This window comes from Rathayibacter sp. CAU 1779, from assembly GCF_054551755.1.
Genome location: NZ_JBTOLK010000006.1, coordinates 57,672 through 115,342, shown reverse-complemented (window position 1 = coordinate 115,342; position 57,671 = coordinate 57,672). Strand labels below are relative to the sequence as shown.

Sequence of the window (57,671 nt, the reverse complement as noted above, 5' to 3'; positions counted from 1 at the left end):
GTGGGAGAGTAGGACACCGCCGGACTTCTTTGTAAGAAGGCCGCCCAGAAATGGGCGGCCTTTCTTGCGTTAAGGCCCTCCAATGGTGTTCACGGCCTGCGCCAGCTGGGCATGCCGCGTGCCCGCGCGAAACGTTGGGCCCCGGACACGGATCCGGGGCCCATCTGCTGGGTCTTCGAGTGTGACTTGGCCTTTACTGCAGCGCCTCGAACACGGTTCCGTCGCCGAACGTCGCGACGCCGCCGGTCACCGACGCAGGCACCTCGAAGACGACGATTCCGGATGCCTGCTGCGCGTTCCCGAGCGTCACCTGCGGCATCTGCCCGGTCGCGCCGTACTGGGCGGTGGCGTGCGAGTACACGCTGCCATTGGCATCCGTGAAGCTGGCGTCGTACGCGGTGCCCCCGGCATCCACCCCAGCGGATGTCGCCTGCACGTGCACCACGAACGCCACGTACTTCATGCCGGTGTCGGGCGCCTCGTACGAGTCGTAGCCGGTCCAGTTCGCGTTGAAGTCCGTGATCCACTCGAGATAAGTGGACTCGGATCCGTCCAGCCGGTTCGTGCTCTGCATCGACGCCTGCGTCCCCGCCGGATACGGGTTGTCGAACGTCTGCCCTTCCGTGGCCTTCTTCGCAGCCGCTGCCGCAGCGGCGTCTGCGGACTTCTGGTCGGCATCCGCCTGGGTCGTGTCGCCGTTCACACAGTCGATCTGCGCTGCGGTGTCGTCGTACTCGTCAGCGCACTGCGCGATGAGCGCCTTCTTCCTCAGCTCGGCCTTGTAGTCGGACTCAGCCTTCTTCGCCGTGCGGATGTCGCCGGTCGCGCAGGCGAGCTGCGCATCCTTCGAGTTGTACTCGTGCACGCAGCGGGCGTGCTGCGCCTTGGCGAGCGGCGGTGCGATGAACGCCGAGTAGCCGACCCAGGCGGATGCTGCGGCGATGCCGAGGGCGAGTACCCCCGCGACGACGAACGTCAGGATGCGCACGGCGCGCGGGCGGTCGCGGAACGAGCGCGATGTGGTGGTTCCGATGGTGTTCATGAGAATTCCTCGATTCGTTGATGATGGTTGTGGATGTCGATTTCTCGGCTGGGCGGATGGATGGAGGCTCAGCGCCGGGACGGCGCCGACGACCGGATGGCGACGATCGCCAGCGCGATCAGTGGCAGGTTGTCCAGCACGAGCCTGAGGAGGTGGGCTGCGGCCGCCGTGGATTCCCGGCCGTCGGAGACTGGGGGTGTGCACGAGGCGACCGGCTGACCGGTGGACAGCTCGGGTGCCGACGAGGGACGGCTCCGTTCCACCTCGAGCCACGGCGGCGGTGGAACGACGCCGGTGAGGGTCATGTGGCGCGACGGACGGTCCGTTGTGCTCACGAGAGTGCCTCGGCTTCGCCCTGGTCGGCGGTGCGGCGAGCCTGGTCCGAATCCGTGGTCCGGTCGGCCCCGTCGGTCTCGGCGGCCCGCTGCGCCTGCGCCGCGTCGGCAGCGCGCTGCGCCTCCTCGCGTGCGACGGCCGCGGTGGCAGCATCCAGGCGAGCGGTGTCCGTGGCGGCTGCCTCGAGTTCGCGTCGGGCGGCATCGACAGGGGCGACGTTCTGCTGTTCCCAGGCGAGCGCCTGCTCGGCCGAGGTGATGGCCTGCGCATGGTGGGCGCGCGCGGCATCGGCGTTCAGCGCCGCCTGTCTGATCGCCATGGCGAACTGGCGAACGCGGGGACCGTCATCCGCATTGCAGGTGATCAGGGTGGCGAACGTGTCGCCCTGGATCAGCAGGTACAGCTCGCGCACGTCGTGCACGCGGGTCTTCTTGGCGACCCCGCCGATGATGGCCCCGACGGGCCCGAACAGCAGCCCGCCTGCTGCGATGCGGGTGAGCGTCGAGCGGCTGCTCGTGGCGAGGTTGCCGGCCGTGTCGACGGTGGCGAACACGGACGCCGTCAGCGGAAACGTGCCCTGCGGCACGGCGATCTGCGTACTGGTGAAGGCGACGCCGCCGTCCTGCCCGCGGTAGCTCGCCACCGTGCGCGACGCTTCGCCGCGAGCCTGGGCGAGCGCCTTCTCGGATGCCTTGAGCCGGCTCGTCCGCTCCTTGGTCGCGTTCGCAAGCCCCTTCTCAGCGGATGCGATGCGCGCCCGGTACTCGACGACGGCGTCGTACCGCTCCCGCTCGGCGGGCGACATCGCTGCGATCCGTGCCCTTTTGCGGTTGCGGATGCCGAGCCAGACGGCGGCGACGCCTGCCGCGACCGCGAGCAGCAGCATCACGGCGACGACGGCGCCGATCGCGGCTGCCGGATTCGCGGATGCTGCGGACGCGATGCGGTCGATCACGGCTGGGGACGGGGTGGTGGTGGCCGAGTCGCCGGCGGGATTGGCGACGCTGGTGGCGAGGTGGATGGTGTGGAACATGGGTGCATCCCTTGGTGCACGGGCCGTGTGCTGTGGGGCCCTGGTGGGCCGCGGGACGTGGTGATCACGCCGGGCGGCACCCGCCTGAGTGGCGAATATTGCAGGATGCACGGGGCCACCGACATTCGCGTCGTACGTCGCCTCGGCCTCGCCGCGGGACGCCGGGATTCGCCCGGGCGCCGGTTCAGACGATCGGATGCTGGTGGAGCGCCGAGCTCAGGCTCGTTCCGTTCACCTCGAGGTAGAGCTGTCGCTCCGTGATGGAGACGGAGACCGTGTTGCGCCGCTCCAGCGCACCGGTCGCAGCCTCGATGAAGCCCGTATCGAAGCTGTGCAGCACGATCTCGGATGCGTTGTGGATCTTCTTGCCCGCCCACAGCGGGATCAGCTTCGCCGGGTCGCGGTGCGTGTAGACGGTCGTACGCTGCGCAAGCTTGCTGCCGTGGTGCAGCCGGGCGGCATCCGGCGCTCCGACTTCGATCCAGGCGGTCACCGTGCCCGTGCGGTCGCGCACGAGAACCGCGGGCTCCTCGGTCGCCGAGATTCCCTCGCTGAAGGCGATGCCCTCCTCGAACTCGAGGCAGTACGCCAGCACGCGGGTGAGCATGTAGGCGTCGGTCTCCGATGGATGCCGCGCCACCCGCATCGTGAGGCTCTCGTACACCCCGCGATCGATGTCGGCCAGTTCGATGTCGAACGTGTAGATCGTCGCGCCTGCAGCCACGGGGGTTGAGCCTACCGGGAGGTGGAGAGCGGGCCGGGGGCTGACAGAGGTGCAGGGCAGGGGTCGTGACCATTGCGAATCTGCGAGGTCGGAGTAGCAAATCTGCGAGTAAGTGGCCCGCAAGTCTGCGGGAGTCATACTGCAGATGTGGGTCGCTGTCTTTCGAAGACCGATTGTGGTCGGTTCCCGTACCGGCTCTGTGTGAACTCTGCACAGCCCGGCCCGCAGGCGGTGGTTATCGATGGGGACTATCGAGTTCACGTACGCGAGGATGTGCTTGCTAAAGTCGACGGCCGATGTTGAAGTACGCCTTCAGGCCGTAGACGGGCGCACACTGCTGGTGCCGCGCCGAGTCCAAGAGCGACCGGATCCCCAGAGGTTGCAGCGCCGCTTCCTTGGGTTCGCCGCCTGAGTTGCGAGTGGCGTTAGCCACCCTCGCCGATCACAGCGCGTCCGTCATCAATGTCCGAGGTCGCCGATAGATTGGAACGAATGACGCCAAGGAGGTTACGGTGACGGACAGCACCCCGGGCTTCGATTTCGTTGACCTCTTCGCAGGCCTGGGCGGTTTTCACGTCGCGCTCCAAGCGTTAGGCGGCCGGGGGGTCTTCGCAGCTGAGTGGGAGCCGACTCTTAATGCGCTCTACGCGAAGAACTTCCCGGCTGCGGCCGTCTGGTCGGACGTCAACGAACTCGACAGTCCGGAGGTCATCGACGCGATTGTGCCCGACCACCAGGTCCTCACCGCCGGGTTCCCTTGTCAGCCATTCTCAAAAGCAGGCGAGCAACTCGGGTTCGGACACACGCTCCAGGGCCAGTTGTTCTTCAAAGTGCTGGATATCTTGAGGGAGAAGCGGCCCCGCCGTTTCATTTTGGAGAACGTCCCGAACATCATTCGGCATAAGAAAGGCGAGACTCTTACAACGATGCTTCGGGAGCTTGATGCCATCGGATACGCGGTCGACTGGCATAAGTACTCTCCGCATCAGTTTGGTGACCCTCAGATCCGCGAGAGGGCTTACTTTGTCGGGTCACTCGATGGGCTGAACGACTTCGTCTGGCCTGAGCCGACTCACACGACAACATCGATCAAGAGTGTGCTCGACCCGGCCACGGTCCCGAGCCGCGCAATCCCAGTGCAGACGCTGGGAGCGATCAACATGTGGGACGATTTCCTGAAGCGGTCTGGTGCTGTTAAGTTGCCTTCATTCCCGATCTGGTCTATGGAATTCGGAGCGGACTATCCCTACGGCGATGAAGGCACACCGCCCGCGATCTGGGCCGAGCGCGGGCCGCACGATCTGGGGCAGTTCCAGGGGAGCTTCGGCCAGTCGCTCAAGGGTTTGAGCCGGGATGCACAGTTCAACCTGCTGCCGAGCTACTCGCGACGAGACGGAGATTTCGCGTTCCCGCACTGGAAGCAGGCGTTCATCAGGCAGAACCGTGAGTTTTTCTGGTCGAATCACAAGTGGATCGTCGACTGGATGAACGAGTGGAGGCCGTGGGAGTTGCCCCAGAGCTTCCAGAAGTTTGAGTGGAACGTACAGGGAGGCAGGCGCCGAATCGACGACTACGTGCTCCAGGTGCGAGCATCAGGCATCCGAGTGAAGCGCACGACGACGGCGCCGAGCCTTATCGCGATGACGCACACGCAGGTGCCAATCCTTGGGAAGAACATCGTGGGCATCCGACGTTACATGACACCGATGGAGTGCGCGGCGCTCCAGAGCCTTCACGGAGTGTCGCTGCCAGACAATGACCTTGCGGCATATAAGGCCCTCGGCAACGCGGTCAATGCGCGCGTGGTTCAGGCTATCGCTGAGCCTCTGTTGAGCGGTCTCGAAGTACAAAGTCGGGCGAAGCACCAGCAACAGAGCGTGGCCGGGCAGGCGGCCTGAGATGTTCGCCTAGCGTTCGGCGGCTCGGAGCTTGTCAGACAGCCGCGAGAGCACATCGGCGGTCCATGTCGCTTCGACGTCTTGTGTGTCAGACCGACCGAGCAACTCGATGAGCCGCAGCCGCTCAATCACTGTGACAACGGATGTCAACTGTCCCCACTGCGTTCCAGCCCGGGTGATAGTGCCTGGGATGACGAGCAGGCTCATTGGGTCGCTGTCCATTCTGAGCCAGGTCGCCCACAGCCGCGTGTCAATGTCTGTCGTCTTAGTAAAAGTCTCGGCCTGGACTGTACATTGCGCGAGCGCGATGGGGAACCCGGCGCGCCTATCGAAAAACTGGCGCCACGCGACGACGTCCACCCCGCCGTCCTTACGCCGAGGTGGGCGGTAGCCGTGACCTGTCTGGATGCCGATACGCCGAGCTAGCCAGTCCACTGCCTGGTCGAACTGTTCGGGGCGTCCATGCCGCGACGGATAGGCGAAGCGGAGTGCGGTTCCGCCTGTACCCCAAAGGTTCGCGAGTGCGCGCTCTGCGATGTCCTCAAGCAATTCAGCCATCACTTGCATGTCGAGCGAAGAGAGTAACTGCCGGGGCACCGACTTCGGCGTGAGGAAGAGCAGCGTTGCATAGGACTGAGCGAGGCGTGGATTGCGCCGTCGCAATACGGCAATGTCTGGCCGAACCTCGAAAGGGTATAACTCGCCCAGCACAACTGATCGGCGTTCGAGAAGTCCAACCGCCTGCGAGGTGCGTGCCGCCTCGACGCCCAACTCCTCCTCAGCAAGTGCGTAAATTCGGTCGAGCGTGACGTGCCGGCCGGGATTGACTAGAACTGATGTTTCGACCCAGTCCGCAATTAGCTCGATGCTGTCGAGTTCGATGTCGAGCATGGCTACTGCTGCTCAGACTGGGCTGACGCTCCCAACTCATCGAGCGTCGACCGAAGACCCTCGACAGCGGATTCGATGTCGCTGACCAGGCTCAGCACTTCTGGCTCGGTGGCAAACTCAGAAAGGTCGCTGCTTGCAGATGCGAGCGCATTCTTGGCTGCAGTCAGGCGACGCTTCAGGGCATCGAGGGGGTCGAGCCCAGCCGCATTGACTTTCTGTTTCGCCTGCTCCAACGTCGCCCCGTTACGCAGTGCTGCGAGTCCGACAGGGCTGGAAACGACACCGCCGAGTTGGGACATCTGGCGAGAGTCGGATATGACTGCCTCGTGGTCTTCGTCACCGAAGACCCACTGAAGCACCTCTGTCAGTTCGGCGGTCTTCTCTGCAGGAATCGGTGGCTGATCTGGGTCGAGGCGCGACCCAAGTGGCGCGCCGATGTGCTCACGAATCTTCGTGCTGCTCAGCGCGACGGTGAGCAGCGAGAATGCCTGCTCCGCCTGTGTGGTGGCGAGGCCGAGCCCTTCTGCTTGAGTCAGAACGGCCTGGTCCCGATACAGGTCAGCTGCCTTGCTCTTCGGGATGCCGATGAGGTCGGCTACCTCTTGCAAGGTTCTGCCTTCGGCCACGCGAGCAGCGATGTAGCGGGCCTGCATAAGGGGCCGCCACTGGAGCTTCCCAACGATGTGAACACGCGCGATCTCAGAGTGCGTCGTCTCACGCGTGTCGTGAACAACGACTGGGATGAGCATGTCGAGGAAGATGGTGCGTTTCTTCGCGAGCGCATCCCATTTGTCGGGGTCAGGGAACTCAGCGCGCATCGCCGAACTGGCGAGACCTAGGAGTGCTGTCAAGCGACGGTTGCCCTCGACGACGATCCAAGCGCCGGGCTCGGTGTCGCTCGGAATGACGATGAGTGGCTCCGCCCGGAAGAAGCCTAATTCTGCAATCGACTGGGCTACGGGGTACGCATCGAAGCCCATCTCCAGGATGACTGCAAGGTCTTCGAGCCGGTCACTCCGGTTCTTCTCGGGGATACGCGGGTTGTCGCGGTCGAGTCGGAGCGATCCAAGCGTGACCTCCTTGAGGTGTCCGGCGCTCGCTGGTATCGCTTCAGACACTTGCACCCTTCCGAATGACGGAGCCGCTGCCCAAGTAAAGCGCAAGCGCGAGCACTTCGGCGCCAGGCTCGCTCGCGGGGCTGAGGATTCGATGCGCCTGAATCACGACCTGATTCGGGTGGTCCTCGATGCCGAGCACGCCTCGGTCGCCGGGATAGAAATCCCCGTTCGGCTGCGGCTTGAGATCACGGCCCTGGAACAGGTTGATGAATCCGATTTCGTCGTCCCACTTGCGAGAGCGGGCAGCGCCATCGTTTTCCATGAGCAGCAGCGTGGCATGACCGACCTGTTCGACATTGCGCTTGAGCGCCTCGACAAACTCGTCATGAAGCCAGCCCGGGCTGTAATTGGACTGGCACCACGCTGAGAGCAGCGTGGTGAGAGGCGCGAGTTCGGCAACTCGAAGCGTCCTGAACTCAAGCCGACCGTGGGATTCGAAGTCGGCGTCCAGCAGGCCGACCTCCGCGAGAAGTTGCCGGTTGAAGTCCGTATCGCTGGGCGCGAGTGAGGGGCGGCGCTGCGAGTGCCAGCCGAGGGCTTGCGAGGAAAGGGCGTGTACGACGCTGGTCCGCGTTGGAGTCATGCCTGCCGGTAGCAGAAGGCCCACTTCTTCTGACCACGTGCGGACCGAGCCTCCGGCTTCGATGTGATCCCGAAGACGGGCTCGGAGGTCCTCCTCCGTGTGGACAATCTCGGTCAGTGAGCGAATCGTCTTCTTGCTGCCGAAGAACTGGCAGTAGGGCAACAGGTCACCGCGATACCCGAAGGCCCTGGCACGCTGCTCTAGCGTGTCTACCTGAGGACTCGCGGGCCGATTCATGTACGTAACGGTGAGCCCTTCGACGGTGAATCCTCGGTCCAGCTTGTTGCCGCCTACGAGGATATGGATGGGGGCGATGTTCCAATCGACCTTGTTCACGTCCGCGACACTGTTCACCAGCCAGATCGTGGACTCTTTGAGCACTTCTCGGAGTTTTGAGATGAAGGCGTCGTCTGGCACATTGACGATGCCGTGACTGACCAAGCGGTCGCGCTCCTGTTGTATAACCGACGGGATGGTAGACGCATCACCGTCCACAACCGTCGCCTTCCACTGTGTGATCTGGCGCCTAATTAGGAACTCGTAGCGTGCTTGCACGTCGTTCCTGGCAGTCGAGTGGACGAGCATACTGATTGGCGGGCTCGACTGCTCATGTAATAGCAGCAGCGTGGCACCGGCGAGAAAAGATGCGAGCGCCTGCAGGAGGCTCGTCTGCAGTTGGATCGGCGGCGTCTTCGAAGCTTGTTCATCCAAGAGCGGCACGTTGCGAACGACGGTTTCGGCATTGTCGATGAAGAATTCCTTACCTCCGGTGTAACCCTTGCCTGGGGTGAGGAATTCGACGAACTGAGGGCTCAGGATGTCTGCGGCATCGAGCAAGAGTGGCGCATAGGGGGTAGCGGTGTACTGGACATAGAGGTGATTCGATACCGTGTTGCGAAGATCCCTGATCGCCGCGTACGTCTTGCTCTCGGCATCCTGACTCGTGTTGAGTGAGGCCTGATCAGCCTCGTCGTCAATAATGAGGACTTTCAAATTCTTGGGAAGTTTCGCTAATTGCGTGGCTACGTCGCGGACCCTACCCGCATGCTTGAGGACAGGCACCAAGCACACCCGGCCACGTTCAATAAAATCCTTGACCCGCTTGCCAGCTGCGTCCGTCACCGGATTCGTCTCACTGATCCACACATAGTCGGCCCGCGTTCCGATGCCAAGCGACCTCTCCAGGCGCGACTTGTTTTGGTCGAGGAGCAGGTTGGTGGAGCCGAGCAGCGCGACGATCAACTGATACCCGTTGTCAGCTGCAACTGCCGTCAGCGCCGTAATCGAGGTGGTCTTTCCGGACTGAACAAAGCCCAGCGCGAGGCCCGTGTTCCTGTCCGAGTCGCCAGGTGCCGTGTCGTGGTCGAGGATGGCCGAAGCCGAACCCCAGATGCGAGCCCGAGTTGGTTCGTCAATCTGCGCAGCGAGGATGTGGTCGAGTCGAGCCTGTTCATTCATTGGCATGTTCTCCGGGACGAAGGGCGAGGCGCTTGATGCTCGACCAAGTGCCTAAGCGATTCCGAATGGTCATGAAGGAGGGTGCATCTGGAGCCGTCGCACGTTTCCAGTTGTCATATTCCTGCGCGGAGCCGGGCCAATCGGCGTCCAGAAGGTAGTCACGGGCGAAGGCCACGATTTCTTCGTCGGTCCATCGGGTGTTGTAACTTGCACGAGGCGTCTGGCCGTGTTCGACACCAGCTGCATCGCATACAACAGCCCAACTCCCAAACCGCTGATAGACGAGCGGGAGCGATGGCCCACGGACTTGCCCCATGCGAACCAGTTCCGAGTACGCCTTGGCGGTCAGAGGGAACTCGTACAGAGCTGCCTCGCGCACAGCGGATAGCAGGTCTTGCTCCGTCCAGGAACGATCCGCGGATCCCGGACGAATCCGCAGACTTCCGAGGTCCTCTGGCCAATAGGTGGCAATCTCCTCAGAGGTGACTCCAATTGCCTCCGCGGCCTCCGAGACGGTCAACGCTCCGCGCTTCATCAGCACCGGGCGCAGCAGCCTGTCGATTTCGCCCCGTCGTAACTCCGCGGCCTCCAGCGCAAGTGCCGCCTTCCGTGCCCTAACTTCAGCAGGTGACGGGCCACCGTACTTGCCGATGATTTGGCGCACTCTCTCACGTGAGACTCCGAACCTTTCCCCGATCGCTCCGAGCGCCGCTCCTTCGCGGCGCATTTGGATCATCGACTGCTCACGCATCGAGGGCCCGGGATCCTTGGTCTTTGCCGGCTCGGACGGTATCGGTATGGGCGCGCTCGCCAAATCCGCAAGTAGCCGTTCGATAGAGGTCGACCCAATCCCGGACCAGGCGGCAATTTGTATTACCGACAGCTTCGACAATTGCTCCCAGTTCGAGATTTCACGCCCCTGAAGAGCATTGAGGAGGCGTGTGTCTCTCGTGAGCCGATAGAGGGGTATCGATGGATCCAGGTCGGGGAATCTAACGTTCAAGGGGTCGCGTTCGGTTATGTCACGCGCGTCGGCCGTACCCTGATCAGGCTCGTACGCCGCGAGGTTTTGGAGGAGAGATTTGACTGTCTCTGAGCCGACCCCATTCCACCTGCGAACTTCATCGAGCGTAAGGGAAGCCAACTGCGCCCACGTGGTCAGTCCGCGCCGACCAATAGCGTTACGAGTTCTTGTGCCCGTAACCAGGCTCTCCACGAGAGTTGCAGGACTGATGAAAGGAAACAACTCGCCGAAAGTCATCGAACCCGAGACCTCGTCCAGTGTAACTAATGGGCTCGCTGCGGGCGTCTCGTCGACCGGCGTATGGGCAACCCGTGCGAGGTCCTCGATCAACTGATCGACACGCTGACGACCGAGTCCTGGCCATCCCTCGATTTCGTCCAGGGTCATACAGGAGATATCGGACCAAATGGTGAACCCGGTGGAGCCAAACCAAGTTCGCGACGCGGCGTCGCTCACGAGATGATCCAGGGGCATTTCGTCAGCGAGAGTGGGGAACAGATCAGCGAGCGTAACGAGGTCGTCGACGGAAATAGCGCTTGCCTGAGTGGCGGAAACCTCCCCGACCATGTTCCTGCCCCCTGACTCCGTGTGGATGAGCGTCAGTGCCCAAGTCCACCGTAGTGGGGGGCTCTGACACTCAGGCTCGGCCCGAACTATGCACGTTGCCGGCGGCTCCGACGAGTGCCCTACGCAACTTGGCCTGCTGCCTCGGGCCGGCCCGAGGCAGTTGCCCGGGCCTGGGTCTGACATCTTGGCGGACTCACTCGTACTCGCTGACGGCGCCCCGCCTCCGCCGCGGCGAGCAGCAACAGGGTGGGAGTGCTGTCGAGCGGCCACGCAGTGGGCGCCAGTCAGACTGGAGGCTCTCCCAAGTCCTGATCGGGATCTCCCACTCTGCGAACAACACGGTGGCATCCGTCTTGGTCTCCGTTAATGTTCCCCTTTGCAACGGCGGTGGCCGTTCCGGCGAGGGTATCGATTACGTGCGGCAGCGCGTAAGCCCGTATTTCGGGGACAAAGCTGGTCGTCGACCCACGAACGCGCGACGAATCGGTCAGGACATACGGTGCGCTGGAATGAACGTGCAGAGGCACTCGCGCAACGCCCGGACCGTGGCGTACACGTAAGTGCCGAGTATTCCGCGCGTGAGAAGAGAAGAAGGACACCTCGCTCTCTCGGCAACGTCGACGTGCTCGACGACCTGCCTCGAGTGCATGCCAGCACACGAGTACAGCTGGCCATCCGTGACGCGGTTGCCGCGGAGCGGCCCGTGCACCAGGATCGACTAGCACGCTTGATCGCCGCAGCGTTCGGGCTCGGCAGGGTCAACGATGCGCGCGCGAAGTCGATTCTGCGCTGCGCACCCACCGAACTGCGACCACAAGACGGCGAAGGCTTCTTCTGGCCAGCCGACATCGTTCCCTCGGCGGGGCAGATCGTGCGTCGTGCCTCAGCCGGCGAACAACGCTCTATCGATCAGGTGTCGCTGATCGAGATCGCGAACGCCATGCGCATCGCCGCCGATACGAGCGGCGGCATGGATGGCATGACGTTGTGGCCGACTGCGTGGGCCACAACTGGGGGTGCTTCGAGGCGCCTTTGACGCTGCGATGGCGGAATGCGAAGGATCTCTCACCATTAGGCTTGTCGCGCCGAAAGGGGACTCGTGGACACATCTGCGGACGGACAGCCTCAAGAAGTCGCCGTGCGACGCATTGGGACCGATGGATCAGAGCTCGCGGTCTTTGAGTTCCAAGGAAAGCTGCGGGAGCTGATGATCTCCAGCCTTCAGCAGGGCTATCTTGCGACCGGCAACTACGTTTCAGACGCGAAGGCGGTCTCACCGCAGGGCGCAATGTCCCTCGGTGTGGCCGGTGCGGCAGCGGGCGCAACTGCTCTTTCGGCGGCGTTCTCGTCCACGCTCTTCATGGCCACAGCCAACCCGGCGACGCTGATGACGCTCGGCAGCGGGGTCGGCAGTGCGGTGATGGGCGCGACCGGAATTGTGGGACAGGCTGCATTCATCCCCGTGGCGAGCGCGCTTCCGTTCGTGGCGCCGATTCTGGCGATCCAGGCGCTGAACACCGCGGTCATGATGCAACAGTTCAAGCAAGTCGACCGCAAGCTCGATGCGATCAAAGGCACCCTGGATCGAACCGTCGCGCGCATCGAGGCGACGCATGCGGGCGAGCTGCTGGCAGCATCCCGAATCGTCGACGATGTGTACGCCCAGTACGGCGTCGAAGGATCGTTCTCCAACGACATGCTTGTCCGTCTCGCCCTCGCCGAGAGAGACACCAGGGCTCTGGCGTCACGATTCCGGCAGCTGGTCCAGTCGCGCGACATGGTCGCCGCGGCCGACCTCGAGGAAGTGCAGCAGGCGAACTATGACGCACACAGCGCGATGCTCTCGTCCTTCATCGAATTGCGCATCGCCTACCTCCGCGTGTGCGTCGACATGCAGGAGAACCCGAAGTCCGTGACTGCGTCGCTGGGTCATCTGAAGGCCACCATCGATGACGGGATCGAGTACTGGCAACGCCTGCAGAATCGTTCGGACGCGCTGAAGGTCCGCATCCACGAGATTGAAGAGAAGCTGGCGGAAATGAAGTGGGCCGAGCGCAACCTCCCCGGTGGTGAGGCCGCGACCTTGGAGAAGAAGCTGGCGAAGTACCGGGCTTCCTACACGGCGACGATGGAGAGCGAGAAAGAGATCACTGTTCACTTCCAGTCGCTCATCGAGTCCGCACGCACCACAAGAGCCGAGCTGGATGCGCCGGCGTCGGGGAACGGCGGGGCCTCGCCCACTCTCGTCTACTGGAAGGACGAGTTGGGCGAGCACTCGTTTGTGACGCAGAAGCAGCTTATTGGGGCGTGAGAGGCGGGTCGTCTTCTTCGGCAGAGGCAGGGGACCTTCAGACGGAGCTTCAGCTACGGTCCGTAGCGGCGGACATCGATGGATAGTGTTCATGCAGAGAAACGAGCGTGCCTATGACGGTGGCGCCGTGCTGCGTATGTGAGGGAGATCTTCGTGGGCTTCGAAACGCCGCAACCAGCACTGAGCGTGTATTTGCAGTGGACAACGTCGGGAACGCTTCAGCTTCCCGACTTCCAACGTGAATACAAGTGGGACGAAGAGCGCATTCGCTCACTCCTCGTGACAGTGCTTCGCGGCCATCCCATGGGAGCTGTCATGCTTCTGGAAACTGGGAATGACCAGGTGCGGTTCAAGCCGAAAGCGATCGCCGGAACGCAGCCACCCGCGGACATCGTTCCCACTTACCTTCTCCTTGATGGTCAGCAGCGCCTGACATCGCTCAGCCAGGCGTTGACCGGTGACGGAACCGTCGGAACGAAGGATGCGCGTGACCGCCTTGTGGAGAGGCGCTACTTCGTTGACATGCGGATGGCCCTTCAGGGCGACGAGTTCATCGACGATGCGGTGTTCTCGATGCCGGCAGATGGCATTGAACGCGAGAACTTCGGACGTGACATCATTCGAGACGTCTCGACCGACGAACTTCAGAAGGCCGCAGAGGTATACCCGCTCAGTCTGCTTTTCGCCGGGTACCGAAGCATGAAATGGCTAATCGATTTGGATGATCAAGAGCTAGTCCGCGATTTTACGGACCGTATTCTTGAGCCCGTCTCCAATTATCAAATCCCTGCAATTCAGCTCAGGAAAGACACGAGTAAGGCGGCGGTGGCCACGGTCTTCGAGAAGGTCAACACGGGTGGGATGCCTCTCAACGTGTTCGAGCTTCTCACGGCGACCTTCGCGGGCGACGCAGAGTACTTCAGAACACACGGCGAAGACTTCAGACTCAATGACGACTGGAACTCGGTCGCGGCGCAGATCTACACGGAGAGAGCTCTCGCAGGGATCAAGAACACAGATTTCCTTCAAGCGATCACGCTGCTGACTACTCGTCAGCGCAACCTCGAGAGCACTGCCGCGAGAAAGCCTGCAATCTCAGCGAAACGCGAAGATATCCTGAAGCTGCAACTCAGTGACTACACGAGGTGGCGAGACCAGGTCGTCGATGCGTTTCGCTGGACCGCTCGGTTCCTGGCCGACCAGCACATCTTCACCGAGCAGTTCCTGCCGTATGCAACCCAGTTGGTTCCATTGGCAGTGATCCGGGTGGTGCTCGGGGAGCATGCAGACCATCACGGAGTCCGGGCGCGGTTGTCTCAATGGTTTTGGTGCGGAATCCTCGGCGAACTTTACGGCGCGGCGACCGAGACCAGATTCGCGAGAGACGTTGAGAGTGTTCCGGCCTGGGCTCAGGGGGCTCCCGACGCGGCAGACCCTCGCACCATTCTTGAAGCGAGCTTCACGGAATCACGCCTGTACTCGCTGCGGAGCCGCCAGTCGGCCGCGTACAAGGGCATCTATGCCCTGCAGATCGGAAGGGGTGCGAAGGACTGGATCAAGGACGTCGCCTTCGACAAAGTGCAGTACTCCGATTTGGCGACTGATATTCATCACGTCTTCCCATACCACTGGTGCAACTCGAATGGCATCGACTCGGCGCTTCGAGACAGCATCGTCAACAAGACACCCCTGGCAGCTGAAACCAACCGCGCGATCGGTGGGGCGGCGCCATCCGAGTATCTCCGCCGCGTAGAACAACGCGCTCAGCTCAGTGGAGAAGAAGTTGACGAACTTCTGCGGACTCACGGACTGTATCCGTTCGCCCTGAGGTCGGACGACTTCGATGCGCATTTCGGTTATAGACGGGACTTCTTGATCAAGCTCATCGAGGCCGCAATGGGCAAGGCTGTCCAGCGCGATGTGATTGACGAAGATCCGGAAGCCGCTGCTGCAGCATATGCGGCGCCGGAACAAGCCGCGGGTGAGCAACTCGACGAAGTGGCGTAGCGACGCCCGTTCAGGAGCATTCGCGTGACGCCTACCCAATTCCAAGGGGCTGGCGCCTACGAGGCGGCGCCGATAGGACCTGAGTCGTGCCACATTTCGCGGAAGTGATGGTTTTCGAGCTTGAGATCGTTGATTTCTCGGGTCTTGGTGTCCGCGCAGGGCACTAAATCGAGGCCCGAAGTTGCTCGCGTGCCGGGCGTCACCTCACCGACGACCGTGGCGTAACAGCAATTTGCTGTGTCGCGTTGCCACTCGGAAACGATGGCGAGCCGCGCGTCGTCGTTCCCATCGCTATGGGTGCGTCCCATTCGAGCCGTTCCAAGCGCCCCGGTGCCCAGAACGGCGAATCGACGGCACGAACGAGGGCTTCGATCACATGCGCACCCCGTTTGCGTGTGTCCGGCTGGCCCCAGGAGCAGGCAGCTGCGACCTCCGCGTACGAGATACGGTGCGCGGCTCGAGCATTCTTGGTGATCTGTCCTTCGGTCTGGCGCCGCCCAGCTTCCTAAGGTACTTTGGTACCACCCACAAGGAGATACCACTATGGCTGGCACGCTTGCCCCGATCAAAGTGGACAGCGAAACCGACGCCCTTATTTCGCACGCTGCCCACTTCCTGCGCTCGTCCAAGAAGGACGTCGTCGATGTCGCCGTGCGCGAGTACATCGAGCGCCACCGCAAGGAGATTCAGGAGGCCGCACTCGAGGCTCTGCGCACTCTCGACGGCTCTACTAAGAGCGCCGTTCAGCTACTGACGGGCGCCGCTGACGACGAACTCGATGAGCTTGGCGGCTTCAGCGGCTGAGCCATGTCAGCGGTCACTTCTAGCCTGAAGGTCTATGACACCTGTGCGCCCGACGAAGCGATGCCTCGATGATCTCGAACTGAGATTCCCGCCGCTCGATGTGCCGTTGCACGAGACCGAGCACGATCTAATCGTCAAGGCACAGCGGCTGCCGGATGAGTTTGCTTCCGGTGGCGCAGAACGCGTGCTCGCTATCGATGATCGCGTCTGGTTCAAGGTGAAGGTCGGGGAGTACCGCGGGGCCGGGGGCCAGGTGGTCGAGGTTCCAGAGGGCATGCCACCGCTTTGGTGGCTCGTCGCAGGCGGACTCCGTCGCGCCGACTCGAAGGATCAAGATTTCTACGACGCTCTCGAAGCCGAATGTCGGCGAGCAGCGAAGGGGACATCGGCGACGGTAGACAGCAGTCACCTCTTGCCGAAAGACATCGACCACCGGCGTTGGCGGACAGAGCAGGCTGCTCTCGGTGTCGTTGCGCTCCAACGGGTCGTGCGCGAGCTGATCTGCCGGTCGGCGCACTCGAGCGGGCCGGTCGAGGCTACATCGCAGGGGCAGGGGCTGATCGCCTGGGTCAAGTCGCAGGATGGCGAGACCTATCTCGCGATCGCGGCAGAGGGATTCCTTGATCCCAGGGAGATCGCAGTGGTGCTCAGCGCCGTACCCGGGATGATGGCCGAAGATTGGCAGATCGAACCCGGCGAGGTGCTCGGCATCACGCCCGGCGTGGGTCAGCTCGTGTACTCGGCGATGCTTCCGCCGGAGTCGCTGGCGGCGATGCTTGACGACTCATCAGGTGCGTATCTGTAGGGATCAGCGAGGCGTGCCGGCGGTAACGCAGCGGTAACGGAATTTCTGCGGGAGCCTGTTTTCGGGTGTGCGCGCATGTGCCCAGCTTTCGCGGAATCGTGCGAATCTCGTTGGTCGAGCCGGCATCCATTGGCCTGCGATAGGGGTTCAAATCCCACCGTCACCGTCACCGCCACTGTCTTAATCGTTATTTGCTGTCGATCGGTTCCCTGTAATAGTTCATCGACACCGGACCCTCCTGCGTTGACGCGAGTCGACGCGGCGGGAGAATCGCGCGCCCTTGGTGCTCGGCGGCGTTGCGCATGGTGAGAGTGCTCTGAGCGGAGTTCTCGCGACGACGGATTGCGACGATCGTGGAACGGAGCTTCTCGGCGCTTCCAGAAAGTTCTGAATAGTCCCGCCAACCTTTGGTGACATGAAGCCGGTCCAGCTTTTTCAACAATGAAGCGCTGCTTCGGTAGAGCGACTGAGCTTGTTCGAGCCACAGAGCTTGTCGCTTCGGGTCGTACCCACGCGGCAGTTCGCACAGCTGAAGCCCGGTACCGATCTGCCGATCAACTTCACGACGAGTCGTGCGCAGGGCTTCTGCATCCTTCTGCGGTCGGCGAGTGAAGCGATAGAGATCGCCGACGACTGCGTGGCTGAGTGACTGAGACACACGGACCATCCGAAGCCTTCCCTCGAGTGGATAGTCGAGCGACGATTCCAGAACGGGCTATGCGAAGGCATCCCCAATTCGCGGGACACGTGACGGACTGTTTGGCCGAAAGCCGCGCATATGCGGATGGGCGGCATCTCGAGCATCCGCTCAGCAGACCCCCGTGTCTCCCGCCCCTCATACACTCGGAGTCGGCGCCTGCGACCTCGACCAGGTGAGCCGCGCGGGCATCCCGACGCTCGCGCCCCCGCATTGCCCGAAGGAGATCGCTGTGGATCAGATCACCCTGCACGCCAAGATCGGCGAGGCGCTGACGGTGACGGGTGATGCGCTGGAGCCGTTCATCGCGAAGACGATCGCGGCGCGGGTGGGCACGTCCGAGGTGCCGTGGGCAGCCATTCTGCAGAAGCTCGATCAGGAACGCGGGCGGGGGATGGGCGTGTACTCGGTGCACGATCCTTCGCTGCAGCTCCGCGCGCTCACCGAGAAGCTTGGGCCGTTGGGCTTTCCGTTCGACAATGTGCTTCCGCGCATCGGCAAGGCGTATGCGAGTGAGCTGCGGCAGGTGCGCAACCTCTGGGCGCACAACGAGCCGTTCACGCCGCAGTCGGCGTTTCGGGCGATCGACACCGCCCTTCAGCTGGTCGATCTGATCGGGGCTGGAGAGGCGTCGGCGAAGCTCTCGGCTCTCAAAGACGAGGTTCTTCCCGTTCGACCGCTGGGTTCGCCGGCTGAGGATGCTCCGGCGCCCGCCCCCGAGTCCGCGCCCCTCGTGGGCGCACATCCGACCACGGATGCCGAGCCGACAACCGGCGCCGAGCTGCAGGCGGTCGATGCAAGGGGCGCCGTGGCCGCCACGCAGGGCGAACCCGCCCGGAGTCGTTCCGCCGCCACCGCTCGCGTCGACATCTCGGCCAAGCAGTTCCTCAGCTATGCCATGGCGCACGCCAGCATCGGCGTCGTCGACGAGATCGTCATCGAGAACCTGGGCGACGAAGCGCGGGCCGCGACCGTCGAGGTCGACGTGGTCAGCGCATCCGGGTCCCTGGGCGGTCCCAAGGTGCTCCTGGCCGACCTCGCCGAGAGCCCCGAGCGCGACCAGCGCACGACGACGTTGCGCGATGTCGAGCTCGTGCTCGACCCCGCCAGGATGCTCGCGGTCGACACTCTGCAGCGCGGGCAGATTCGCGTGACCGTACGCAACGCATCCGGGGCCGTGCTCGCCGAGTCCGCTCAGGACGTGCAGATTCTGGCGCACAACCAGTGGATCGCTCGTCCAACGCAGCTGGGACTCGAGCTGCTTGCTGCCCACGTGCAGCCCAACGCGACCGTCATCGACGAGCTGATTCGCGCGGCATCCGATCGGCTCAAGGCCGCGACCGGCTCGGGCAGCCTGGACTCGTACCAGTCCGGCTCGCCAGAGCGTGTGGATGCCATCGTCGCGGCGATCTACGACGCGGCACGTGCCCGTGACATCCGCTACGCGGAGCCGCCCGCCGGTTGGGGCATCTCGGGGCAGAAGGTCCGCACACCCGACGAGGTTCTCTCCGGAGGCCTCGGAACCTGCCTCGATACGACCGTCGTGCTCGCGGCCGCGCTCGAACAGGTCGGCATCAACCCCACCCTGTGGATCGCCGACCGGCATGCGTTCCTCGGCTACTGGCGAGTGGATGCCTCGCTCGGCGAGACCGCGACCACCACGGTCGACGACGTCGTGAACCGCGTCGAGCTCGGGCAGCTCGGGGTGCTCGAGACCACGATGGTGACGGGCGGGGACGAGTCGGCGGCATTCGAAGTCGCGCGGCGAGCCCCGGTGCCGTCCTTCATCGATGTCGGCGGCGACCGCCTCATCGGCGTCGTCGACATTCGTCAGGCACGCGAGTCCGGCATCTACCCGCTGCCGAGTCGCACCGTGGATGCCGACGGCAACGTTTCCGTCACGACCTACACTCCCGCCCAGCGGGCCGCGATTCTGCCGTACCAGTACAACGGGGTGACGCACGGTGCCGATGCGGCCACCGTTCCGCCGCGCGTGGCGCAGTGGAAGAACTCGCTGCTCGACCTGAGCCTGCGCAACAAGCTCATCAACTACACCGATCGCGCCGGATTCTCGCTCGCGGTCCCCTCGACGGCCATCGCCCGCTTCGAAGACCAGATCAACGCCGGCGTTCCCATCACGCTGCTGCCCAGCGACCGGGTGCAGGAGATCGACAGGGCTCGCGGCATCCGTTACGCCCGCGACCTGCACGAGGATGCTCGTGCCCAGCAGCTCGCCGAGAAACGTGAAGCGCACATCGACCTCACCGAGGCCACGTACACGAGCCGACTGCGCTACCTCGCCTACAAGGCCAAGACCATCGTCGAAGAGACGGGCGCCAACAATCTCTACCTCGCGTTCGGCATGCTTCGATGGCGTGCCGGTGATCGCGAGGTGCGCTCGCCGCTGGTGCTCGTGCCGGTGACGCTCAAGAACCCGAGCCGCAACTCCTGGTACAAGCTCGTCATCGATGAGGCAGGTCAGTCGACGCCCAACTACTGCCTCATCGAGCGGCTTCGCACCGAGCACAAGCTCGAGGTGCCCGAGCTCATGAATCCTTCAGAGGATGCCTCGGGCATCGACCTCGCCGCCACCTTCACCGCGGTGCGCACCGCTCTTTTGAGCGCGGGACTGCCGTTCCACGTGGACGAGACGGTGGACCTCGCGATTCTGCAGTTCGCGAAGTTCCGGCTCTGGAAAGACCTGGACGACAACTGGCAGACGCTCGCGGGCAACCCGCTGGTCAACCACCTCATCGAAACCCCCACGGAGCTCTTTGCCGACCCCATGTCCACGGGCGATGAGGTCGACTTCGACGACCTCGGTTCCGAGCTTCCCGTTCCGGCGGATTCGTCTCAGGTGGAAGCAGTCGCTGCCGCCGTCGCCGGCAACACATTCGTTCTGGAAGGCCCGCCCGGCACCGGCAAATCGCAGACCATCACCAACCTGCTCGCTCACGCGCTCGCCAAGGGAAAACGCGTGCTCTTCGTTGCGGAGAAGCGTGCGGCGCTCAACGTCGTGAAGCAGCGGCTCGAGGCTGCCGGCCTCGGTGCGTTCTCGCTGGACCTGCACGACAAAGGGGCCCGCCCTGCGGCGGTTCGGGCACAGATCAAGAGGGCACTCGACCTGCGCGTGCAGTCCGATGCCGAGCGGTTGACGGCGAACCGTGAAGTCGAACGCTCCAGTGCGCGTGCGCTCGCCCGATATGCCGAGCGCCTGCACGAGACGAACCCTGCGGGGTACTCGCTCTACGGAGCGCGCACGGCGGTGCTGGCATCCGACGTGAACGTTCCGGCGCTGGACATTCCGACAACCTTCGTCGCCACGACCTCCGACGACGACGTGCAGCGGCTTCGATCCGTGCTGCGGGAGCTTCCGGTCACGGCCGATCTGGCTCGACCCAGCGCCATGCATCCGTGGGGCTTCGTGGACTCCGTGCCGGGTTCAGCGGACGCGCTGCTCGACAACGCACGTAGGTTCGACGCAGCGCTCGACGGTGCGCTCGCCGCCGGGTTCGATCTTGCAGTGCTGGAACGGGTCGCCGCGGGCACCAGCGGTGATGGCGCCCGCGGTTTCGAGGCCTGGACGACGCTCGTCGATGCGCCCCGCTTCGCGCTGGAGTCGCTGGATGCCATCGGCTCACCCCAGTGGCAGGCCTTCCTCACCGGAGCGATCGGTTCGCTGGATCGGCTACAGGCGAGCGTTCCGGAGTGGTCGAGTCGGGTGCGGCCAGAGGTGCTCGATCGCGACCTCGCGGCGATCAACGCCGCGGCCCTCGAAGCTGATGCTTCAGGGATGTTCGGGCGCAAGAAGCGCCGCCGCGCCGTGCTCGCACGGTTTGCCGATCTGCTGCTCGTCGACCCGAAGACCCTCGATCTCAAGACGTTGTCGAGCCTCACCGGCGCCATGCTGGTGACGCAGCAGGCGGTGCGCGAGGTCGCCACATCGCTGCAGCAGCTGCCCCTCGCCGGTGCGCCGGTGCCGTTCAACCCGTATCTGCCAGGTCAGGCGGATGCCGTGCTCACCCGACTGCGCTGGCTCGCCTGGCTCACGCAGACGCTCTGCGCACCGGTCTCCTCGGCGGCTTCCGGGACGCCAGTGCCCGCTGATCTGGTGCGCGCCGATCTGCGCTCGTACTACGTGAGCACGCCGGCGGGAGCGCTGGCTAACGAGGTTCGCGCGCTCGCCGACACGTATCGCGCGGTCTCGCCCGTACTGCTGACGCCCGCGGCGCAGTCGTGGTCGAACAACGCTCCTCTGCATGCCTGGCGCGCCATCCGCGCCGCGCGAGTGCTCACGGATTCCACGCAGGTGAAGCGGTGGGCCGACTTCGTCGGGGCACTGGAGCCGCTTCGCGCGGTGGGACTCGCGTCTGCCCGGGAGGCGCTTCTTCGCGGCGTCGTACCTGCCGATGATGCGGTGCTGGCCTTCGACGCGGGTTTGGCCGCGGCATCCGTGATCGAGCGCGGCGAAGCGACCGGCCTCGTCGATTTCGTGCCGGAGTCGCACCTGAAGACCATCGACCGCTTCACGACGAGCTCCGCGGCCATCCGCGACGAGCTGCCGAACGAGATTCCGGCGCACGTGCTCGCGAACCGATCCTTCAGCACCGACGCCCTGCACGGGCGCATCGGATTGCTGCGCAGGCAGCTCGATCGCCAGCGCGGAGGCATGAGCGTGCGCAAGCTGCTCGAGGAATTCGGCGACCTCATCACCCAGCTGATGCCGTGCACGCTGATGAGCCCCGAGTCGGTGGCGCGGTTCTTCCCTGCACGCCAAGGAATCTTCGATCTCGTCGTGTTCGACGAGGCATCCCAGATCCGAGTCGCGGATGCCATCGGCGCGATGGGGCGCGCGGCATCGGTGGTCGTCGTGGGCGACAGCAAGCAGATGCCGCCCACGAGCTTCGCGGAGGCGTCCAGCGGGGTGGACGACGATGACGAGCAGGCTCCCGACGTCGTCGCCGACGAGGAGTCGATCCTTTCGGAATGCGCCAAGGCCGGGGTGCCGAGCAAGTGGCTGTCGTGGCACTACCGCAGTCAAGACGAGTCGCTCATTCTGTTCAGCAACCAGCATTATTACGAGAACCGGCTCTCCTCGTTCCCCGCGCCTCTGCACGAGAAGGCGACCACGACGGTCGACGGGCACGGCGTCTCCCTCGTTCGCGTGAACGGAGTGTTCGAACGCACGGGTCGCGGAAAGCTGTTGCGAACCAACCCTGTCGAGGCTGATGCGATCGTTGCGGATGTTCGCCGCAGGTTCGCCGCCTCACCCGACGCCACCCCGTCACTCGGCGTGATCACGTTCAACGCTCCGCAGCGCGACTATGTCGAGAACCTGCTGCGCGACAGCGGCGACGAGCGCATCGTGAAGGCGCTCGACGAGCCCGATGGACTGTTCGTCAAGAACCTGGAGAACGTGCAGGGCGACGAGCGCGATTGCATCCTGTTCTCGGTCGCGTTCAGTGCGAACGACCGCGGGGTGGTCCCGTTGAACTTCGGGCCGCTGTCCCGCGCCGGAGGAGAGCGGCGCCTGAACGTGGCGATCACTCGTGCACGGCGCCAGGTGGTGCTCTACTCGAGCTTCGATCCGGACGCACTTCGCACCGGAGAGACCTCGTCGATCGGGCTCAAGCACCTGCGCGAGTACCTCGAACTCGCCCAGCGCGGTGCCGATTCCGTGGCAGGCGACGGCGGGCGTCGCGCATCCATCGACCGGCATCGCGACGAGATCGCCGACGAACTGCGTCTGCGTGGATTCGCGGTCGCCACCGACGTCGGACTTTCCGAGTTCCGTGTCGACATCAGCGTCGCGCTCGCCGAGGAGCCGAGCCGGCCACTTGTCGCCGTGCTCTTGGACGGACCGACCTGGCGTTCGCGCCGCACAGTCGCCGACCGCGACGGGCTTCCCCGTGAGGTCTTGCAGGGCATCATGCGCTGGCCTGACGTGCAGCGCGTGTGGCTGCCGGAGTGGCTCTCGTCGCGCGAGGCCGTGCTCGATCGGCTGACGGATGCCGTCGCGAACGCCGCACAGGCACCGGTAGCTGCTCCCGCTCCTCTGACCGGCGAACGCAGCGTTGAAAGGCACGCCGGCGAGGGGCAGCCTGAGGCGGCTGATGGAGCGGTCGGAAGCGCAGGTGCGCCCGCCGCCGACCTCGCCGTACCCCAGGTTGCTGGCTCCGCCATGGTCGACAGAAGCGCCATGGACTCCGCAAATCATGAAGGCGGCTTCTCTCCGCTCGCAGATTCCTCCGCCCGAGCAGTCGCGAGTGTCGTCGCGTCGATGCCGACTTCGTCGACGCCGATGGCCACGGACTACTACGCGGGCAATCCGCTGGTCGTCGAGTTCGAAGCATGGGCACCCCGCTCTCTCGGCAACGTGGATGTGCTCGACGAACTGCCTCGGGTGCACGCGAGCACGCGGGTGCAGCTCGCCATCCGTGATGCGGTTGCCGCGGAGGGGCCGGTGCATCCGGATCGACTGGCGCGCCTGATCGCCGCAGCGTTCGGGCTCGGCAGGGTCAACGATGCGCGCGCGAAGTCGATCCTGCGCTGCGCACCCACCGACCTGCGGCCACGAGACGGCGAAGGTTTCTTCTGGCCCGCAGACACTGCTCCCTCCGCGTGGCAGATCGTGCGTCGTGTCGCGGCCGGCGGACAACGCTCTATCGATCAGGTGTCGCTGATCGAGATCGCGAACGCCATGCGCGTGGCGGCCGAGACGAGCGGTGGCATGGACGACACGTCACTGAAGCGCGAAGCCCTGGCACTCTTCGGAGGGCGGCGCGTGACCGAGTCGATCGGTGCGCGGTTGGATTCGGCGGTGCGGTTCGCGGTCGATAGCGAGCGTCTCGAGCGGTTGCCGAACGGGGTGCTGGTCGTACCGCGGCAATAGGTTCCGAGCTGTGGGGCCGTGAGTGCCGATAGTTACCGGCCCCAGGCATCAGCGCAGCTTTCGGATTGAGCGGCACCCCGTCATCGATAACGCCGACAACCAGCTCGTGTCGCTCGCAAAGTTGTTCCGGGGCCGGGCGCTCCGTTGCGGCGCCGGTGAGCCGGAAAGCTAGACGGCGCGCCACCGCCGCACCCCACCCCCTGGCCTCGGAGCATCCGCACCGCCGCGTTCGCGGAGCCCGATATACCCCGAGGAGACCCCATGCGCACCCCGCGAATCGTCGACGTCGAGGTGCGCCGGCTGACCGGTCCGAACCCGCGGTACGCGGACGGCCCGCATCCGGAGGGGGACCGGCAGCGGCAGGTGCAGGCGACCGACCTGTACGAGGATGCGCGCACCCCTCTTCGCGTCGCCGCCGCCGACGCACGCGAACCGCGCACGATCTCGCTGTGTTACCTGCGCATCCTCGCCGACGACGGATCGTTCGGCTTCTACGGTCCGATTGACGAGCTGCCCGGCCGTGTGGTGCTCGACGTGTACCGCGAGCTGCTGATCGGGCAGGATGCGCTGGCATCCTCCACCATCTGGGATCAGCTCGAGCGCGTCGACCGGCACAGCAGGCACGGCCTGCACAAGGCGGCGATCTCGGCGATCGACAATGCGCTCTGGGATCTGCGCGGCCGGGTCTTCGGTGCACCCGTCTGGCGGCTGCTCGGCGGGGGATCGCGGCGCAGCATTCCCGCCTACGCGAGCATGCTCGGCACACCGCTCGACGCGGAGACCATCGCGTCCGCAGCGAAGGCGGTGCAAGCCGAGGGCTACGCGGGGCAGAAGTGGTTCTTCGAGCACGGGCCGGCGAGCGGGCCGGCGAGCCTGAAGGCGAACGTCGAGCTCGTGCGACAGGTGCGCGAGGCGGTCGGCGACGACGAGCCGATCATGTTCGACGCCTACCACGGCTGGGATCTGCCCTTCGCCCGCGCCTGGGCACAGCGCGCCGAGCAGTACCGTCCTGACTGGCTTGAGGAGGCGCTGCTGCCGAACCGGCACGCGGCGTTCGCCGAGTTGCGGCGGTCGACGAGCATCCCGCTGGCCACCGGCGAGCACGTGTACGACAGGCAGGAGGTGCTCGACCTCGTGCGGGACGGCTCCATCCAGGTGCTGCAGGCCGACCCTGAGTGGTGCGGCGGCGTGACGGAGCTGACCAGGATGGCCGCGCTCGCCGAGACCTTCGGCGTCGCGTTGATCCCGCACGGGCACGGCATCCACGCGGCGCTCCACGTGATCGCGTCGCAGTCGCCCGAGGTGTGCCCGAAGGCGGAGTACCTGCTGCGGCACATGCCGTTCCGGCATCACTTCGAAGCGGATGCTCCGGCACCCGTCGGCGGCGCCTTCCCGCTTCCCACGGAACCCGGCTTCGGCATCACCATCGACGAATCGAAGGTCGAACGCGACGAACTGCTGCCGACAGCCTGACGCTGCACCGTGCGAGCGTCGAGGCGAGCGACTGAATGCCCCGCCGGATGCCCGCAATCGTCCAATGCGTTGAGGATGGCGAGGCAGCTTCGTGGCCACGTCCATGCGTGCACGTGCCTTGCCGCCTCGGCGCAGTCACTTTTTCAGCGCATGTCTTCCGAATCGTCATCGTTTCCACATGGGTGATAGCTGATGACGATTCGTTCCGCTCCGGCATGTGCCGTGGTCCCACCTGTAGAGGGCGACTTGTCCTCCCCAACCTCCAGCTGACCGACCTGTGCCCAGATTCCAGAACCCTTGCGTGGGAGGGTCGCGGGCTCGTGACAGCGTGTAGGAAGTCCTGGCATCGACTGGGTACCGAAGTGTTGTATACTCACAACAAAACCGAAAGTATGGGCTAGTGGTCAGCGCCGGCAGGCATCCCAAGAATCCCATGAACAGGGCGCTGGAGGCGCTCGATGCTGATCGCTTCGAAGTCGTTGAACTCCATAGGGACCACCGATGGGGCGTCGTCCGTTGCCTCGCCTGCTGCGAGACGACCCCGATCTGGTCGACGCCGCGTGTGCCTGAGAACAATGCCCGTCAGCTCGCGGCATTCGCGTACCGCCACCAGCATTGAGAGGGGCAGTTCATGATCGGGCACGAGTTCACGATCATCCTCGACCGACCCATTCGCGAGGATGACGAAAGCGACTACGACGCGCTGTTCGAGACCGGGTTCGACGACTCGAGTCCCGCCAACGAGAGCGGACGCGGTGTGATTCACATCGACCGTGAGGCCGGGAGTCTCGTGGAGGCCATCCTTTCCGCCGTGGTAGGCGCGCGTGCGGCAGGGTTCGATGTGGTTGGAATCGAAGATGACGATCTGGTTACCCTCAAGGGCATCGCAGAGAGGGTTGGGCGCACGTACGAGAGCATTCGCCTGTACGCCACGGGCAAGCGCGGGCCCGGCGGGTTTCCGGCACCGATGACCGCCGATGGCTACGCCTTGTATTCGTGGGCTGCCGTCTCGGATTGGCTGAGTGCGCACACCAAGCTCACGAGCCCCGCGGACGATCGCGCGCGCACCCTCGCCGCAGCCGACCACCTCTTGCGCGCCCATGCACTGATGCCGGACCTACAGGCGCTCGCTACTCTTGCCGCATAGCACTGCCTGAGGCCATGCCAGGGGCTGTTCCCGGCATCAGGCCCTGCCAGTATCGAACCCATGACCGTCGACGACGCGACGCCCACCGCAGCGCCACCCGACCACCTCGTCACCCGGATGCTTGCGCTCGCCGACGCGCGGGCATCCGTTCGGGTGATCCTGGGCATCGTCGGCGCGCCGGGCGCAGGCAAGTCGACGCTGGCCGAGGGGCTCGCCCGAGGCGCGGCGGAACACGGCCGTGGTGACGAGGTGGCGGTGCTGCCGATGGACGGCTTCCACCTCGCCGATACGGCGCTGAGCCGGCTCGGACGCCTCGAACGCAAAGGCGCGATCGACACGTTCGACGGCCACGGCGTGCTCGCGATGCTGCGCCGCGTCGCCGCCGAGCGCGATCACACCGTGTACGCGCCCGCCTTCGAACGCACGCTCGAGCAGCCGATGGCCGGCAGCATCCCGATCGACCCGAGCGTGCGCGTCGTGATCGTGGAAGGCAACTATCTGCTCGACCTGCAGGAGCCGTGGCGGGGCATCCGCTCGCTGCTCACCGAGGTGTGGTGCATCGAGACGCCAGATGACGTACGGCTGCCGCGGCTGATCGCGCGCCACGAGCGGTTCGGCAAGAGCCCGGCGGATGCCCGTGCCTGGGTCGCACGCGTCGACGAACCGAACGCGCGCCGCATCGCCGCGGGGCGGCAGCGCGCGGATCTCGTGGTGTCGCTGGAAATGTAATGGCGAGGATTCGACGTGCCCCGCGAGCTTGGGTTTCGGCGCCGCGCGCATCGCTCGGAAGCGCGCGGTGCCGAAACGCCTACAGGGTCGCCGTGACCTGAACCGTGCTCCCGGCGGGCGCGTGCGGCACCAGGTTGCCCTCGATCGCTGTGCCGTCGACCGTCAGCTTCGCCACGGCGCCGTCCGCGCCCGAGTTCGTGACGGTGATGACATACGTTGCCCCGCGCAGCACGCGGGTGACGGTGAAGCTCGGCACGTCCGGTCCGATGCGCGGGTCGACGACGAGGCCGTCATAGTCGGGGCGCACGCCGAGCAGGTACTGCGAGATGGCGACGAAGTTCCATGCGGCGGTGCCGGTCAGCCAGGAGTTCTTCGCCTCGCCGTGTCGCACAGCCTGCTTGCCGGCGATCATCTGGGCGTATGCGTACGGCTCGAGGCGGTGCACGTCGCTGATCTCTTCGCGGAAAGCTGGCGCGATCTTCTTGTACAGGTCGTAGGCGCGGCCGCCGCGGCCCACTCGGGCTTCGGCGATCATGACCCACGGGTTGTTGTGGCAGAAGATGCCGCCGTTCTCCTTGTACCCGGGCGGATACGTCGACACCTCGCCCATGTGCACCTGGTAGGTGGTGTACGCCGGATACTGCAGCACCAGGCCGTGCTCCGTGCCGAGCAGCTCGTGGACCGCATCGAGCGCCTTGATCGCCGGGGCATCCGTGTCGTCGGGGCCGGAGCCGACACCGATGCCTGCCATGATCGCGACGCCCTGCGGCTCGATCCAGATCTTGCCCTCTGGATGCTCGTCCGTGCCGATCTTGCCGCCGTAGTAGTCGTAGGCGCGCAGGAACCAGCGTCCGTCCCACCCGTGGGTCAATACCGCCTCGCTCATCTCGGCGACGAGTCCGCGGGCGCGCTCGGCGACATCCGTCAGCCCGCGGCGCTCGGCGAGTTCGGCGTACTCGGGACCGTAGAGCACGAACTGTGCGGCGATGAAGACGGATTCCGCGACCCCGCCCGTCTTGTTCTCGGTGGTCTGGAACGGTTCGCCGGGGGTCGTGGAGAACGCGTTGAGGTTCAGGCAGTCGTTCCAGTCGGCGCGGCCGATGAGCGGCAGCCCGTGCGGGCCCCGATGGTTGACCGTGAACTCGAACGAGCGGGTGAGGTGCTCGAACAGCGGCACCTCGCTCTCCGGCTCGTTGTCGAACGGGACCGGCTCGTCGAGGATCCCGAAGTCCCCGGTCTCCTTGACGTACGCGGCGACTCCCGCGATCAGCCAGAGCGGATCGTCGTTGAAGCCCGAGCCGATGTTGTTGTTGCCGCGCTTCGTGAGCGGCTGGTACTGGTGGTACGCGGATCCGTCGGGGAACTGCGTCGAGGCGATGTCGATGATGCGCTCGCGGGCACGCTCGGGCACGAGGTGCACGAAGCCGAGCAGATCCTGGTTCGAGTCGCGGAACCCCATGCCGCGGCCGATGCCGGTCTCGAAGTACGACGCAGAGCGCGACATGTTGAACGTGACCATGTTCTGGTACTGGTTCCACACGTTGACCTGGCGGTCGAGGCGCTCGTCGCCGGAACTCACGGAGTACTTCGACAGCAGCAGCGACCAGTGGTCGCGCAGGGCCTCGAGTGCGGCATCCGTCTGCTCGGCGGTCGCGAAGCGGCCCAGCAGCGCATGGGCGGGCGCCTTGTTGATGATCTGGTGATCGTCGTCGGCCCACTTCTGCTCGACCGGGTTCTCGACGTAGCCGAGCACGTAGACGAGCGTCTTCGTCTCGCCCGGCTCGAGCGTGATGTTCACCGAGTGCGACCCGATCGGATACCACCCGCTCGCGACCGAGTCCGCCGACGTGCCTGCGCGCGGAACGGATGCCTCGCCCAGCGAGTTGTACGCGCCCACGAACGTGTCGCGGTCGGTGTCGAAGCCGTCGGCGTGAGTGTTGACCGCGAAGACGGCGTAGTGATCGCGGCGCTCGCGGTACTCGGTGCGGTGGTAGATCGCCGAGCCGTGCGGCGAGTCCTGCTCGACCTCGACCTCGCCGATCGAGAGGTTGCGCTGGTAGTTCGTCTGGTCGTCTTCCGCGTTCCAGAGGCAGAACTCGACGAAGGAGAACGCCGTGAACGTCTTGGCGGCATCCGTCGTGTTCGTGAACTCGACCTTCTGCACCTCGGCGTTCTCGCCGAGCGGCACGAAGAAGAGGGTCTTCACCTTGAGGCCGCCGCGCTCACCGGTGATCGCGGAGTAGCCGAGTCCGTGGCGCGCCTCGAAGAAGTCCAGGTCGGCCTTCACCGGCAGCCAGCTGGGCGTCCATACGTCGCCGCCGTCGTTGATGTAGAGGTAGCGACCGCCGGCATCCGCGGGGATGTTGTTGTAGCGGTATCGGGTCAGGCGCCGCATCTTCGCGTCGCGGTAGAACGAGTAGCCGCCCGCCTGGTGCGAGAGCAGGGAGAAGAACTGCTCGGATCCCAGGTAGTTGATCCAGGGATACGGGGTGTGCGGGGTCGTGATGACGTACTCGCGGGCGGCGTCATCGAAGTGGCCGTAGCGCATGCTGTTCCTCGCTGTTTCTCTCATCGGCACCCATGCCGAACCGTCGGCACCCATGCCGAACGAATCGCTCGGGACGAGAGTAGCGGAAATCGTGGGAGCGCTCTCACGGGGCACCTGAACCGGTGCCGCCCGAGGCCGCGCTGGGTGGGGAAGCGCTGCAGTGCGGGCACCAGAGGAGGGCGGTGCACACACTTCGCCGCCCCACCTCGTCGGGCTGCAGGTCTCTACTGCAGCGCCTCCAGCACTGTCCCGCTCGGATGCCTTCTTCGCGGCGGCAGACGCGGCGTCATCCGCCGTCTTCTGATCGGCGTCCGCTTGCTCGGTGTCACCGTTCACGCAGTCGATGCTCGCGATCAGCCCGACACGATCAGGCTCGCCACTATGTACCTATTTGTCGTACAATCGTGCCATGATCACTTTCACCTCGCGCGAGCTCAACCGAGACGTCTCGGCGGCCAAGCGTGCCGCCGCCGAAGGACCGGTGACCATCACCGACCATGGTCGCCCCACGCACGTGCTGATGACCGCCGAGGAGTACAGCCGGATCACCGGCGCGAGGGAGAAGTTTGGTCGCCGCTTGCTGATGCCCGGCGGCGAGAAGATCGAGCTCGATCTGCCTGAGCGACGCGTCGAGGAGCGGAACCTCCACCTGTGAAGTATCTGCTCGACACCAACATTCTCAGCGAAGCAAGGCGTGGTACCGAGAAGGCACAGCTCTGGCTCGAAGACCAGGACCGAGACGATCTCGCGATCAGCGTGCTCACGCTCGCCGAGCTCGACATCGGAGTGAGGCGCAAAGAGCGCAGCGACCCGCGTCAAGGAGTGGCCCTTCGGCTCTGGCTCGACGAGGCGGTGATTCCTGCCTTTGAAAACCGCGTACTGAGCGTCGACGAACGCGTGGCAATCGAGTTCGCGCGCATGCAGGTGCCCGATCCTGTGCCGATGGTCGACGCACTCATCGCAGCGTCGGCGATCGTGCACAGCCTCACGCTCGTCACGCGCAATACCAAGGACATGCAACGCACCGGCGTGCAGTTGTTGGACCCATGGCTGCTGGGTACGCCCGACCCCTCTTGATCCCGCAGAGTGCCGCTTCGCCCGGCTCTGCTCAACACGATGGACTACTCCTTTGCCGCGGGTGTTCCGCCACATCGAGCAGACGGGCTGATCGGTCAGCCGCGCAGGGTGTGCGGGCGGCCTCACCTCCCAAACCGCACGCCGCAGGCGTGGCATCCGTAGACCGCATCATCGACGACGCAGCCAGCGGGGATGTCGCCGCGCGCCGCTACCTTCCGCGACCCGTCTCCGCTCAGCAGCCCGTACACCAGCCGACCGACTCGCGGTGAGCCGCACAGCGGGCATATCGGCTTGCCGTGCCGCCATTCGGCAGGCTCGGGCGCAGTGACAGGCACGAACCAGGGGCTCGACAGGTTTGCGCGGGCCGTGCGGGACATCCGCTCGAACTCGAAGTACTCGTCTCCAGGCATGATCGCCTCCAGTGTTCGCGGAGGTGCGTGCCTCCATCGACTTGCCGACGGCGGATGCTCGAGCTCGCCCGAGCGTCGTCGGCCGGTTCTTCCCCTGGGGCACCCCGCTCGATGGAGGAGGGTTGCCGGGCAGCCGGCCAGGTACCGACAGCTGTCACTCGTGAACCTGACATCAGGGTAGGCGGCACCTACGACATTCACGGATGAGGGGCCCGGCGCCTTCGCGCCGAGCCCCATCCGCGCGCTGCTACTTGCCGTCGGCGTTGCACATCACGAGGGCGTATGCGCCCGTCGAGGTCTGGGTCGACTTCACGACTCCGTTGACCGTGATCGTGCAGGTGATCGTCGTCGCGTCGGAGCCGGCCATCGCGCTGAGCGTCATGGAGCTGTAGTCGAAGACCCCCGTCTGCTTGAGCGTGAGCTCCTTCGACCAGGGGAGCGCGGCACCGTTCGCCGACTCCTGGCCGGACTGGCCGTTGTTCAAGGTGAAGTAGCTGATCGTCTGCGCCGTGGCGCCGTCGGAGGTCACGCTGTAGACGACATCGAGATCGGTGCTCGCCGACGCGGATGCGCTGGGTGCTGCCGACGCGCTCGTCGACGGTGACGTGATCGATGAGGCTGCGCTGTCCTCGACCGCCTTCGAGACGGCGGCGAATGCCGCCGCGTAGACGCTCACCATGATGATCGACAGCAGCAGCGCGACGCCCGAGATGATCGTGCCGGTGATCGGCAGGCCCTTCGAGCGTCCCTTCGAGACGAGGCCGATCACGCCGAGGACGAGGCCGACAACGGCGAGGGCGATCGCCGCGTAGTTCACGAACGGGATGAATGCGAAGACGAACGCGATGATCCCGAGCACCAGTGCTGCTACGCCGAGACCGCTCGACCGGCGGGGTGCAGCGGGTCCGGTCGGAGGGAGGAGAGGGGATCCGGCCGGAGGGAAGCCGCCGGCTGCGGGCGGGGGAACCTGGTTGTCGCTCATCTGTTGTGCCTTTCACATGTCTGGTGGGTGCCGCCTCGCGGACGGGCCGGGGCCGATCCGGATGCCGTGGCCGGCTCGGTGCTGTCCACCAAGAACACCAGGCGAGCGCCATTGCCCGACACGGCCGTACGGACGGATCCGCTCCGCCGAAAGGAGGGTGCTGCGCTCGCGGATTCCCCTCGAACGAAGGGCAGAGCGGAGCATCCCGGATCCCTACGATCGACTGTGTGACTCAGCCGCCCCCTCCGCCGAACCCCGACGCGACGGCGGGCGCTGCGCAGGCACCAATCACGGTGCCTGCACCGTATCCGAAGCACGCACCGTATCCCGGACCCGTGCCGTATCCAGGACCGGTGACGTATCCGGGTCCCGCACCATATCCGGGTCCCGCCCAGTACCAGGGACCCCCTCCGCACTCCGGACCTGCGCTGAACCAGCCGACACCGGCACCGAGCCGACCCCGCTGGAAGCGCATGAGTTCGCGATCCTGGACGATCACTCTCATCGTCATCAGTGCCCTGCTCGCCATCGCTGCCGGCGGCAATGTCGGGACCGACGCACCCGATGTGCCCGCGCTGCTGAAGGCGTACGCCGTGCTCGGCACCCTCGTGATGATGGCGGCATGCGCCCTGCTGTGGTGGCGTCACCGGGCGCCGTTGATCGTGGCGAGTGTCCTTACCGGGTTGACGCTCGCAATTCCCACCAGCGCACTGCCCGCGCTCGTCGCGCTCGCCGCTCTGACGTTCGCGCGAAAGGGGTGGGTGAGATGGTGCTTCATCGCAGCCGTCTTCATCTCGACGTGCGTGGCATTCTGCTGGGATCTCAGCGGACCGGACTCCAACATCGCGATCATGTTCGGCCCGTCGCACGTGGGCACGCCCGCCCGCCTCGCACTGTATTGGGTGGTGCCACTGCTCGCGGCCGTGTCCGTCGCCCCGTTCGCAGCCTTCGGTATCGGCCGGCGGATGCTGCTCGAACGCGACGGCGCCCGCCACGAAACCGCTGCTGCGCACGAGACTGTTTCGGTGCTGCAGCGCGAGGTCGACCAGCAGAAGGAACGGCAGGAGATCGCCCGCGAGCTCCACGACACCCTCGCGGCCGACCTCAGCCAGGTCGCCCTTCACGCCGGTGCGCTCGAGCTCATGGTCGACGGCGCGAACGAGCACGCCGCGGCGGCCGCGCGGGTCGTGCGCGAGTCGACGCAGCGATCCATGGACGACCTGCGCCAGATGGTGAGATCCCTGCGCGACAGCGAGCCCGCGATCGGGAAGTCGAGCGGGCTCGCCGAGGTGTCCGACCTCATCGACACGGCGATCGAGGACGGCATGGATGTTCGCGCCCGGGTCATGGTGAACGATGCCGCGACCTGCTCGCCACGAGTTGCGCACGCGGCTTTCCGTGCCGTGCAGGAAGCGATCTCGAACGCCAGGCGGCATGCGCCGGGAGCCGCGCTGTCGGTGCAGGTGAGAGGAACGCCCGAGACCGGGCTGACGGTGCACACCTCCAACCCGCTCTCCGATGTCGCGCCGTCGAGCCGCGGTGGCCGCCATGGTCTGCAGGGCATGCGGGAGCGCGTGGAACTCGTCGGCGGCACCTTCGAGGCGGGCGAGACGGCGGACGGCGCATTCGGGATCAAGGTGTGGATGCCGTGGGACGGGATCCGTCCGGATTCGTCGTAGCTGCGCGGCAACGAGTTGCCGGTCGACACCCGACCTGAGAGTGTCTCACCTCGCCCCTAAACTGACGCGGTGAGCAAGCCCGAACCCCCGCGCATCCGAGTGCTCGTCGTCGACGACGACCGGCTGGCAGCCGGAGGGATCGCGGCCATTCTCGGCACGACGGATGACATCGAGGTCGTCGGCACGAGGAGCGATGGCACGCAGGTGCAGTCCGCGATCGCGGAGCTGAATCCGGACATCGTGCTCTGCGACGTGCGGATGCCGCACCTGGACGGCGTCGAGGTGGTCCGCAGCCTCAGCGGTGCGGCAGACGCGCCGCGTTTCATCATGATGACCGCCTTCGACGAGGACGGCCGGGTGCTCGAGGCGATCGCGGCGGGCGCGGATGCCTTCATCCTCAAAGACGACGGTCCGCAGCAGATCCTCGACTCCATTCGCCAGGTCAGCGTCGGCGCGGCGGTGTTCAGCCGGCGCGCGGCCGATCAGCTCGCGGCGTGGGCGAGCGGATCCCGCGACAGCAGCGACCGGCGCGACGCGCGTGCCAAGCTGGCCCTCCTCACCGACACGGAGCGCAAGTACGCGCTCGCCTCCGTGACAGGAGCGACGGATGCCGAACTCGCCGCCGACTTCTTCGTCGCCGAGAGCACGATCAAGTCCGCGTTCGGCGGCATCCGTTCGAAGTGGGGCGCGAGGAATCGCACCGAGATCGCGGTGATCGCGACACGGGCGACGATGTAGGTGCGGCTGGCAGCTCGCGACCTGTGGCTTGCGTGAGCTCCTCGCTTTGACCTCCAGTTGGGAACTTCGTCTCCATATGGGCAACTTTGGTATCCAAATAGGTACTTTTGACTCATGGCAGCGCAGACCCGACACGCGAGGAACCTGCGCCGGGCGCTGGACTCCAACCGTCCGGCTCTTGTAGAGATCTTGGGCCGGTACAACGCCCGGAACCCCCGGCTTTTCGGCTCGGTCGCGCGCGGGGACGCAGGTGCAGGAAGCGATATCGATGTGCTCGTCGACCTGGATCCGGACTCTGGAAACGAACTCCTTCGTGTCGCGGGTATAGGAGAGGAATTCAGCCGAATCCTCGGGGTTCGCGTCGACGTGGTTGCCGGCTCACTGCTTCGTGAGCCTGTCGCGGGTGCCGCGCTTCGCGATGCTGTGGCGCTGTGAGCCGATCCGCGGAGGAACGATTCGGCGACATCGTCGCCGCTGTGGACCGTTGCATCGCTTACCGCGCCTCCCTGGAGGACGAAGAAGCTCGCATCGCCTCGATGGCCTATGACGCGGTTCTTCGCAATCTTGCCGTCATCGGAGAGGCAGTGCGTGCGTTACCGAAGGAAGAGACCGACCGGTTCCCAGGCGTGCCATGGGCGTCGATCGCCGGTCTTCGGAACGTGGTCGTGCACGAGTACTTCCGGGTGGATCGCTCCATCGTCATCGACATCGTGGACAACCAATTGGTGCCACTCGCGATGATCCTTCGCTCCCGAAGACAATGAGCGGAACGGGTGGCCACCACTGAGGTGCTTCCAGCCGATCGTCTTGCGCGCGATCACAAGTCGCCGATAGATGAAGGCGAGCCGCCGACGTTCACCGTCCACCGCTCCGCTGCAGGTACGCGATACTCCTCTCGGCATCGAACCCCAGCGCCGCCATGGCCTTCAGATACTCCGCACTCAGCGCCGCCGCCTCGCGGTGCGTCTCGTTTCTGGACAGGTCCTCCGCGATCGTCGTACCGTTCCTGCCGCGCGTCACCAGATATCCGGATGCCTCGAGTTCCTTGTACACGCGCGCGACCGTATTAGGAGCCAGGTCGAGGTCGTTCGCCAGCTGGCGAACGGACGGCAGCTTGTCGCCTGGCACGAGTTCGCCCGCGGAGATCTGGGCGATGAGCTGATCGCGCAGCTGTTCGTAGATCGGTGTCGGCAGTGACGGGTCGATGGTCAGCACGTCGGCCAGCATCCCACGCCACACTGGATCCATGCCCGCAGACATCTCGGTGGTCGCCGCAGTCATCACCGACGGCGATCGCATCCTCGCGTGCCGCCGCAACGAGGATCGCGAGGCGGGCGGGCTGTGGGAGTTCCCGGGCGGCAAGGTCGAGCCGGGGGAGTCGGCTCAGGATGCCCTGGTGCGCGAGATCCGAGAGGAGCTGGGCGTCGGCATCCGTGTAAAAGAGGTGCTGCACCGCGGCTCGACGTCTGTAGGCGGGCGGCTCGTCGACCTCAGCTGCTACTGGGCAGTGCTCACGGATGCCGCGCCCTCCTCGAGCACGGATCACGACGACATCCGCTGGTTGCGTCGCGATGAACTCCACGACGTGCAGTGGCCGGAACCGGACCGGGCGGCGGTGGCCCTGCTGGCGGGAGGCTCCAGGCCGGGGGACGCCGCGTGACCGAGCCCATGACATCCGAGTCCATGACACCCGATCCCGAGCCGTCGACGGTCACCTCGTCGACCGGATGTTTGCACTCGCCGATGCGCGGGCGTCCGATCGAGCCATCCTCGGCATCGCCGGCGCGCCCGGCGCCGGCAAGTCCACACTCGCCTCAGCGCTGGCCGACGCCGCAGCACGCCGCGGCCGTGCATCGCGCTCGTGGCGCTGCTGGCTCCCGATGTCGCGTCCCGCCCGGGCGACAGGTCCGTAGTCGCGCGGCTGCCGGAGCGGCCCGGCATGCCCGCTTCCGATTCGCGGATGTCGGTGGTAACGCCGACAATGGCTTGCGAACAATCGCCCACCGCGGAACACGACCGGATGCCTTCTACGACCAGCGCCCTTGCCCACGTGCTTGCGCTCTCCCGTCTGCGCGACGACGACGTCACGTGGCGTCTGCTGCGGGCGGACAACGGGCCGGTAGTGGTCGCCGTACTGGGTGAGCTGCTCGGGGGAGACGAACGCAGGCTGTCCGCATCCGAGTTCACGGGCCGTCTCGACGACGAGCTCGACGCACTGCGTGGGCACGGATTCGCGCTGCCGAAGAACGCTCAGGGCTACACGACGGATTGGCGTGAGGCGGGTTACCTCATCCGACGTCCGTCGCCTGAGGCGCGCGGCGAGACGTACGAGCTGTCGGCGGGAGCGCTCGCCGCGATCCGCATTCTCGATGGTCTCGCCGAGCCGCGGCAGACAGCGACGGAGTCGCGACTGTCCTCCATCCAGGCGCAACTGGAACGCCTTGCGATCGATACCGATCCGGATGCAACGCGCAGGCTCGAAACGCTGCATGAGCAACGCGACGCGATCGACGAACAGATCGAGCGCATCGGTGCCGGCGATCTGGACGCGTACCTCCTCGACGACGAGAGGGCCGTCGAGCGGGTGAACGACATCCTGGCGCAGGTGTCGGAGCTGCCCAGCGATTTCGCGCGGGTGCGAGGGGCGTTCGAGGGGCTGAACCGCACGTTGCGGGAGCGCATCGTCGAGTCCGGGCCGACGCAGGGGCATGTGCTCGACGAGGTGTTCCGTGGCGTCGACCTGATTTCGGAGAGCGAACACGGTCGCAGCTTCGCGGCGTTCAGCGCGCTGGTGCTCGATCCGGAACGGGGTGCCGCGTTCGACGCTGATGTGGAGCGCGTACTCGACAGGTCCTTCGCGAGCAAGCTGACGGCATCCGAGCGCAGAGCCCTTCGCCGGTTCATGCGCAGCCTGACGGAACTGAGTGGTGAGATTCACGATGTCATCACGGGATTTGCGCGAGGCCTGCGACGCTTTGTGCAATCGCAGGACTTTCAGCGCGATCGGGTTCTGCGCCGCGTCATCGAGGATGCCCTCGGTGCGGCCGTCGGGACCGCTGCAGCGGTCCCGCCTTATCAGCAGACACGGCTCGCTCTCGAGCTGTCATCGATCGAGACCGCCAGCGCCGGTGCGATCGAGCTGCACAATCCGGGATCGTTCGATGCGACTCGTCCGATCATTGCCAACGAGCCCGAGCTCGTCGACCTCGAAGCGCTGAAGGCCATCGCGCGTGAGACCGAGATCGACTTCGACGAGCTCACCGGCAACATCAACGTCGAGCTACTGCGCGCCGAGATCGTGACGGTCGCCGGGGTGCTGGCGCGGCACACCGCAACGCAGGGCGTTGCGAGCGTCGTCGGATTGATCGCACTCGCCGAGTCGTTCGGCGAACGTGTCGAGGGAGAGACGGAGACAGTGACGTGGACCGGTCGCGGAGCCGCGGACATCGACGTCGAGCGTGAGGCCCTCATCCCGAGCTACCGATTCACCCGGAGGATCGCATGAACGACACGATCGACGTCAGGATCGGTGACGCCGAACACAGCATCGACGGGGCGGAAGACGTGCCGGAGTCCGGGCACGCGTCGCCGCCGTCGGCGAATCTGTGGGGCGGGGACACCGGCATCCTCGGCGAGGCGTCGCGACGCGCCCTTGTGCAGTTGATCAAGGGTCCCTACCTCTCCGGCGATCGCAGTCCCGGACTGTGGGCCGCGCTGCTGGCTGATCAGCGCGCGATCACCATCCGCTTGCACGAGCTGTTCCTCGACCTGGTCATCGACCCGCTGGCCGAGTTCGCCTTCGTGCGGAACGCGTCGACCGGCGAGTTCGCCGCACCCAGCACCGTTCGCACCCAGGCACTGACGTTCATCGACTCCGCGATGCTGCTCGTGCTCCGCGACCTGCTGCTGCGCAGGGAGAGCGAGGGTCGCGTCATCGTGGGACGCGAGGAGGTCTTCGAGCGGTTGTCTGTCTATCGGGGAGTTGATCGGGACGAATCCGACTTCGCGAAACGGTTGAACTCGGCCTGGCTGAAGATGCGGGAGAAGCTGCGGGTCGTTCACCGCACAGGGCGGGCCGACGATCCCGAGGATCGTGTCGAGATCTCGCCGGTGCTGCGGCTTATCCTCGACGCGGATCAGGTGCGTGCCGTGACTGCGGAATACGCCCGGCTCGTCGGCACCACGGCGCGAGACACGGCAGGGACGGACGAAGCCGACGACGACGCGGGCGACGACGCTGCAGGCAGGGACGCCGCAAGCGAGGACGACGCCGGGGAGGGCATCCTGTGAGCCTGTTCGATCTTGCGACGCTTGCACAAGCATCCGAGGGCCCGAACGCTGCGGTGCTGCCGGGACAATGGCGACTTGCCCGCATCGAACTGATCGACTGGGGCACGTTCCCCGGGCACACCTCCATCGACATCGCCCGCAAGGGACACCTGATCACCGGCGCATCCGGTTCGGGCAAGTCGTCGCTTCTCGATGCGATTGCCACAGTGCTCACGCCTGGCAAGTGGCTCAAGTTCAACGCCGCGGCACAAGATGCCTCCTCCCGCGGCGACGACCGCACTCTGGTCAGCTACGTGCGCGGCGCGTGGAAAAAGGAAGCGGATGCCATCGAAGACCGTGCCGTCGCCGCCTACCTCCGCACGGGGGCGACCTGGAGCGGAATCCTGCTGGTATTCGACAACGGGCAGGGCGATCGTGCCTCGCTCGCCCGGCTCTTTCACCTCCGCGCCGGCTCGGACGACAGATCCACGCTCAAGAGCGCGGCGGTCGCCGACCGTGGCGATTACTCGCTGCCCGCATTCGCACCGTTCGTTCAGGCGGGAATCGATGCGCGAAGCCTTAAGCGGAACTGGCCGACGGCGACGGTCACGACGGGCAGCAACGGTGACTATTTCGTGCGCGCCGGCAAGCTGCTGGGAATCCCGAGTGAGAACGCGCTGCTTCTTCTGCACAAGACGCAGTCGGCGAAGAACCTCTCGAGCCTCGATCATCTGTTCCGCACCTTCATGCTCGACTATCCGGGCACCTTCGCCAGGGCGGCGAATGCCGTCGAGCAGTTCGGCGAGCTGAACCGCGCGCACGAGCTCGTCGTCGATGCCCGCGATCAGCTGGAGGCTCTGCGTGCGCTCGAGCCCAACATCGCCCGCTACGAGAAGGCGACGGCCGACGGAACGAATGCAGAGCGGTTGGCCGCTCTGATCGACGTGTTCGAGCAGCGGCTGCTGATCGAGGTGACCTCCCAAGAGCGTGCGGATGCCGCAGCCCTGCGTCCTGCGGCCCTCGACGATGCGCGGGCCGCGCGCGCTGAATCGGATGCGGCCGACGAGGCCGTGCGTGTCGCCGACCTACGGGTCAACCAGCTCGGTGGAGGAGAAGCCGCAGCAGCACGAGACCGGTTGGAGAACGCACAGAAGGATGCGAAACGCGTCGACGACGACTGGGGTCGCTTCGAAGACGAACTGCGTCGAGTCGGCCTGGCCGCTCCGGCATCGGTCGCCGAGTTCGGAGAGTTGCAGGAGTCGGCGAGGCGGGACCTCGCCTCGGTCGACTTCGGGGCCGGCGTCGGCGCGTTCGACGAGCACCGCACGTGGGCCGACGCGAAACGGATGCTCGATCGGCTCGATACCGAAATAGCCGAGCTCCGGAGCCGCCGCAGCAACATGCCGGCCTCTCTGCAGCTCGCCCGACGACGCATCGCCGATGAGCTCGGTGTCGACGAAGCAGCCTTGCCCTTCGCCGGGGAACTCGTCGACGTGGCTCGGGAACACGGTGACTGGACGGGGGCGATCGAGCGGGTCTTGCGCCCGCTGGCCGTCACCATGCTCGTGCGCGATGAGAACATCGCGGCCGTGCGACGCATCGTCGACGGCATGCATCTCGGTGCCCGGCTGCGCTACGAGTCTGTCCCTGCCGTCGCCGCCGCACCACGACCGGCCCGCGACGAGCGTTCGCTGCTGAACAGGGTGACGGTTTCGGCCGGCGCGTTCGCCGACTGGCTGCGGTGGCGACTGTCAGACCAGTACGACACGGCGTGCGTCGAGCACCCCGACGACCTGGATGCCGTCGAACGCGGCGTCACGCGGGCCGGCCAGGTGAAAACGGGAAAGCGACGCTACGAGAAGAACGACGTTGACCGCATCGACGATCGCACCAAGTGGGTGCTCGGTGCCGACAATGCAGCGAAGCTCTCCGCGCTGCGGGTGCAGCGACAGGAGGCTGCGGATCGTCTGGCCTCCGCGGAGAGCGTTCTCGCTCGCATGCAGGCCGAGCGCGACGCGCAGCAGCGCCGCCGCAGTGTCCTCGAATCCGTGGTGCGGCAGGAATGGTCGCGCATCGACAGGAATTCCGCGAGCAGGCTGGTGACGCAACGTCGCAGCGAGTACGAAGCACTGGCGTCCGCCACCGACGAGCTTGCGGATGCCTCTCTTGCACTCGAGAAGGCGCGGGAGCGACATCGAGCGGCATTCGAGCGTCTGGTGAAGGCCGACTCCCAGCTGAGCGGACTCGACGAGCGTATCGAGACCCTGACGGATGAGCTCGAACGGCTCGCTGCGGCCGCGCAAGGCACGAGTATGCACAGCGAGGACGAGGCCGATCTGCGCGCCCGTTACCGAGCGGTGCAGCGCAAGCTCGACCGTGCGACGGTGTCGAACGCGTCACGACAGGTGGCTGCCGCGCTGAGCCAGGCGCAGAACGCGGCGCAACGGGATGCAGGCAACGCGCGTTCCGGGTTCGAGGAGCGTGCACACGTTTTCCGAACCCGGTGGCCGGCCATCGGCGCCGATCTGACGCCCTCGATCGATGACAGGGACGCGTACCACGCCCTCCGTACCGACATCGAGTCGAAGGGCTTGCCGGAGTACGAACAGCGCTTCCTTCAGCTGCTGCGCGACAAGTCGCGCGAGCTCATCGCTTACCTGCTGCGTGACATTCGCGAAGCGCCGAAGCTCATCAGGGAGCGAGTGGATCCGGTGAACGACTCGCTGTCGCGCTCGCAATTCGACCGAGACCGGTTCTTGAAGATCCGGGTGAAGGAGCAGCGCAGTGGCGAGGTCGAGCGGTTCCTCGACGACCTCGGACGTATCACCTCGGGTTCATGGGACGACGAAGGCATCGGCCGTGCTGAGGAACGGTTCGCCGTTCTGCAGGGTGTGATGGGCCGACTCGGGTCGAGTACGAACGAAGACGCTCTGTGGCGGCAACGTGTTCTCGACACACGCGAGCACGTCACGTTCCAGGCGCACGAGCTCGATCGCTGGGGCGAGGTTGTGAACGTGCACGACTCGAGCGCCGGACTCTCCGGCGGACAGCGCCAGAAGCTGGTCATCTTCTGCCTGGCGGCGGCGTTGAGATACCAGCTCACCCGCGACGAGGTGGAGACGCCTGCGTACGCGACGATCGTGCTGGATGAGGCGTTCGACAAGGCCGACGCGGTCTTCACCCGCATGGCGCTTGACGTGTTCCGAGAATTCGGGTTCCACCTGCTTCTGGCCACGCCGCAGAAGCTCCTTTCCACGATCGAGCCCTATGTGGGTGCTGTCACCTCGATCTCGAACGAGACACGCGCGCATTCAAGGGTGGCGAATGTCGTGATCCGGGAGCGTGCGGTCCACACCGTCGGCACCGACATCGGTGACGTAAGCGACGGTGTCGCGTGACGTCGGGACGGATGCTCACCCCGACCGCGGCGCGCGAGCGGGCTGCGAGCGTGGTGCGACGCGGGCTCACGACGTGGGCGGTCGCGGGAGGTGACGGTGTCGTGCTCGACGTGCCGCTGAACCCTCCGACCGAGGCGGAAGTCTTCGCCGACCATGCGCACGCGATCGCGTGGACGCGATCGTGGGACGGCATCGAGGGCGTGCAATGGCAGCGGCGGCAGTGGACGAGCGTGGGCGCGCAGCGCGTTCCCGAGCGACTCGTGCTGCGGGGTGCGGATGCCATCGCACGGTTCGCGGGACGGCAACAGCACCGCGAGTGGATGCTTCTGCACGGCAGGATGCGCGCGCTCGAAGCGCGGCTCCGGGGCGATGGCCGGATCGACGTTGTCGATGTGTTCGCGGTGGCGCTTCGACGCAACGGCCGCGCACTCCTCGCGATCGACGACGCCGACTTCGAGCGGCTGCTCGACGTGCTGACATGGTTCGACGGGCATCCCGAGTCGGGGTATCGGCTGCGGCAGGTTCCCGTGCGCGGCGTGGACACGAAATGGATCGGCAAGCACCGCGGTCTGGTGGCGTCGCTGCACACGGCGCTGAGCGGTCGGGAGTCGTTGGGACTCGTCGCAGGTGAGCCCCGCATTCGAGCACGCATTCTCGATGACGCGCTGGTTCCCGCGGGGTTCGGAGCGCTCCGCGATGTGGAGGCGCCGGCATCCGAGCTCGCTTCGCTTCGGCTGCAGCCACGGAACGTGCTCGTCGTGGAGAACCTGGAGACGCTGCTCGCGCTCGAACGCTACGCCGACACGATCGCCGTGTTCGGGGGAGGATTCGGTGCAGGAAGCCGTCTCGCGTTGCTGCCGTGGGCATCCGATGCCGACGTCGACCTCCTCTATTGGGGCGATCTCGACTCGCACGGGTTCGCGATTCTCGACGAGTTCCGCGCGTGGCACCCGCGTGCCAGGAGCGTGCTGATGGATGAGGCGACCCTTCTCGCGAATCGCGACCTGTGGGTGCGTGAGCCCGCACCGACCGCAGCAGCCTTGAGCCGCCTCACCGATGCAGAGCGAGCCGCGCTGGCGCTGCTTGCCGGCGAGGGTGGGGTGCGACTGGAACAGGAGCGGGTGCCGTGGGCGGATGCGGTAGGAGTCCTCAGGCGGACGCTCGGCTGATGGTCCGTGCATTTGATCGGATGGGACTCGGATGATCATGACAGCTCTGTTATATTAGCGCTGTGACATCGTTCGAGCTGCCCGAAGAACCAACCCGCCCCCGCGCCATCGCCGAACTCCCCAGCGCGTGGCGTCCGCTCCGTGCGCTGCAGCAGCGGATGGACGACGGCATCGCCGCTGCCTACACGACACTCGGCATCGAGGGCGTGCCCACGCGGTTCAGCGCTGCGCTGATGTTCCTCGAAGACGGTGCCATGAGCATCCGCGACCTCGCCGAGCGTTGCGGCGTGACGCACTCGGCGATGAGCCAGTCGGTGGCGGCGATGCGCAAGTCCGGGCTCGTCGCCTCCGAACCGGGAGAGGATGCTCGCTCCCGCATCATCTCGCTCACCTCTCGCGGCCGCGAGGTGGCGCCCCAGCTCTGGAGCGAGTGGTACGCGACGGAACGCGCGGTGAAGGAAGTCGCTGATGAGGTCGGAGTTTCGTTGGATGACGTCGTCTCGTCGATGAGCGCAGCGCTCGACCGCGAGCCCTTCACCGATCGTCTGCTGCGCCACATGCGCGAGCACCGCGCGTGAGGCGTCATCACCGCTGGTTGAGCCTGTCGAAACCAGCGCTCGAAGAACCGGGTTTCGACAAGCTCAACCGGCGGTACCTGGAGCTCAACCGGCGGTACCTGGAGCTCAACCGGCGGTACCTGGAGCTCAACCGGCGGCATCCGGAGTTCAACCCGCGGGCGGGGGTGCGCTCGTGAGCCTGCGCGACCATCTCGTCGACATCCGTCCGCTGCGCGAGATCCCGGCGTTCCGTGCGTTCTGGATCGGCACCACGATCAATGGATTCGGATCCCAGCTCAGCTCGTTCGCACTCCTCTATTACGTGTGGGAGCTGTCGCACTCGGCGCTCATCGTCGGCCTCACCGGTGTCGTGCGCGCGGTGCCGATCGTGGTCGGCGGGCTCGTGGGCGGCATCCTCGCGGATCGGATGAATCGCCGCACGCTCCTGCTGGCCACTCGCGTCATCCAGCTGGTCAGCGCCGTGGCGCTCGCCGTCGTCGTCTTCGCCGGATGGGCCAACGTGCCGATCATCTTCGTCTTCACGGCGATCGGATCCGGGCTCGGATCCATCGCCTTCCCCGCCGCGCAGACCTTTGCGCCGCGACTGCTCGACGGCGAGCGCCTCAGTGGCGGACTGGCGCTCATGCGCCTGTCGTCCCAGGTCGCCGCGCTCGCCGGACCGTTCGCCGCCGGCCTCATCGTCGCGCAGTGGGGTGTCGCCGTGTGCCTCGCGGTCGACGCCGTGACGTTCATCGCGTCCCTGTGGGGCATCGGCGCCCTGCCGAAGGATGCCGCCATGCCGGAGGCCGCAGCTGGCGACGGCAAGGAGGGGCGCGGCATCCTCTCGTCCGTGAAGTTCCTGTTCCGCACGCCGGTGCTTCTCGGCGCATTCGCGACGGATCTCAACGCCATGGTCCTCGCCATGCCCGTCGCCCTCTTCCCCGTGATCAACGCCGAACGCTTCGGCGGATCGCCCGCCACGCTGGGGCTCATGGTTCCCGCGATCGGGCTGGGCGGCATCCTCGCCGGAGTGCTCTCCGGACGCATCACCAAGCAGCCCCGCCAGGGTGTCGTCATGGTGGTCAGCTGCGGCATCTGGGGCGCAGGGGTCGCGCTCTTCGGGCTCAGCGGATGGCTGCCGCTCGCCCTGCTCGGCCTCGTGATCGCCGGCGCCGCCGACACCGGCACGGTCGTCAGCCGTGGCACGATCGTGCAGCGAACGACTCCGGATGCCCTCCGCGGCCGCATGAACTCGCTCGACTTCCTCGTCGGCGCCGGTGGCCCCAGCCTCGGCGACCTGCGTGCCGGCAGCATCGCGTCGCTCACCTCCGGATCGATCAGCGCCTGGCTCGGCGGCATCGCCTGTGTCATCGGCGCCGGGGTGATCGGCGCGGCGATCCCGAGCCTGCGATCGTGGCGAGCGGATGCGCCGGATCTGAATGCCGATGCCTCCGCCGCCGTTCCTGCCGGGGACGCTGCGTCGTAGCCCGCGCGTGCTGCGGACGAACACGGATCTCCTCCGTGTGAAGAAGTGCGGCAATTCTGCGCGACACGCCGCTCGCAGCCTCACACCGACGGTGTGTCGCGCAGAACTGCCGCTGCTCGGCACGCGCGCGGATGCGCATCCGTCGCACCGTAGAATTGGGATACCGGGCGCGAGTCGCAGGCATTCGCCCGCTGCGCCGGATCCCCATCCTTCAGGAGCATCCCCCAGGAGCCTTCACGTGGCATTGATCGTGCAGAAGTACGGCGGCTCATCCGTTGCCGACCCCGAGAGCATCAAGCGGGTCGCGAAGCGCATCGTCGAGACGCGCAAGGCGGGCAACGAGGTCGTCGTCGCCGTCAGCGCCATGGGCGACACGACCGACGAGCTGATCGATCTCGCGCACGAGGTGACGCCGATCCCTGAGCCCCGAGAGCTCGACATGCTGCTCACCGCAGGCGAGCGCATCTCGATGGCGCTGCTGGCGATGGCGATCAAGTCCATGGGCTATGACGCCCGCTCGTTCACCGGCAGCCAGGCAGGCATGATCACGGATGCTCGCCACGGCGCCGCCCGCATCGTCGACGTCACGCCCGGCCGCATCCGTGAGGCACTCGACGAGGGCGCCATCGTCATCGTCGCCGGGTTCCAGGGCTTCAGCCGGGAGTCGCGAGACATCACGACTCTGGGCCGTGGCGGATCCGACACCACGGCCGTCGCACTGGCGGCCGCGCTGGATGCGTCGGTCTGCGAGATCTACACGGACGTCGACGGCGTGTTCACGTCCGATCCCCGCGTGGTGCCGCTGGCCAAGAAGATCGACCACATCACGAGCGAAGAGATGCTCGAGCTGGCAGCGGCAGGGGCGAAGGTGCTGCACATCCGCGCCGTCGAGTATGCGCGCCGGCACGGCGTGACGCTGCACGTGCGGTCGTCGTTCAACAACACCGAGGGCACGTACGTGCTCAACGAGTCATCCGACGACTACGCCGAGCGGGTCGCGGCACTGCAGGAGAAGCAGCAAGAAAGAGGCGGGAAAGTGGAAGAGCCGATCATCGCGGGAGTCGCCACCGACTTGAGCGAGGCCAAGATCACGATCGTCGGTGTGCCCGACGTTCCCGGCAAGGCCGCTCAGATCTTCAAGATCGTCGCGAAGACCAACGCCAACATCGACATGATCGTGCAGAACGTGTCCGCGGCCGCCACCAGCCTCACCGACATCTCGTTCACGCTGCCGAAGGGCGACGGACAGCGGGTGCTCCAGGCGCTGCGCGCCGAGCAGCCGGATGTCGGCTTCCAGTCGTTGCAGTACGACGACCAGATCGGCAAGCTGGCGCTCGTCGGCGCAGGCATGCGGTCGAACGCCGGCGTGTCGGCCGCGTTGTTCGAGGCGCTGTTCACGGCGGGCATCAACATCGAGATGATCTCCACGAGCGAGATCCGCATCTCGGTCGTGACCCGTGCCGACACCGTGGCCGAGGCTGCGCGTGTCGTGCACAATGCCTTCGGACTGGATGCGGAGACGCAAGCCGTCGTCTATGCCGGCACCGGTCGGTAGCGCGCCGGCTGCGCAGGCAGCTTCATCCGCGTCCGCATCGCTCGGACGCCTCTCCCGCGATCGGTTCGCAGGCACCAACGTGCTGATCACCGGTGCCAGCGACGGAATCGGGCTCGAGATCGCGCGGTGGATCGCCTCAGCAGGCGGTCGCATCCTCATGCCGGTGCGCAATCGCGTGAAGGGGGAGGGCGCGGCTGCGCGCATCCGCGAGTCCGTTCCGGATGCACGCATCACCCTGTACGACCTCGACCTCGCCGACCTCGGGTCGACGCGTGAGCTGGCCGAGGTGCTCCGCGCGGAAGGGGAGCCGATCCAGCACTACGTGATGAACGCCGGGATCGTGCTGCTCGGCGACCGCGCGCGGCACGTCACCGCGGACGGCTTCGAACTGCACTTTCAGACGAACTTTCTGGGGCACGTTGCGCTGACGGAGGGCATCCTGCCTCTGCTGGAGGCGGGGCGGGCACGCGTCGCGGCACAGGCCAGCCTCGAGGGGGCACACGGCGGTCTCGCGTGGGACGACCTTCAGGGTGAGCGAAGCTACGGTCCGCTGAGCGCATACCGCATGTCCAAGATCGCGTTGGGACTCTATGCGACCGAACTGCAACGGCGAGACGGCGCCGCGCGGGGAATCTCAGTGCGGCTGTGTCATCCAGGAGTCGCCCCGGCGACGGCGATCGCGGCGCCCATTCGGGCGCTGCTTCCGCGCGCAGCCGTCGATGCGGTCACCAGGAGTCTCGGCAACAGCGCACGCCAGGGTGCGCTGACGGCGGTGGCTGCCCTGGCCGCGGATGCTCCCGCTCCCGCCATGTATGCGCCATCGCGCTGGTTCGGAGTGTCCGGACCGCCACGACGCAGACCGTTGTTCCGCACCATGGCGGATGCCGCAGAGGCACAGCGCATCTGGAACATCGCGTTCGCCCTGCTCGGTGATTCTGCGTCCTGAGCGCGCGCGACCAGTCGGCGCCGACCTAGTAGCCGACCGTTCGCCGTTCAGCTCCAGCGCGCTACTGCGCCGTGTATCCGCCGTCCACGAGGTGCTGCGATCCGGTGATGAAGGCCGCGCGGTCGGACAGCAGGAACGTCACGAGCTCCGCGACCTCCTCGGCCGTGCCGAGGCGTCCGATCGGGTGCAGTCCGACCAGCGCGTCATATGCCTCTTTCGGCATGCCCTGCAGCAGCGGCGTGTCGATGTATCCAGGGTGCACCGAGTTGATGCGGATGCCCTGGCTCGCCACCTGCAACGCCGTCGCCTTGGTCATGCCGGCCACGCCATGCTTCGCCGTGACGTACGGGATGGCCAGCGGTGTTCCGACGAGTCCGAGGATGGACGACGTGTTCACGATCGCCCCGCCGCCCGCTTTGAGCAGCTCCGGGATCTCGTACTTCATCCCATAGAACACCGAGTGCAGGTTCACGTCGATCAGCTTGAGGTAGCCGTCGATGTCGACATCCTGGATGGCGCCCTGCGGTCCGCCGATGCCAGCGTTGTTGAGTGCGTGCGTGAGTGATCCGAAGGCCTGCACCGTGGCATCCACGGCGCCCTTCACCTGCTCCGGGTCGCCGACGTCGACGCCGATCGCGATGGCGCGACCGCCCGCGGACGTGATCTCGTCGACGACCTGCTGGGCGGCATCCTCACGCAGATCCGCCACGCCGATCGCCGCGCCCTCCGACGCGAGCTTCAGCGCAACGGCCTTGCCGATGCCGGATGCCCCACCCGTGACGAGCGCGACCTTTCCGTCGAATTCGTGTGCCATTGTTCTTCCTTCCTGTTGCTTCCGCCGTGTCCGAGAACAGCGAATGTCTTCCTGAACAGCTGTAAAGCTGCCGTTGTGGCCGCGAAAGCGCGATCACTGCTGTTTCAGTCAGCGGCTGCGAAGTGACCGGTGCGGTCTGTTGTTCGGATACAGGTTCAGTTGTGCGGGACGCCGGCCACCAGGCCGCCGTCGATCACGAACTCGGCTCCGGTGGAGTAGCTGGCCTCGTCGGAGGCCAGGAACAGCACCAGCCTCGACACCTCCGCCGGCTGCGCGGCGCGACCGAGCGCGATCTGCAGGCTTTCGGCAGCGATATCCGTCGTCATCGGTGTCTCGATGAGTCCCGGGTGGATGGAGTTGACGCGGATGCCGGCGGCCCCGAGCTCGAGTGCCGCCGACTTCGTGATGCCCCGGACTCCGAACTTGGAGGCGACGTATCCGTGGAGCCCGACGGATCCGCGCAGCCCCTCCACGGATGACACGTTCACGATGGATCCGCTCGAGTGCTGCTTCATCACGGGGACCACGGCGCGCATGCCGTAGAAGACACCCGAGAGATTGATGTCCAGGATCTTCTGCCAGGCATCCGTCGGGAACGACTCCAGGGGAGCCCCGTTGGCGATGCCCGCGTTGTTCACCAGGATGTCCACGGTACCGAAGGCGTCGACGGCGCGCTGCACGGCATCCGTCCACTGATCGGGATCGGTCACGTCGAGGTGCACGAAGATCGCGTTGTCACCCAGCTCGGATGCCAGTGCCTGACCGTCCGCGTCGAGAACGTCGGCGATCACCACCTTCGCCCCCTCTGCGACGAGTGTGCGCACGTGGCTCGCGCCCATGCCGCGGGATCCGCCCGACACGATCGCGACCTTGCCGGCGACCCGGCCTGCCTGTTCTGCCATGTTCATTTCCTTTCCTTGGACGTTGAAGTCATCGGCACCGCCAACAGCGACTGTCGTCAGCAACAGCGGAAAAGCTGCTGTTGCGGCCGCGAGAGCGCGGACCCTGCTGTTTTCATGACGTCGATCCTTCGGAGTCGGGTCTGTTGAATCGCAGCAGCGCCGTCGCGAAGTCGGCGATCTGCGCGTCGGTCCAGGACGACATCCGCTCCGCCGTCTCGGCACGGAGCTGCGCGATCGTGGACTCGAACATCGTGTGGCCGAGCTCGGTGAGCTCGAGGGGACGTCCGCGGCCGGGGGAGTCGACCACCCGCACAAGGCCGAGGTCGACGAGCCGGTCGAGCTGGCGTGAGACCGTCGAGCGATTCAGTGCGAAGGCGGTGGCGACATCCGTCGAGCGGATGCCTGGCCGCTCGGCCAGGTACGCCATGATCGACTGCTCGGCCTCGGTGAGATCCGGTCCCTCGGAGTGCGCCTCGATGACGCGGGCGCTGATCACGCCACGCCGGGACACGACGATGAGCTCGTGCAGGATGCGCGCGACGGCTTCGCCGCGCTCGCCGCGATCCTGTGCGACCGCGTTCGACTCGATCATTCCGATCGCCCCCTCGATGTCTCGAGCCTACGTCGCTGTGTTGCGTTTTGCAACACAGTACGCTGCGGGTGAACGGATGCCCATGGCCGGGGCGCGCACTCAGCCCATCCTCGGCAGTTTCCTTCTCCCGACCGTGCCCGTTCCTTCTCCCGACCGTGCCCGTTCCTTCTCCCGACAGTGCTTGTTTCTCCTCTCGACAGTGCTTGTTTCTCCTCTCGACAGTGCACGTTCCTCCTCTCGACAGTGCACGTTCCTCGCGCCGACGGTGCCCATAGCCTCGACCGAGCATTCGCTGTTCGAGAGAGCACGTTCGTGATCCGAAGGGCTCGAGCGTGAGCGAGTCGCCGGGTCGTGTTACCGTCGCGCCATGCCCCGGCCGAAACCCCTTGCCACCCCGCACATCGACCGCTTCGAGCTGTTCGACCTCACGGATGCCGCTCCCTCCGATCTCCGCCCGCACTCGGTCAACGAGGCGGTCGCCTTCGCTTCGCCGCACGATCCGCACGTGCTCGAAGGGACCGATCTACCGGGAATCGAGCTGTCGGAGTGCCTGCTGTCGGGGCTGGATCTCAGCGATGTGCGGATGATCGACTCGCGCCTGCGGGAGACGCGACTGGACGGCGTGACGGCATCGGTTCTGGCCGCACAGGGCGGTGACTGGCGGGATGTCGAGGTGCTCGGTTCGCGCCTCGGCGCCGTGGAGTTGTACGAGAGCGTCTGGCATTCGGTGCGGCTGCACGGATGCAAGCTCGGGTTCGTGAACCTGCGGGCATCCGAGCTCGTCGATGTCGTGTTCGAGGACTGCACGATCGACGAGCTCGACCTGGGCGACGCGAAGGCGACGCGTCTCGCGTTCCCGGGATGTCGCATCGGCGTTCTCGAGGCCTCCCACGCCCGTCTCGTCGACGTCGACCTGCGGGGCGCCGAACTCGAGCAGGTGCGCGGCGTCGCATCCCTGCGGGGCGCGGTCGTCTCGTTCGATCAGCTTCTGGGGCTCGCGCCGGCGCTGGCTGGTGAGTTGGGCATCCGCGTGGAGTGAGCGAGCCGGGGTGTCAGCGGCTGAAGTCGCTCAGGACGGTCGCGTACTGCGCGTAGCCTGCGGCGGTGGGGTGGAAGGCGTCGAGTCCGCTGAGCACGAACCAGGGCTTGGCGCTGTTCACGCCGTGGCCGATGAACGAGACATCGACGAAGTGGATGTCCGTGCCCGCCTCGCGCTGTTTCGCGACCGCCTTCTCGATGGTCGCGTCGAGCGAGGCGACGGCGGCGTCGACGGCGATGGCAGCGGAGACCTGGTCGGATCCGATCGTCTTCTCGGTGATCGTCGGCAGGTCGTAGAACAACGGATAGTCGGCGACCAGGATGCGCGCGTGCGGCGCCGCCTGCGCGATCGCCTTGTACGTCTTCTCGAGTTTCGCCGGCAGCGTCTTGAGCAGTGAAACCGAGGTGGCCACCGCGGCCTTGCACGTGCTTGTCTCGCCGCGCGCGCACGCAGAGGGCAGCGCCGAAACACTGAGGTCGTTGCCGCCGATAGTGATGGTCACGAGATCGACCTGCGGATCCAGTGAAGTGATCTGCGTCGACAGCACATCCTTCGTGGTCGCGCCCGAACACGCGACGAAACGTGCCAGCTTGATGGTCTTCGCCTTCGCCAGCTGCTGTGGAAACGCGTTCGGACTCCGCAGGCAGCGGCCCGTCTCGTTCCCGCCGCCCATTCCGGCCGAGTACGAGTCGCCGAGCGCGGCGTACCGCAAGGGATCGGCCGCCGACGGTGCGCGCATCGTCGAGGTCACGGACGGCTGCGGGGTCGCCGTCGCGGTCGGTGTCGACTCGGCACCGGATGCCTGCGACTCGCTTCGACCCGAGGCTGAGCAGCCCGTGAGCACGAGGGCCACGAGCCCGAGCGCGCAGGCGGCCACGCGGAGACGGGGCGTCGGGTTTCGTCTGCGCATCCTGCGAGGGTAGTTCAGAGGCCCGCGGGTGCCGTGGAAGGCTGCTGAGTCGCAGCTGGACACGGGTGTGTCTGACAATTCGCTGCCGGCTGCGGTGCGCTCGGCACCCTCCGAATTGTCAGACACGCCCTGGTTCGAGGCGCTGGACGCGGAATCCCGTGTCCGCAGGTGAAGCCGCTTCGTTCGCACGCAGGCGCTCGGCCGCGCGGCGGACGCGCTCGACCGTCACGTCCGCGAGGGTGTCGAATCCGGCGGCAGCGGCCTCCGAACCCTGGCCTAGCCGCTCGTCCAGCTGCACGAGCAGGAAGCGACGCCGACCGCCGTCGTCCGCGTTCTGCTCCATGACGGCCTGGGCCGTCGTACCGGATCCGGCGAAGAAGTCCAGCACGAGATCGTCGCCAGACGTCGTGACCGCGATGAGCGTGCGCAGCAGCGAGACCGGCTTCGGGTTGTCGAAGAGGCGGTGCATGCCGAGCTCGTCGAGATCACGCTGACCCGTGATCGTGTTCGGCCCGATGATCACATCCTTCATCGTCATGCCGTCCACATCGCGCACCTTGGTGCGGATCCGGAGAGTCCCGCCCGAGACGTCGAACTCGAGCTCGTCGTGCTCGGCGAGCACGCGCGTGCGGCTCCAGCGCCAGGCGTGCCAGTCGAGTCCCGGCCGGTGGTTGCGGTGCGGCATCGCGGTGAGGAATCCGTCGAACGCGGTGTCGTCGTCGACATCCGTGACGCGTACCTCTCCCGTGCCGGGGTGGAAATGGATACGGAACACCATCGTCGGTGCGGTGCCCTCGTTGAACCGCGAGTTGGTGTTGTACAGCTCGTTCTTCGTGACGTACGCGCCCTTCGCGTCGTGCTTCACCTCGTATCCGGGACTGCGGTAGACGGTCGGCATGAGGGCGTGGAAATCGGAGGCGGATCCGCGGAAGCGGGCGACGGCATCCGCATTCCGCGCGAAGCAGAGGATGTACTCGTGCGTGCCGGCCGGACCGCCGTCGGAGATCTGCCTGCCCTTCAGATTGCTGACCCACACGATGGTGGACAGCACGTTGCGGGCGCCGAAGACCTCGGCGAGCAGGAGCTTCAGCTGCGCTACCTCATTGCCGTCGATGCTGACGAAGCCCACGCCGTCGTCGGCGAGCAGGTCGCGTGCCAGCAGCAGCCGGGGGTACATCATGCTGAGCCAGTCCGAGTGGAGGTGGCCACCGGCATCCGCTCCGAGGGGAGGATCGATCTGCGGGTCATCGACGGCATCGCCGCTCAGTGCGAGCGCGTCGGCGGGGCCATCGTCGATGTGGCCGTCGATGTCGCGGTCGGTGTCGTCGGTCACGTCTTCAGGGCGGCCGTTGCGTTCTCGGAACGCGCGCACGCCCACGCTGAAGTCGTCGTGATACACGAAGTCGTTGCGCGTGTTGTATGGCGGGTCGATGTAGATGAGCTTCACGGCGCCGGCGTAGCGCGGGCGCAGCAGCTTGAGCGCCTCGAGGTTGTCGCCGGCGATGATCAGGTTGCCGGATGCTCCGCCGTGGCCGGCTTTGTCGTCGTCCGCCGCACCTGCGGATGTCGTGTCGCCAGGCGAGGCGACGCCGGCCGCGGGGGTCGTGCCGTCAGTCGATGTCGCGATGCCGGCCGATGCGATGCCGGTCGCGAAAGCGACGCCACCTGCGGATGTCGCGTCGAACGACGCCGCATAATCTTCGCGCAGCCTGGTTGTCGCCGTCGTGTTCGCACTCATGGCGGCGGCGCGTTTGCCAGGCCACTCGAGGCGGTAACGCTCGCGGGGACCGTCGACGACGTCGTCCGAGAGCGCTTGACGGAGGAGGTCGAAGTCGATCGCGCGACGCACCTCGCCCGATGCGTCGGAGAACTCGGTGACCACGTCGGGGAAGAGAGCCGCGATGGCGTCGATGTTGTGGGCGAGGCGATCGACGGGAAGATCCGGGGCGGAGTGCTCGACGGGGCCTTGAGTGAAGTCCGCGCCGGGACGGACCTGGGCAGGGCTGTCGGGGCCGTTCTCGCGTGGGTCAGAGATATTCATGCGTCTCCTCGCGTAGACGATCTCGGTCCAGCATCTCGGCTCCTCGTATCGTGCGATTCACACCCTAGCGCGAACCCTGGCCGCAGGATATGCTGATATGTATGCGCACCACCATATTGCTGCCTGATGAGCTCTACCGAGCCACCAAGCGGCGCGCAACCGAAGAGGGCCGCACCATGACCTCGTTCATCGAGGAGGCCCTGCGCGCTCAACTCGCGGCGTTGCCGGAATCGCACACTCCGTTCCGTATCGACGTCTTCGACGGCGGAGGGCCCGCCGTCGGCGTCGATCTCAGTTCCAATGCGGAGCTGCTCGAGCGCATGGAGTCATGAACGCATGAAGATGGTCGACGTGAACGTGCTCGTCACCGCCCACCGAGCGGGCGCGCCGCATCACGAGGAGCTCGTGGTGTGGCTCGAGAAGGCGGTGAACGACCCGGCGCCGCTTGCCATCACGGATGCCGTGCTCGCCGGCTTCGTGCGAATCGTGACGCATCCGCGGATCTTTCCCGTGCCGACCCCGCTGGACACCGCACTCGCGCAGGCGACGGCGCTGCGCGAGTCGCCGGGAACCCTCATCGTGCAACCGGGCGCGAGTGCCTGGGACATCTTCACGTCGCTGTGCGTGCGCGGAAACGCGAAAGGCAATCTCGCGGCCGATGCGATGCACGCGGCTGTCGCCCTCGAAGCCGGCGCAACCTGGGTGACGCTGGACCGGGATTTCGCACGCTTCCCGGGGCTCGTTGTCGAGTCGCCGCTGGATGTCTGAAGCGTGTGTGCCGGTTGAAGCGTCTGCGTAGGCTGAGTCGTCAGCGTCGGTCAGGCTTCGACGCGATCGCGGCTCGATGGGATCGCGCGGTTCGATGGATGGCGCGGTTGGATCGGATGGCGCGGCCCTTGGACCTCGGCGATGGAGCCTCAGTCGCGCGGACGCAGGCGCAGTCCGGACATGCCGCCGTCCACCTCGATGGCCGTGCCCGTCGTGGAGCCGGCGGCGGGGCTGGCGAGGTAGGCGACGGCATCCGCGATCTCGTCGGCGGCGACGAGACGGCCGTGCGGCTGTCGCGCCTCCAGCGCGGCGCGCTCCGCGGCCGGATCCGGGGCGGAGTCGAGCAGACGGCCCACCCACGGAGTGTCGGCGGTGCCCGGGCTGACGGCGTTGACGCGGATGCCCTCGGCCAGGTGATCCGCCGCCATCGCACGGGTGAGCGACAGCACGGCACCCTTCGACGCCGAGTACAGAGCACGCTGGGGCAGTCCGGCCGTCGCCGCGATGGATGCCGTGTTCACGATCGCGGCGGACGGCGAGTTCCGCAGGTGGGGGAGCGCCGCCCGCGAGACACGTGCCATGCCGACGACGTTGACGTCGAGCACGCGCAGCCACTCGTCATCCGGGTTCGCCGCGACGTCGCCCTGCGCCCCGATGCCTGCGTTGTTCACGACGATGTCGATGCGTCCGAACTCGTCGACCACCCGCTGCACGCCGGCGACGACCGTCGCATCGTCGCGCACGTCGACGCGTACGGCGAGGTCGGCGTCCGCCGCATCGGGGGCGAGGTCGAAGACCGCGACGCGTGCACCGTCGGCGCGCAGCCTGCGGGCGATCGCGGCACCGATGCCGGATGCGCCTCCCGTGACGATCGCGACGAGTCCGGTGAAGTCGGTCATGGTGGTCCTTTCGGGAGGCTGCGCGGCAGCGGTGCGAACGTCCGAGGTATCGCGTGCGATGAACCCCGCCGTTGGCGATTCTCGCACGGATCCGAACGATTGACAGCCTAAACATCCGATGTTTAGGCTGAGGTCTGCATCTGCCCGCTTCCCACCCTCGAAACGTCAGAAAATGCGGCTCCCGGCTCGTGTCGAGCGCGATTTCTGACTTCTCGCGGACGGCCCGCCGGCCTCGATCCCGACCGAAGGAACACATGAGCACGATCGTCGCCGTCGACACACGGGACGTGCGCTTCCCGACCTCGCTCTCGCTCGACGGGTCGGATGCCATGAATCCCGATCCCGACTACTCCGCCGCCTACGTGAGCATCCGCACGGATGACGCGGACGGCCTCACCGGCGACGCCTTCGTGTTCACCATCGGACGCGGCAACGACGTGCAGGTGGCAGCGCTGAACACGCTGCGCGGACACCTGATCGGACTGGACGTCGAGGAACTGCTCGCGGACATGGGCGCGGCATCCCGCCTCTTCATGCACGATTCGCAGTTGCGCTGGCTGGGCCCGGAGAAGGGTGTCATGCACATGGCGATCGGCGCCGTGGTGAACGCGCTCTGGGATCTCCGTGCCAAGCGCGCGGGCGAACCCCTGTGGCTGCACCTCGCGCGGCTCAGCTCCGAGGAACTCGTCTCGCTCGTCGACTTCCGCTATCTCACCGATGCGCTCACGCCCGAGGAAGCCCTGGAGATCCTGCGCGCGGCGGAGCCGGGTCGCGAGGAACGGATCGCCGAGCTCCTCGAGGTGGGGTATCCGGCGTACACGACGACTCCCGGATGGCTCGGCTACTCCGACGAGAAGCTCGCCCGGCTCTGCCGTGAGGCAGTCGAGGCGGGCTTCGGCCAGGTGAAGCTGAAGGTGGGCGCGGACCTGGAAGACGACATCCGACGTTTCCGCATCGCTCGCGAGGTGCTCGGTGCCGGATATCCGATCGCGATGGACGCCAACCAGCGCTGGGGCGTGCAGGAGGCCATCGACTGGGTGGGGGCGCTCGCCGAGTTCGACCCCGCCTGGATCGAAGAGCCTACGAGTCCCGACGACATCCTCGGCCACGCCGCCATCGCACGCGGTGTCGCTCCGGTGCGTGTCGCGACGGGTGAGCACGTGCAGAACCGCATCGTGTTCAAGCAGATGCTCCAGGCGGACGCCCTGCAGGTGATGCAGATCGACGCCGCACGAGTCGGCGGTGTCAACGAGAACATCGCCAACCTGCTGCTGGCCGCCAAATTCGGCGTTCCGGTGTGCCCGCACGCGGGTGGCGTTGGCCTTTGCGAGGCGGTGCAGCATCTCTCGATGT

General features: G+C 66.0%; 49 protein-coding genes, 1 rRNA gene and 1 riboswitch (2 of these 51 cut by a window edge). Of the genes, 31 read left to right on the top strand and 19 right to left on the bottom strand.

Annotated elements, in window-relative coordinates; all coding sequences use genetic code 11:
- Positions 1–25, top strand: a 5S ribosomal RNA gene (rrf, locus tag ACX9R5_RS18705) (it extends 92 nt beyond the left edge of the window).
- A gap of 168 nt (positions 26–193) precedes the next feature.
- Here the strand turns inward: rrf and ACX9R5_RS18700 are convergent.
- The 4 genes from ACX9R5_RS18700 to ACX9R5_RS18685 form a co-directional block, all read right to left on the bottom strand.
- Positions 194–1,042, bottom strand: a complete 849-nt coding sequence (locus tag ACX9R5_RS18700; RefSeq protein WP_459410574.1) for a hypothetical protein — start codon at positions 1,040–1,042, stop codon at positions 194–196.
- Between the two features lie 68 nt (positions 1,043–1,110).
- The gene (locus ACX9R5_RS18695; RefSeq protein ID WP_459410573.1) at positions 1,111–1,377 is read right to left on the bottom strand and encodes a hypothetical protein; all 267 of its coding nucleotides are present in this window, start codon (positions 1,375–1,377) and stop codon (positions 1,111–1,113) included.
- Positions 1,374–2,411 (bottom strand): hypothetical protein, encoded by a 1,038-nt coding sequence (locus tag ACX9R5_RS18690; RefSeq protein WP_459410572.1) that lies wholly within the window; start codon positions 2,409–2,411, stop codon positions 1,374–1,376. Before ACX9R5_RS18690 ends, ACX9R5_RS18695 begins: the two co-directional genes overlap by 4 nt.
- A gap of 184 nt (positions 2,412–2,595) precedes the next feature.
- Positions 2,596–3,135, bottom strand: coding sequence for a YaeQ family protein (locus tag ACX9R5_RS18685; RefSeq protein ID WP_459410571.1), 540 nt, complete (start codon positions 3,133–3,135; stop codon positions 2,596–2,598).
- Between the two features lie 512 nt (positions 3,136–3,647).
- Between ACX9R5_RS18685 and ACX9R5_RS18680 the strand changes: the two genes are divergently transcribed.
- A complete protein-coding gene (locus tag ACX9R5_RS18680; RefSeq protein ID WP_459410570.1) occupies positions 3,648–5,033 on the top strand; it encodes a DNA cytosine methyltransferase in 1,386 nt (461 codons plus the stop codon).
- Between the two features lie 9 nt (positions 5,034–5,042).
- Here ACX9R5_RS18680 and ACX9R5_RS18675 read toward each other — a convergent pair whose 3' ends face one another.
- The 4 genes from ACX9R5_RS18675 to ACX9R5_RS18660 are packed head-to-tail and all read right to left on the bottom strand — an operon-like array spanning position 5,043 to position 10,674.
- On the bottom strand, positions 5,043–5,924 hold the full coding sequence (locus ACX9R5_RS18675; protein ID WP_459410569.1) for a hypothetical protein: 882 nt from the start codon (positions 5,922–5,924) through the stop codon (positions 5,043–5,045).
- Between the two features lie 2 nt (positions 5,925–5,926).
- A complete protein-coding gene (locus ACX9R5_RS18670; RefSeq protein ID WP_459410568.1) occupies positions 5,927–7,042 on the bottom strand; it encodes a hypothetical protein in 1,116 nt (371 codons plus the stop codon).
- Entirely contained in the window at positions 7,035–9,083 is a 2,049-nt protein-coding gene (locus tag ACX9R5_RS18665) for a Z1 domain-containing protein (protein ID WP_459410567.1), read from the bottom strand. Before ACX9R5_RS18665 ends, ACX9R5_RS18670 begins: the two co-directional genes overlap by 8 nt.
- Positions 9,076–10,674 (bottom strand): hypothetical protein, encoded by a 1,599-nt coding sequence (locus ACX9R5_RS18660; protein WP_459410566.1) that lies wholly within the window; start codon positions 10,672–10,674, stop codon positions 9,076–9,078. Before ACX9R5_RS18660 ends, ACX9R5_RS18665 begins: the two co-directional genes overlap by 8 nt.
- A gap of 499 nt (positions 10,675–11,173) precedes the next feature.
- Between ACX9R5_RS18660 and ACX9R5_RS18655 the strand changes: the two genes are divergently transcribed.
- From ACX9R5_RS18655 to ACX9R5_RS18645, 3 genes are all read left to right on the top strand, one after another.
- Complete coding sequence (locus ACX9R5_RS18655) at positions 11,174–11,710, top strand: DUF3320 domain-containing protein (RefSeq protein WP_459410565.1); 537 nt, start codon at positions 11,174–11,176, stop codon at positions 11,708–11,710.
- 351 nt (positions 11,711–12,061) lie between these two features.
- On the top strand, positions 12,062–12,985 hold the full coding sequence (locus tag ACX9R5_RS18650) for a hypothetical protein (RefSeq protein WP_459410564.1): 924 nt from the start codon (positions 12,062–12,064) through the stop codon (positions 12,983–12,985).
- 153 nt (positions 12,986–13,138) lie between these two features.
- Positions 13,139–14,992, top strand: a complete 1,854-nt coding sequence (locus ACX9R5_RS18645; RefSeq protein WP_459410563.1) for a GmrSD restriction endonuclease domain-containing protein — start codon at positions 13,139–13,141, stop codon at positions 14,990–14,992.
- 56 nt (positions 14,993–15,048) lie between these two features.
- On the opposite strand, the gene ACX9R5_RS18640 is transcribed toward ACX9R5_RS18645, so the two are convergent.
- A complete protein-coding gene (locus ACX9R5_RS18640) occupies positions 15,049–15,300 on the bottom strand; it encodes a hypothetical protein (protein ID WP_459410562.1) in 252 nt (83 codons plus the stop codon).
- Between the two features lie 235 nt (positions 15,301–15,535).
- Here ACX9R5_RS18640 and ACX9R5_RS18635 point away from each other — a divergent pair, with 235 nt between their 5' ends.
- Positions 15,536–15,796 carry a hypothetical protein gene (locus ACX9R5_RS18635; RefSeq protein ID WP_459410561.1) on the top strand — a complete coding sequence of 87 codons (261 nt, stop codon included), beginning with the start codon at positions 15,536–15,538 and terminating at the stop codon, positions 15,794–15,796.
- Between the two features lie 34 nt (positions 15,797–15,830).
- Positions 15,831–16,601 (top strand): hypothetical protein, encoded by a 771-nt coding sequence (locus tag ACX9R5_RS18630; RefSeq protein WP_459410560.1) that lies wholly within the window; start codon positions 15,831–15,833, stop codon positions 16,599–16,601.
- A 187-nt stretch (positions 16,602–16,788) separates the two neighbouring features.
- On the opposite strand, the gene ACX9R5_RS18625 is transcribed toward ACX9R5_RS18630, so the two are convergent.
- Positions 16,789–17,259: a hypothetical protein gene (locus ACX9R5_RS18625; RefSeq protein WP_459410559.1), complete on the bottom strand. Its 471-nt coding sequence runs from the start codon at positions 17,257–17,259 to the stop codon at positions 16,789–16,791.
- A gap of 271 nt (positions 17,260–17,530) precedes the next feature.
- Between ACX9R5_RS18625 and ACX9R5_RS18620 the strand changes: the two genes are divergently transcribed.
- The 4 genes from ACX9R5_RS18620 (at position 17,531) to ACX9R5_RS18605 (ending at position 27,539) form a co-directional block, all read left to right on the top strand.
- Entirely contained in the window at positions 17,531–24,190 is a 6,660-nt protein-coding gene (locus tag ACX9R5_RS18620; RefSeq protein WP_459410558.1) for a DUF3320 domain-containing protein, read from the top strand.
- A gap of 261 nt (positions 24,191–24,451) precedes the next feature.
- Positions 24,452–25,663 carry an enolase C-terminal domain-like protein gene (locus ACX9R5_RS18615; protein ID WP_459410557.1) on the top strand — a complete coding sequence of 404 codons (1,212 nt, stop codon included), beginning with the start codon at positions 24,452–24,454 and terminating at the stop codon, positions 25,661–25,663.
- Positions 25,664–26,294: 631 nt separating this feature from the next.
- Positions 26,295–26,810, top strand: a complete 516-nt coding sequence (locus ACX9R5_RS18610) for a hypothetical protein (RefSeq protein ID WP_459410556.1) — start codon at positions 26,295–26,297, stop codon at positions 26,808–26,810.
- A gap of 60 nt (positions 26,811–26,870) precedes the next feature.
- Complete coding sequence (locus ACX9R5_RS18605; RefSeq protein ID WP_459410555.1) at positions 26,871–27,539, top strand: nucleoside/nucleotide kinase family protein; 669 nt, start codon at positions 26,871–26,873, stop codon at positions 27,537–27,539.
- A 79-nt stretch (positions 27,540–27,618) separates the two neighbouring features.
- Here the strand turns inward: ACX9R5_RS18605 and ACX9R5_RS18600 are convergent, their stop codons facing one another.
- A complete protein-coding gene (locus ACX9R5_RS18600; protein WP_459410554.1) occupies positions 27,619–30,111 on the bottom strand; it encodes a GH36-type glycosyl hydrolase domain-containing protein in 2,493 nt (830 codons plus the stop codon).
- A 385-nt stretch (positions 30,112–30,496) separates the two neighbouring features.
- On the opposite strand from ACX9R5_RS18600, the gene ACX9R5_RS18595 reads away from it, so the two are divergent.
- Together ACX9R5_RS18595 and ACX9R5_RS18590 are read left to right on the top strand one after the other, a co-directional pair.
- Positions 30,497–30,742: a type II toxin-antitoxin system Phd/YefM family antitoxin gene (locus ACX9R5_RS18595; protein WP_459410553.1), complete on the top strand. Its 246-nt coding sequence runs from the start codon at positions 30,497–30,499 to the stop codon at positions 30,740–30,742.
- Entirely contained in the window at positions 30,739–31,164 is a 426-nt protein-coding gene (locus ACX9R5_RS18590) for a PIN domain-containing protein (RefSeq protein WP_459410552.1), read from the top strand. Before ACX9R5_RS18595 ends, ACX9R5_RS18590 begins: the two co-directional genes overlap by 4 nt.
- 444 nt (positions 31,165–31,608) lie before the next feature.
- Positions 31,609–31,740: riboswitch (SAM riboswitch) on the bottom strand.
- Between the two features lie 81 nt (positions 31,741–31,821).
- Here ACX9R5_RS18590 and ACX9R5_RS18585 read toward each other — a convergent pair.
- Positions 31,822–32,556, bottom strand: coding sequence for an MmpS family transport accessory protein (locus tag ACX9R5_RS18585; protein ID WP_459410551.1), 735 nt, complete (start codon positions 32,554–32,556; stop codon positions 31,822–31,824).
- A 473-nt stretch (positions 32,557–33,029) separates the two neighbouring features.
- On the opposite strand from ACX9R5_RS18585, the gene ACX9R5_RS18580 reads away from it, so the two are divergent.
- The 4 genes from ACX9R5_RS18580 to ACX9R5_RS18565 all read left to right on the top strand — a co-directional run bounded on the left by ACX9R5_RS18580 (position 33,030) and on the right by ACX9R5_RS18565 (position 35,737).
- Positions 33,030–34,235, top strand: coding sequence for a sensor histidine kinase (locus ACX9R5_RS18580; RefSeq protein WP_459410550.1), 1,206 nt, complete (start codon positions 33,030–33,032; stop codon positions 34,233–34,235).
- Between the two features lie 69 nt (positions 34,236–34,304).
- The gene (locus ACX9R5_RS18575; RefSeq protein WP_459410549.1) at positions 34,305–34,973 is read left to right on the top strand and encodes a response regulator; all 669 of its coding nucleotides are present in this window, start codon (positions 34,305–34,307) and stop codon (positions 34,971–34,973) included.
- A 114-nt stretch (positions 34,974–35,087) separates the two neighbouring features.
- Positions 35,088–35,408 (top strand): nucleotidyltransferase family protein, encoded by a 321-nt coding sequence (locus ACX9R5_RS18570; protein WP_459410548.1) that lies wholly within the window; start codon positions 35,088–35,090, stop codon positions 35,406–35,408.
- Positions 35,405–35,737: a HepT-like ribonuclease domain-containing protein gene (locus tag ACX9R5_RS18565; protein WP_459410547.1), complete on the top strand. Its 333-nt coding sequence runs from the start codon at positions 35,405–35,407 to the stop codon at positions 35,735–35,737. The genes ACX9R5_RS18570 and ACX9R5_RS18565 overlap by 4 nt, the downstream gene beginning before the upstream one ends.
- Positions 35,738–35,828: 91 nt before the next feature.
- On the opposite strand, the gene ACX9R5_RS18560 is transcribed toward ACX9R5_RS18565, so the two are convergent.
- Positions 35,829–36,221, bottom strand: coding sequence for a GntR family transcriptional regulator (locus ACX9R5_RS18560; RefSeq protein WP_459410546.1), 393 nt, complete (start codon positions 36,219–36,221; stop codon positions 35,829–35,831).
- On the opposite strand from ACX9R5_RS18560, the gene ACX9R5_RS18555 reads away from it, so the two are divergent.
- The 10 genes from ACX9R5_RS18555 to ACX9R5_RS18510 all read left to right on the top strand — a co-directional run bounded on the left by ACX9R5_RS18555 (position 36,220) and on the right by ACX9R5_RS18510 (position 48,353).
- Positions 36,220–36,633: a (deoxy)nucleoside triphosphate pyrophosphohydrolase gene (locus ACX9R5_RS18555; protein ID WP_459410545.1), complete on the top strand. Its 414-nt coding sequence runs from the start codon at positions 36,220–36,222 to the stop codon at positions 36,631–36,633. The two genes, ACX9R5_RS18560 and ACX9R5_RS18555, sit on opposite strands and share 2 nt — an antisense overlap.
- 360 nt (positions 36,634–36,993) lie before the next feature.
- Complete coding sequence (locus ACX9R5_RS18550; protein ID WP_459410544.1) at positions 36,994–38,478, top strand: DUF3375 domain-containing protein; 1,485 nt, start codon at positions 36,994–36,996, stop codon at positions 38,476–38,478.
- Positions 38,475–39,263 (top strand): DUF4194 domain-containing protein, encoded by a 789-nt coding sequence (locus tag ACX9R5_RS18545; protein ID WP_459410543.1) that lies wholly within the window; start codon positions 38,475–38,477, stop codon positions 39,261–39,263. The genes ACX9R5_RS18550 and ACX9R5_RS18545 overlap by 4 nt, the downstream gene beginning before the upstream one ends.
- Positions 39,260–42,640, top strand: coding sequence for an ATP-binding protein (locus ACX9R5_RS18540; RefSeq protein WP_459410542.1), 3,381 nt, complete (start codon positions 39,260–39,262; stop codon positions 42,638–42,640). The genes ACX9R5_RS18545 and ACX9R5_RS18540 overlap by 4 nt, the downstream gene beginning before the upstream one ends.
- On the top strand, positions 42,637–43,809 hold the full coding sequence (locus ACX9R5_RS18535) for a Wadjet anti-phage system protein JetD domain-containing protein (protein WP_459410541.1): 1,173 nt from the start codon (positions 42,637–42,639) through the stop codon (positions 43,807–43,809). The genes ACX9R5_RS18540 and ACX9R5_RS18535 overlap by 4 nt, the downstream gene beginning before the upstream one ends.
- Positions 43,810–43,871: 62 nt before the next feature.
- Positions 43,872–44,387 carry a MarR family winged helix-turn-helix transcriptional regulator gene (locus tag ACX9R5_RS18530; RefSeq protein ID WP_459410540.1) on the top strand — a complete coding sequence of 172 codons (516 nt, stop codon included), beginning with the start codon at positions 43,872–43,874 and terminating at the stop codon, positions 44,385–44,387.
- Between the two features lie 17 nt (positions 44,388–44,404).
- Positions 44,405–44,563 (top strand): hypothetical protein, encoded by a 159-nt coding sequence (locus ACX9R5_RS18525; protein ID WP_459410539.1) that lies wholly within the window; start codon positions 44,405–44,407, stop codon positions 44,561–44,563.
- On the top strand, positions 44,560–45,852 hold the full coding sequence (locus ACX9R5_RS18520) for an MFS transporter (RefSeq protein ID WP_459410538.1): 1,293 nt from the start codon (positions 44,560–44,562) through the stop codon (positions 45,850–45,852). Before ACX9R5_RS18525 ends, ACX9R5_RS18520 begins: the two co-directional genes overlap by 4 nt.
- 238 nt (positions 45,853–46,090) lie before the next feature.
- Positions 46,091–47,407 carry an aspartate kinase gene (locus ACX9R5_RS18515; protein ID WP_459410537.1) on the top strand — a complete coding sequence of 439 codons (1,317 nt, stop codon included), beginning with the start codon at positions 46,091–46,093 and terminating at the stop codon, positions 47,405–47,407.
- Complete coding sequence (locus ACX9R5_RS18510; RefSeq protein ID WP_459410536.1) at positions 47,388–48,353, top strand: SDR family NAD(P)-dependent oxidoreductase; 966 nt, start codon at positions 47,388–47,390, stop codon at positions 48,351–48,353. Before ACX9R5_RS18515 ends, ACX9R5_RS18510 begins: the two co-directional genes overlap by 20 nt.
- 61 nt (positions 48,354–48,414) lie before the next feature.
- Here ACX9R5_RS18510 and ACX9R5_RS18505 read toward each other — a convergent pair whose 3' ends face one another.
- The 3 genes from ACX9R5_RS18505 to ACX9R5_RS18495 form a co-directional block, all read right to left on the bottom strand.
- On the bottom strand, positions 48,415–49,167 hold the full coding sequence (locus tag ACX9R5_RS18505) for an SDR family NAD(P)-dependent oxidoreductase (RefSeq protein WP_459410535.1): 753 nt from the start codon (positions 49,165–49,167) through the stop codon (positions 48,415–48,417).
- A gap of 155 nt (positions 49,168–49,322) precedes the next feature.
- A complete protein-coding gene (locus tag ACX9R5_RS18500; RefSeq protein WP_459410534.1) occupies positions 49,323–50,069 on the bottom strand; it encodes a glucose 1-dehydrogenase in 747 nt (248 codons plus the stop codon).
- 112 nt (positions 50,070–50,181) lie between these two features.
- The gene (locus tag ACX9R5_RS18495) at positions 50,182–50,661 is read right to left on the bottom strand and encodes a MarR family winged helix-turn-helix transcriptional regulator (RefSeq protein ID WP_459410533.1); all 480 of its coding nucleotides are present in this window, start codon (positions 50,659–50,661) and stop codon (positions 50,182–50,184) included.
- 367 nt (positions 50,662–51,028) lie between these two features.
- On the opposite strand from ACX9R5_RS18495, the gene ACX9R5_RS18490 reads away from it, so the two are divergent.
- Positions 51,029–51,700: a pentapeptide repeat-containing protein gene (locus ACX9R5_RS18490; RefSeq protein WP_459410532.1), complete on the top strand. Its 672-nt coding sequence runs from the start codon at positions 51,029–51,031 to the stop codon at positions 51,698–51,700.
- Positions 51,701–51,713: 13 nt separating this feature from the next.
- Here ACX9R5_RS18490 and ACX9R5_RS18485 read toward each other — a convergent pair whose 3' ends face one another.
- On the bottom strand, positions 51,714–52,610 hold the full coding sequence (locus ACX9R5_RS18485; protein ID WP_459410531.1) for an SGNH/GDSL hydrolase family protein: 897 nt from the start codon (positions 52,608–52,610) through the stop codon (positions 51,714–51,716).
- Positions 52,611–52,728: 118 nt separating this feature from the next.
- Positions 52,729–54,651: a site-specific DNA-methyltransferase gene (locus ACX9R5_RS18480; RefSeq protein ID WP_459410530.1), complete on the bottom strand. Its 1,923-nt coding sequence runs from the start codon at positions 54,649–54,651 to the stop codon at positions 52,729–52,731.
- A gap of 101 nt (positions 54,652–54,752) precedes the next feature.
- Here ACX9R5_RS18480 and ACX9R5_RS18475 point away from each other — a divergent pair, with 101 nt between their 5' ends.
- Together ACX9R5_RS18475 and ACX9R5_RS18470 are read left to right on the top strand one after the other, a co-directional pair.
- The gene (locus ACX9R5_RS18475; RefSeq protein WP_459410529.1) at positions 54,753–54,983 is read left to right on the top strand and encodes a ribbon-helix-helix domain-containing protein; all 231 of its coding nucleotides are present in this window, start codon (positions 54,753–54,755) and stop codon (positions 54,981–54,983) included.
- A gap of 4 nt (positions 54,984–54,987) precedes the next feature.
- Complete coding sequence (locus tag ACX9R5_RS18470; protein ID WP_459410528.1) at positions 54,988–55,419, top strand: TA system VapC family ribonuclease toxin; 432 nt, start codon at positions 54,988–54,990, stop codon at positions 55,417–55,419.
- A 149-nt stretch (positions 55,420–55,568) separates the two neighbouring features.
- On the opposite strand, the gene ACX9R5_RS18465 is transcribed toward ACX9R5_RS18470, so the two are convergent.
- Entirely contained in the window at positions 55,569–56,318 is a 750-nt protein-coding gene (locus tag ACX9R5_RS18465; protein WP_459410527.1) for an SDR family NAD(P)-dependent oxidoreductase, read from the bottom strand.
- A 254-nt stretch (positions 56,319–56,572) separates the two neighbouring features.
- Here ACX9R5_RS18465 and ACX9R5_RS18460 point away from each other — a divergent pair, with 254 nt between their 5' ends.
- Positions 56,573–57,671, top strand: the 5' portion of a protein-coding gene (locus tag ACX9R5_RS18460; protein WP_459410526.1) for an L-fuconate dehydratase. The gene runs 203 nt beyond the window's last position; only the first 1,099 of its 1,302 coding nucleotides appear in the window; the start codon lies at positions 56,573–56,575; its stop codon lies beyond the right edge, outside the window.

Bases quoted from the DNA above. Each gene is read 5' to 3' on its own strand.
- ACX9R5_RS18700 (WP_459410574.1), bottom strand. From the start codon at position 1,042: ATGAACACCATCGGAACCACCACATCGCGCTCGTTCCGCGACCGCCCG.
- ACX9R5_RS18690 (WP_459410572.1), bottom strand. From the start codon at position 2,411: ATGTTCCACACCATCCACCTCGCCACCAGCGTCGCCAATCCCGCCGGC.
- ACX9R5_RS18675 (WP_459410569.1), bottom strand. From the start codon at position 5,924: ATGCTCGACATCGAACTCGACAGCATCGAGCTAATTGCGGACTGGGTC.
- ACX9R5_RS18665 (WP_459410567.1), bottom strand. From the start codon at position 9,083: ATGAATGAACAGGCTCGACTCGACCACATCCTCGCTGCGCAGATTGAC.
- ACX9R5_RS18660 (WP_459410566.1), bottom strand. From the start codon at position 10,674: ATGGTCGGGGAGGTTTCCGCCACTCAGGCAAGCGCTATTTCCGTCGAC.
- ACX9R5_RS18650 (WP_459410564.1), top strand. From the start codon at position 12,062: ATGACGCTCGGCAGCGGGGTCGGCAGTGCGGTGATGGGCGCGACCGGA.
- ACX9R5_RS18640 (WP_459410562.1), bottom strand. From the start codon at position 15,300: ATGGGACGCACCCATAGCGATGGGAACGACGACGCGCGGCTCGCCATC.
- ACX9R5_RS18635 (WP_459410561.1), top strand. From the start codon at position 15,536: ATGGCTGGCACGCTTGCCCCGATCAAAGTGGACAGCGAAACCGACGCC.
- ACX9R5_RS18630 (WP_459410560.1), top strand. From the start codon at position 15,831: ATGACACCTGTGCGCCCGACGAAGCGATGCCTCGATGATCTCGAACTG.
- ACX9R5_RS18615 (WP_459410557.1), top strand. From the start codon at position 24,452: ATGCGCACCCCGCGAATCGTCGACGTCGAGGTGCGCCGGCTGACCGGT.
- ACX9R5_RS18610 (WP_459410556.1), top strand. From the start codon at position 26,295: ATGATCGGGCACGAGTTCACGATCATCCTCGACCGACCCATTCGCGAG.
- ACX9R5_RS18605 (WP_459410555.1), top strand. From the start codon at position 26,871: ATGACCGTCGACGACGCGACGCCCACCGCAGCGCCACCCGACCACCTC.
- ACX9R5_RS18600 (WP_459410554.1), bottom strand. From the start codon at position 30,111: ATGAGAGAAACAGCGAGGAACAGCATGCGCTACGGCCACTTCGATGAC.
- ACX9R5_RS18595 (WP_459410553.1), top strand. From the start codon at position 30,497: ATGATCACTTTCACCTCGCGCGAGCTCAACCGAGACGTCTCGGCGGCC.
- ACX9R5_RS18585 (WP_459410551.1), bottom strand. From the start codon at position 32,556: ATGAGCGACAACCAGGTTCCCCCGCCCGCAGCCGGCGGCTTCCCTCCG.
- ACX9R5_RS18580 (WP_459410550.1), top strand. From the start codon at position 33,030: ATGAGTTCGCGATCCTGGACGATCACTCTCATCGTCATCAGTGCCCTG.
- ACX9R5_RS18570 (WP_459410548.1), top strand. From the start codon at position 35,088: ATGGCAGCGCAGACCCGACACGCGAGGAACCTGCGCCGGGCGCTGGAC.
- ACX9R5_RS18555 (WP_459410545.1), top strand. From the start codon at position 36,220: ATGCCCGCAGACATCTCGGTGGTCGCCGCAGTCATCACCGACGGCGAT.
- ACX9R5_RS18560 (WP_459410546.1), bottom strand. From the start codon at position 36,221: ATGGATCCAGTGTGGCGTGGGATGCTGGCCGACGTGCTGACCATCGAC.
- ACX9R5_RS18550 (WP_459410544.1), top strand. From the start codon at position 36,994: ATGCCTTCTACGACCAGCGCCCTTGCCCACGTGCTTGCGCTCTCCCGT.
- ACX9R5_RS18545 (WP_459410543.1), top strand. From the start codon at position 38,475: ATGAACGACACGATCGACGTCAGGATCGGTGACGCCGAACACAGCATC.
- ACX9R5_RS18510 (WP_459410536.1), top strand. From the start codon at position 47,388: ATGCCGGCACCGGTCGGTAGCGCGCCGGCTGCGCAGGCAGCTTCATCC.
- ACX9R5_RS18505 (WP_459410535.1), bottom strand. From the start codon at position 49,167: ATGGCACACGAATTCGACGGAAAGGTCGCGCTCGTCACGGGTGGGGCA.
- ACX9R5_RS18500 (WP_459410534.1), bottom strand. From the start codon at position 50,069: ATGGCAGAACAGGCAGGCCGGGTCGCCGGCAAGGTCGCGATCGTGTCG.
- ACX9R5_RS18495 (WP_459410533.1), bottom strand. From the start codon at position 50,661: ATGATCGAGTCGAACGCGGTCGCACAGGATCGCGGCGAGCGCGGCGAA.
- ACX9R5_RS18490 (WP_459410532.1), top strand. From the start codon at position 51,029: ATGCCCCGGCCGAAACCCCTTGCCACCCCGCACATCGACCGCTTCGAG.
- ACX9R5_RS18485 (WP_459410531.1), bottom strand. From the start codon at position 52,610: ATGCGCAGACGAAACCCGACGCCCCGTCTCCGCGTGGCCGCCTGCGCG.
- ACX9R5_RS18480 (WP_459410530.1), bottom strand. From the start codon at position 54,651: ATGAATATCTCTGACCCACGCGAGAACGGCCCCGACAGCCCTGCCCAG.
- ACX9R5_RS18475 (WP_459410529.1), top strand. From the start codon at position 54,753: ATGCGCACCACCATATTGCTGCCTGATGAGCTCTACCGAGCCACCAAG.
- ACX9R5_RS18470 (WP_459410528.1), top strand. From the start codon at position 54,988: ATGAAGATGGTCGACGTGAACGTGCTCGTCACCGCCCACCGAGCGGGC.
- ACX9R5_RS18465 (WP_459410527.1), bottom strand. From the start codon at position 56,318: ATGACCGACTTCACCGGACTCGTCGCGATCGTCACGGGAGGCGCATCC.